The following is a 57,671-nucleotide window of genomic DNA, read 5'->3' on the forward strand; positions in this document are numbered from 1 at the left end:
AAGCTTACTGCTCATATTTACAGCGTTAAACATCAAATATGAACAGTATATGAAAAAACTACTATTTTTATTATTCCTAGGTATTTTCTTTTCGGATCTAATACTAGGAAATTCTCCAAATTGTAATATAAGAGGTTGCAATATGGAATTGAGTTGTTCTTCTAGAAAAATAATTTTAAAAGGAAAGGGTAGTAAACCAGGTGAAACGACTCGAATACCAGCTATCTACCCAGTTGAAGCATCTATAAATAACAATGTATTGTGCCTCGACTTTTTTTCAAAAGTACCTAGTGTGACAGTTTCCGTAATTAATTTGGATACTAATGAGACAGTGTATCTAAATACTTTCATAAATCCTGTAAGTCTGATTACTTTAGACCTGAATTTGGTGGAAGGAACTGCTTACCGCTTAGAACTTTTGTCTAAAGATTATGATTTATCGGGGGATTTTGAACTTTAATTAACTATAATATTATGAGAAAAATATTTATACAATTTTATTTGTTAGTCGTGCTTATTATTATCGCCTCGTGTAGTAACGAGAATATAATAGATGCAGAACGGAATGCAATTAAACAAGTAGATCCTAATGCGTTATCTGAAAATGAAGTTATTTCTATTGTAGAATCCTTTCAAAAGTCTATCAAATCTAAGACAGATACGAGAGGCGAAATAACAGAAAATCCAATTTTTGCTATTAGTGAGAAATATTTAATATCGTCTCGAAATTCAGAAATTACCCGTTCGTTGCCTAATGATGTAAAAGCTTTAGTTTATGAAGTTGAAATAAGGAATAGATATGAACAAGGGAAAGCTATTGTATCTGGTGATAGAAGATTCCCAAAGGTATTGGCGTATATACCTTCCTATAATGACTCCATTTTTGCAACGCAGATAGGAGCAAACGCTATGATTCAAATGTCGAAGAATGCATTATTAGACGAAATAGCCAATAATAGTGAGGCAATTACACGCTCTAGGCCTATTACTGATTTAGATGGCCAGGTTTGGATGATGATTGAACCTTTCTGTACTACAGAATGGGGACAGAAAGAACCATATAGTTGGAAGTTTGTAAATACTTGGGTTGAAATACCTATGGATATTTCTCGTAAAATATGTACATGGGAAAGACGCCCAGTAGGACTTACCAACACTGCAATAGCCCAAATTATGGCCTCCTTAGAGCCTGAATTAACTTGTGAAGGGATATCAATGGACTGGAGTTATTTAAAAGAAAGTAAAAGTATTAGTTATGATGATCCTTATGAGAAATGGAATATGGTTGCATCTTTATTTAAATATGTATATGATAGTACATCTTCTTCTCCAGTTTGGGGAACTGCCTATACTGATGTATGGCCGGACTCAGAATCTAAATTAGTGTCTTGCATTACTGCAATATCAACTCCATTATCTAATGTGTATAAATATCTAAATTCAGGAAGTGGAATAACCAATTGTGGTAATATTCAAAAATGGAGTATAGAAACAGTTAAAAATTCTGTTATTAAAATATGTCCTGTTTTGGTAGAATGTAATGGAAGTGCTTTTATAGTGGATGGTTATGCAATGACAAAGAACGAATCTTCTAGCAGTAATGCATATTTTCATTGTAATTTTGGAAAGACAGGTAATTCTGATGGTTATTATTTGGTAAACAATGATGGAAGCATTTCATTTGAGACTGGTGGTAATACCTATTGGGATACGCAATTAAGTGTTATACCTGATATAAGAAAAAGATAACATTGATTTATTATTGTACAGATTACATATTCAATTGAAACTTAAAAATATTTATTATGAAATTAAAGTATTATTTTTTGTTTTTCGTATTGTCGTTATTAGCTTCATGTAATGATGAAGAAGGTTTGGATTTACATAATAAGCCGATAGAATCTAACTCAATTGTATTATCTCCGGATGAATACATTAGTATTGCTTATGATAATCCAAGAGTAATAACTCCTGATGAGGCAAAGCAACTTGCATTAGATTTTGGGGTTAACAGAGTGCAGACGAGAGGTAATGAAAATATTGTTGTGAAGTTTCGCTCTTCTTTTAATATTGAAGAAAAGGGCAGCAATGCGGTAACAAGATCGGTTACAGACAAATCAATTCTTCTTCCTGTCTATGAAATGGAAATAGTCAGTGATGCAGGGAAAGGACTTGCTTATGTTTCTGCTGATGAGCGTGTGGCAAAGGTTATGGCTTATTTGCCCAAGGTAAATCTTGAGGATACAGCTAAAATTATTGGTGCGAAGGCTATGCTTGGTTTGTCAGAACAAAGCTTGTTAGAGGAGGCCAAACATTATGAAAAAATGAAATTGGAATTTAGAGATGAAACATTAAAAAGAATATCGAAAGAGCTCAATGTTGCAGCCGTAAATTTTAATGAGATCAAAGATAGGATTCTTGTCGAGGATTGTCTAGATTCACGTGCAACCCCTCAAGATCCTGCTGGCAATGCTATTGGGTGGGCTGGTTTTTTTTGTATGGCGACAAATTGGGATCAAGAACCTGTATATAATGATTTATTAGAGAAAGCATATTGTGCACCAAATGTTGGGAAGGAACCTGTATATAAAGCTGTTCCTGCGGGTTGTTCGGTTGTTGCCATGGCACAAATTATGGCTTCACTTGAACCAAACTTAACTATCGATGGTATAAAAATAGATTGGGAAGCATTGAAAGCACAGCCGCAGATACTAATGCCGCTACCCTGGAAGCCAAATCAGGGATCACCTGAGATTGTTAGAACTATGGTTGCTAAATTATTTAAACATATTTATGACCTTTCTGGTACTCATCCAGAATATGACAAAACAACAAATTGGGTAACAGGTTCTGGTACATCTGGACCTCAAACTAGGGATTTTCTTAGAAGATATTTTACAACAGGAGATTTGATAAATGGTTGGGATGGTAATGCTGCATTTTTGTCTTTACAGAAAGCTAAACTGGTATGGGTTGGCGTTTCAGATGCTTCTAAAAAAGCTTCTCATGCTTTTGTGATAGATGGATTTGCTTATTGGAGACCTCAAACGAGATATTTGGTTAAAAACTTTGATTTTTATTTCCGTGCGAATATGGGATGGGCTGGGTCTTATGATGGCTTCTATTTAGTTAATAAAGATATGTCGATATCTTTTGAAGCTGGAGGCTATGAATTAAACACAGGCTTTAATATGATCTGTGATATTATATTGTAAAAGAATGAAGTATATTATTCTGATTTTTCTTCTTGCTATTGTTAGTTGTAATGATGCAGAAGATGATGAAATATATATCAATGATTTTCCCCACAGGATATCAGAGCCTCCATTATTAGATAATAAAGGTGATACTGCTTTTATTATTATGACTCCTGCGGAAGGATGGAGATTGCATGCTGCTGGGACTGTTGTGAATAAGGATTCTATTGCTCTCAATGTAAAAATGACCCATACTTTTTTGCTTGAAGAAGATTGGTTTTCAATAAAAAAAGAACAGGAGGATTCGGTGATGACAGTAATTGTAGACGAAAATACATCTGGTGATATTAGGGAGATAATCTTATGGCTTTCTTATATTGGCTCATCAATGAGCACATATACAATAAAGCAAAATCCATAAATTATATAACTTATGAAATTGAAATACTATTTTTTGTTAGTTATCCTTGCTTTATTTACTTCATGTAGTAATGAACTAGGTATGCAAGATAATCTGAATGATTCTAAAATTTTATTATCTTCAGATGAGTATATTAGCATTGCTTATGATAATCCTGGAATAATTACTTCAGAAGAGGCTAAGCAACTTGTTTTGGACTTTAATCCAACAGGATTACAGACTAGAAATAATAATGTAAAAATTATGGCTATTTCTACATATAATGTATCTAGTTCTTCTGGATTAAAAACAAGAGTCGGTTCAACTAATCTTACTACTATTCCTGTTTATAAAATTGAATTTTTAAGTGATGAGGGGAAAGGTGTGGCTTATGTTCCTGCTGATGAACGTTTTGCAAAGATAATGGCTTATTTGCCTAAAACAGATTTAAAAGACTCTGTTAAATATGTAGATTCTAAGTCTATGCTCTATTTATCAGAATTGAGTCTGTTGGAAGATGCCAAATATTATGAAAAGGTAAAATCAAAACTGAGAGCTAAAACATTAGCGAAAATAGCAAAAACTTTAAACGTGAAGGCTGTGAGGTATGATGAGATTCAAGATATAATTATAGTAAAGGATGAGATTCTATCCCGTTCTGGACCAACATTTCCTGTTGGAAATCCGATAGGTTTTGCTGGTCTGTACTGTAGTAGTACAGAGTGGAATCAAGACGCACCATATAATGATTTGCTACAGAAAGAAAATTGTGATCTTTATGATACAGGCTCACCTACTTACGAGGCTGTCCCTGCTGGTTGTGCTGTTATTTCAATAGCACAGATTATGGCTTCTTTAGAACCTGACTTAACGGTTGATGGTCTGAAAATTGATTGGAATATCTTGAAAGCACAAAAACAAATTATTGCTCCTTCATCTTGGCAAACTCCTTCCTCTGAAACAACTAGAGAAATGGTTGCTAAATTGATAAAATATATCTATATAGCAACTAATACACAGCCTGTTAGAAATTCAAGTGGTTATGTTACTGGGTCTGGTACTTATTCTTCTGATACATCTAGCTTTTTCTATCGTTTTTTTTCAACTAGTGGTCTTAAAAATGGTTGGGATGGTAATGCTGCATTTCAATCTTTACAACTAGCTAAGTTGGTATGGGTAGCTGCAACCTCTAATCGTGGGGGAAGCCATGCTTTTATTTTAGATGGTTTTGCATACTGGAGACCCCAAACAAGATATTTGGTTAAAAACTTTGATTTCTATTTCCATACGAATATGGGTTGGGGAGGATATTACGATGGCTTTTATTTAGTAAATAAAGACCTCTCTATTACTTTTGATACATCTAATGGAAGTTATGATAGGAACTTTTCTATGATTTACAATATCATAAATAAATAAACTGGGGCTTAGGTCTGTTTTGAGCAGCAAAGGCTGATTTATAGTCTTTGTTGCTCTTTTTATTGAATATTTAAATAATAATCGTAGATTCTGCCATTCTTGGTTAAACATTTTTAGATTTAAGTTGCAAATATATCATAATTCTTTTACTTTTGCTTCCGGTTTCGGACAAAACTTATCCGAAATCTCTGAAAAGCATGAAGGAAGTTACGTTTATCCGTCGGAACATTGAAAAATGGAAAGGGACCGAAAAGGTGGTGGAACAGGCTGCAAACCTGTCCCCTGACCAACTTGCCGACGCCTATACGGAACTGACTGCCGACCTGGCTTTTGCACAGACCCATTTCCCGACTTCCCGCATTACCATTTATTTGAATAATCTCGCTTCAGCCCTGCATAATGAAATCTATCGGAGCAAGCGTGAGAAATGGACACGCATTATCACTTTCTGGACACGGGAAGTGCCGCAGACCATGCATGATGCGCGGCGTGAGTTACTGATCTCTTTTATCATCTTTGCCGTCAGTGCGTTGATCGGGGCAGTATCTGCCGCCAATGATCAGGAGTTTGTGCGTTTGATAATGGGCAACCAGTATGTAGATATGACATTGGACAATATTGCCAGAGGTGAGCCGATGGCAGTATACAACGGTTCTCCCGAAGCTCCGATGTTTTTGGGCATTACAATCAATAATATAAGAGTGTCCTTCCTGTGTTTTGCCGCGGGGATACTGACCAGTTTTGGTACGGGGCTTATACTTCTTCAGAATGGAATTATGCTCGGTTCATTTCAGATGTTCTTTTATCAGCACGACCTGCTTTGGGAGTCGGCACTTGCCGTCTGGCTGCACGGAACTCTTGAAATATGGGCGATCATCGTAGCCGGTGCTGCCGGACTTGCTTTGGGCAACAGCTGGCTGTTTCCCGGCACCTATTCGAGACTCGAATCTTTCCGCAGAGGAGCGAAAAGAGGGCTGAAGATTGTAATCGGTACGGTGCCCGTGTTTATCATGGCGGGATTTATCGAAGGCTTTATCACCCGTCACACCGAACTTCCGGATATGCTGAGGCTCGGCATCATCCTTACATCCCTTGCATTTATCATCTTTTACTATATTTATTTACCAAATAGAAAAAAACATGGAATCACAGAAACCTAAGGTTGCAATGTACGTGAAACGTTCTTTCGGTGATAAGTTGAACGCTTCTTTTGACTTCATAAAAGAGAATTGGAAAATACTGTTGAAGTTTACGACTTATCTGCTTTTACCTGTAAGCCTTATTCAGGCGTTAAGTCTGAACGGACTGATGGGAGGAGCGTTTGCCATGACTGCTATGTCCAAGACTGCGACGGTGCCTGATACTGCATCTTTATTGGGATTTATGTCCTATTACGGTCTGTATATGATTGTATTTATGATAGGCAGTATTTTGCTGACCTCCATGATCTATGCATTGATTCGTACCTATAATGAACGTGAAGAACGCTTGGAGGGAATCACGTTGGGTATTTTGAAGCCTTTATTGTTCCGCAATATCAAGAGACTGCTTGTAATGACCCTTTTCTCCATCTTAGTCATGCTTTTCGTGGGGCTTGTGGTAGGTCTGCTGGCGTTTCTGTCACTGTTCACCTTGTTTCTGACCATTCCGCTTCTTATCGCTTTTGTAGTGCCGCTTGCATTATGGGCACCTATCTACCTGTTTGAAGATATTACAGTGATGGAGTCTTTCAAAAAGACATTCCGGCTGGGCTTTGCCACTTGGGGAGGCGTCTTCTTGATATCTCTGATCATGGGATTTATAGCTAATGTATTGCAGGGAGTGACTATGATGCCGTGGTATATCGCTACGCTGGTGAAATATTTCTTCTCATTAAGTGATGTCGGAAGCGAGACGACAGTATCGGCAGGATATAGCTTTATCCTTTATCTGCTTGGTATTGTACAGGCATTCGGCGCTTATCTTTCCATGATTTTCACTTTTGTCGGAATGGCCTACCAGTACGGTCACGCTTCCGAAGTGGTAGATAGTGTAACTGTAGAGAGCGATATTGATAATTTCGATAAACTCTAAACATATATAATTCAGAATAGATGCTGACATCTCCGGCTGATACATTGGTTTGCGACACCGTGCAGATTGCCAAATGGCAATCCGAATCGGCGTATGACTACAATCGTGAACTGATAACTCCTGAAATCAATATCTTTGAATGGTTTCGCAGGCAGTTTGGGGAATTGTTGCGGAAGATATTCGGCAGCCGTTTTGCCGAAGAGTATTCTGAACTTATATTAATATGTCTGGCCATTATTGTTCTGCTCCTGATTATATGGTTTGTTTATAAGAAGCGTCCGGAGTTATTCATGCGTTCGCCCAAGAATAAACTGCCTTATGAAGTGGGAGAAGATACGATTTACGGTGTGGATTTTTCGGGAGGGATTGCCGATGCGCTTTCCCGTTCCGATTATCGGGAGGCGGTGCGTCTGCTTTATTTGCAGACATTGAAACGGCTTAGCGACGAGAAACGCATTGACTGGCAGCCTTATAAAACACCGACACAGTATATCAATGAAGTACGGATACCCGTTTTCCGTCAGTTGACCAATCATTTCCTGAGGGTTCGTTACGGTAACTTTGAGGCAACGGAAGAACTGTTCAATTCCATGAAATCCTTGCAGGAAGAAATAGGGAAAGGAGGGGGCTCATGAGGGGAAGCCGCTGGTTTATCTTCTTTGTCCTTGCTTTTCTGCTGCTGATGTTTGCTATAGAATATCATCTGCCGAAGAAATTTGTATGGGTGCCTACCTTTAGCCATTACGATGAGCAGCCTTTCGGATGCGCTGTGTTCGACAGTCTGCTGACTGTTTCACTGCCTTCGGGATATACACTGTCCCGAAAGACTTTTTATCAGATGGAACAGGAAGATACTGTTCACAATAAAGGAATACTGCTGATTGCCACTAATTTACCTTTCGGACGGGTGGATATAGAAGCCTTGCTCAAAATGGCGGATCGGGGAAATAAGATCATGCTGGTAAGCAGTTCTTTTACCAAGATTTTGGAGGATACGCTGAAGTTTGATTGTACTTATTCTTATTTCAGGTCGGTCGATCTGAAAAAATATGCCGCTTCGTTATTAAAGCGGGACAGTATTTATTGGATCGGTGATCCGGAAGTTTATTCACGGCAGGTGTTCCGTTTTTATCCGCAGTTCTGCAAGTCCTATTTCCGCCGTTATGATTCGCTGCCGGTACGTAAACTGGCGGAGGTCAATCTGGCAAGCGATATGGGGCACGCATTGGATGAACTGGATTCTACGACCGTTTCCCGCAATTATCATCCGTTGGTGGCTATGGTGCGTCCGTGGGGAAAGGGTGAAATCATTCTGGTTTCTACTCCTTTGCTTTTTACCAATTATGGAGTGCTGGATGAGAAAAATGCGACTTACATATTCCGCATCCTGTCGCAGATGGGAGAGTTGCCTATTGTCCGCACCGAAGGATATATGAAGGAGACTGCACAGACGCAGCGATCTCCTTTGCGTTATTTTCTGTCGCAAAGGCCGCTTCGCTGGGCGATCTATCTGTCGATGTTCGCTATCTTGCTCTTTATGGTGTTTACAGCACGGAGGCGGCAACGGGCAATACCTGTCATACAGGAACCGGAAAACAAATCCCTTGAATTTACCAAGTTGATAGGCACGCTTTATTATCAGAAGAATGACCATGCCAATCTGGTTCATAAGAAGTTCACCTACTTTGCGGAAGTGCTGAGAAGAGAAATTCAGGTAGATGTGGAGGAAGTAGCAGACGATGAACGTTCTTTCCATCGGATCGCTCAGAAGACGGGGATGGAGGTGGAAGAAATCAGCAGGTTAATCCGCGAAATCAGACCGGTGATTTATGGAGGACGTGTTCTTTCCGGCGAAGAAATGAAGGGATTTATTGATAAAATGAATGAAATAATCAATCATATTTAAAGAAGATATTTATGGAAGAGAATATAGAACAACGAGTGGATTTAACTCTCTTTTCCGAGAAGATACAGGAATTGAAGGATCAGATTGCTTCCGTTATTGTTGGTCAGGAACAGACGGTGGACTTAGTGCTGGCAGCCATCCTTGCCAATGGTCACGTATTGATAGAAGGCGTGCCGGGAGTTGCAAAGACATTGCTTGCCCGATTGACGGCTCGTCTGATCGATGCGGACTTCAGCCGTATCCAGTTTACGCCGGACCTGATGCCGAGCGACGTATTGGGTACCACTGTGTTCAATATGAAAACCAATGATTTTGACTTTCATCAGGGACCGATCTTTGCCGATATCGTATTGGTGGACGAGATCAACCGTGCTCCTGCCAAAACGCAGGCTGCCTTGTTCGAGGTGATGGAAGAGCGTCAGATAAGCATTGACGGCATTACTCATAAGATGGGTGAGCTCTATACCATCCTTGCCACACAGAACCCTGTGGAACAGGAAGGAACTTATAAACTTCCCGAAGCGCAGCTCGACCGCTTTCTGATGAAAATAACGATGGACTATCCTTCGCTGGAAGAAGAAGTGGATATTCTGGAACGTCACCATACGAACACTTCATTAATCAGGCTGGACGATATCAAGCCTGCTATCACTAAAGAAGAACTTCTGTCACTGCGTGCCTTCATGAATCAGGTATTTGTAGACCGTACGCTGCTCCAATACATTGCATTGATTGTGCAGCAGACGCGTACCAGCAAAGCTGTATATCTTGGCGCTTCTCCGCGTGCATCAGTTGCAATGTTGCAAGCCTCCAAGGCGTATGCCCTTTTGCAGGGACGTGACTTCGTGACACCGGAAGATATTAAGTTCGTTGCTCCGTATGTGCTTCAGCATCGTCTGATCCTGACGGCGGAAGCGGAAATGGAAGGATATTCTCCGGTAAAGGTTACGCAACGTCTGATTGATAAAGTAGAGGTCCCCAAATAAGAACCGAATCTCTATAATTCGTAACTCAAAACTTAAAACTCAAAACTCAGAACCCGAAATTGTACTTAACCCGTCGTTTCTATATTGCCCTTATTCTGGTTATCCTCTTATTGGGTAGCGGATATCTGTTTGCTCCGTTTTTTTTTATCGGGCAGTGGGCGCTTTTTGCCTTATTCGTGTTGGTATCGGCAGACGGATATATTCTCTACCGTACCCAGGGGATTCAGGCATTCCGTCGATGTTCCGACCGTTTCTCCAATGGCGATGACAATGAAGTGAGCATTCGTGTCGAAAGTACTTATTCGCGTCCTCTCTCTCTGGAGATCATAGATGAAATACCTTTTATCTTCCAGAATCGGGATGTCTGTTTCCGGACCACCCTTCAGCCGAACGAGGGGAAAACAATCAGTTACCATCTTCGTCCGACCCGTCGCGGAGTATATTCTTTCGGGCAAATCCGTGTATTTGTGACCGACAAGATCGGGCTGCTTTCCCGTCGGTACACTTGTGGACAGCCGCAGGATATCAAGGTATATCCTTCCTATCTGATGCTTCACCGATACGAATTGCTGGCAATGAGTGATAACCTTACCGAACTGGGTATCAAGCGTATCCGCCGGGTAGGCCATCAAACGGAATTTGAGCAGATCAAGGAATATGTAAAAGGAGACGACTACCGGACTATCAACTGGAAAGCGAGTGCCCGCCGGCATGAGCTGATGGTAAATGTCTATCAGGACGAACGCTCTCAGCAGATTTACAGTGTGATAGATAAAGGCAGGGTGATGCAGCAGGCTTTTCGGGGAATGACTTTGCTCGATTATGCGATTAATGCTTCACTGGTGCTCTCGTATGTGGCGATGCGGAAGGAGGATAAAGCGGGGCTGGTGACTTTTGATGAGCATTTTGATACCTTCGTTCCGGCTTCCAAGCAGCCCGGACATATGCAGACGCTGCTTGAAAAACTGTATAGCCAGCAGACTACTTTCGGTGAAACGGACTTCTCGGCTCTTTGTGTGCATCTGAACAAGCACGTCAATAAACGTAGCTTTTTGGTTCTGTATACCAACTTTGCCAGTATCAGCAGCATGAATCGCCAGTTGGCTTACTTGCAGCAGCTCAACCGTCAACATCGTTTGCTGGTGGTTTTCTTTGAGGATGCTGACTTAAAAGCGTACATCGAAAGTCCGGCGAGGGATACGGAAGATTATTACCGGCACGTGATTGCCGAAAAGTTTGCTTTTGAGAAGCGACTGATCGTTTCTACATTAAAGCAGCATGGCATTTACTCTCTGCTGACGACACCCGAAAATCTGTCGATTGACGTAATCAATAAATATCTGGAGATGAAATCACGGCAACTGCTATGATAAGTCTTTAATAATATTTTCTACTGTTTCTTTTAAAGGAGGAAGGTGCTTTGTTATGACTACCCATATAATCTCATAGTCAATGTTGGCATATTCATGGGAAATAATATTTCTGAGTCCAATAACTTTTGCCCATGGAACTTGTGGATAATCTTTGAAAAATGATCTTTGGGTTTTATCATCAATAGCCTTAATTGTTTCTCCGATTACCTGTATTCGCATGATGCAGGCATCCAAAACAGTCATTCCCCAAGGGGATAACAAGAAATCGTCTACATTCTGTATATTCTTGCATCTGTCTTCAATGATAGAGATTGATTCTGATAATTGAAGAAACTTATCTAGAATTTCCTCTTTAAGCGTAGATTCCATCTTTTTCTATTCTTTGGGATATGAGTGAACGAAGGTTTTTGCGTAAACGGAGGAGATCTATTTTGCAATTACAGATATGCTCCAGTTCTTCTTTAATATCGAACATCACGAAAGGATCGGGTTCTTTCAATTCTACGAAAACATCTAAATCACTTCCTTCGTGTTGTTCACCACGGGCCACAGAACCAAAGATACCGATAGAAATAATCCCATATTTCTCGGCACACTGTTGCTTGAATTGGCGGATTTTTGTAAGGTATTCATTCGTTGTTTTCATAATTACATACTCCTTTCTCTACAAAAATAGTAAAAAACGGGAAGATAACAAGCGCATTTCTTTGAAAATAGCTTATTATAGAATTGCCTTCCGTGTTTCTATAAAGAAGAATACAGCCATTCCTATTATAATGACTCCCAGTATGCCGTAAAAGAGCCGTGCTCTGCCGCGGCCTACATTCCGAACGATTGTCTGGGCATTGCGTGTGGTGAAGAACCAGTTCCAGTTCAGTAAGGAAGCTAGCAGGGAAGTGATTCCCGCTAGCGCAAAAATTCCTTGTACGATGTATTGTCCGGTCATAGTCTGATCACTCTGCTTCCGTCTTCCAGTTCTTCAATCGTCACTTTTACGGCATCTCCCGGCAGTAATTCTTCTACCAGTTCCGGCCATTCGATAAAGCAAAGGGCGCCGCTGTAGAAATAATCTTCGTATCCCATGTCATATACTTCACTTAGCTTTTTGATGCGGTAAAAATCGAAGTGATAAATCAATTCTCCGGTTTCGTCCGAACGATATTCGTTAACGATAGCGAAAGTAGGAGAACTGATAACGTCTGATACACCTAATTCCTCGCAAAGAGCTTTGACGAAGGTCGTTTTGCCGGCTCCCATTTTACCATATAAAGCGAAAACGGTGTTATCACCCATAGCAGCGATAAATTCCCGGGCTGCCTCATGGATACTTTCCAGTGATTGAATCTTGATTTCCATATACTATTCTATTATTATGACTGTTTCTTGCAACAACTCTTTCCGATCTTGCAAACGGCATAAATCAGGATAGAGAAGAATATAATCGAAGCGCCCGAAGGGACTTTCCAGTGGTAAGAAATAAACAGACCGCCCAGACAGCCCAGAAAACCGATACCGATGGACAGCCAGATGATTTTCTTGAAACTGTAGGTAAAGAGGTTGGCCGTCATTTGCGGAATGGTGAGTAGCGATATTGCGAGAACGATGCCTACCATACGCAGACAAGCGACGATGGTCAACGCAATAAACATCATCAGCACATATTCGAATATCTCTACCGGAATCTTTTGCGAACGGGCAAACTCGCGGTCGAATGCAATATATACGATAGGACGGATAAACAGATAAAAGAAGCCGGTTAATATCAGAGCCAATATGCCCAGCATCCACAAGTCCGCCTGATTGATGGTCAGGATATTACCGAAAAGATAAGCTGACAAGTCCGGAGCAAATCCCGGTGACAGGAAACTGAACATGATTCCCAAAGCCATTCCCAGCGTCCAGAATACGGCAATCGCAGAATCTTCGCGCATATCTTTCCGCCGGCTCAGCCACTCGACACCGAAGGCGGACAATACAGAGAAGACGGCGGCTGACAGTATGGGAGAAATTCCCGCAAACAGTCCCAGTCCTATCCCTCCGAAAGAGGCGTGTGTGATTCCTCCACTGATAAATACCAGACGGCGGGTAACAATGTAAGTACCGATAATCCCGCAGGCAATGCTTGCCAGTAAGCTGCCCAGCAAAGCGTGTTGGAAGAATGTATATCGAAGTAGATCCACTTTTTAATTAAAGATTAAAGATTGAAAATTAAAAATCAAAGCAAGAATAATGCCGTCCATCAATAAAAATAACTTCAGCGCCCTCCTAATACTTATTACTTAATACCTATTACTTATTACCTCTCCCCCTTCCTTCTCTCTCCGATAATCAGAAAGACTTCATCTTTGAGGTCATCCGGCAACTCGATACCCCGTAGTTGCAAACTACGTACCCAGCCTGCGACATCAATGTCCTGCATGGTATATAACACATCCCTGAATTGGTTTGTTTCTTCGTCAGTATACGCATTTGCTTCCTTTCCGATGAACTGATCCAGTTCTTCGTCATCGTAATATTCAATTTTTTTGCTTACGGCGGCAAGCAAACTATCTTTCTCGCACACTTCGTGTTGTCCGCAGCATTCTATATCTGCTTCTTTCACTTCCGGCATACGGTCCAGTTCACCTTTTTCTATTTTCTGTTGCAGTCTTTTGTTGCGGATATAACCGGCTATCAATGCGATGATACCTAGCAACACCAAATTTATAATAAGTATCCACATAGTCTGTACTGATTCAATTTTCTGCAAAGTTACTTATTAATTTGCATTCTATCATGGATGGTATCTATTTCTTTTCTTACTTTTGCACGTTGCTAACTTAAATATATATTAGACGATGAAGCATAAGAAGTGGTTGACTGTCTTATTTATACACGGTAACAAGAGAAGATATCAGGTAAGTCTATGGGCGGAAGAAAATGGCTGGGTGATAGAAAAAGGTGCGGATTAAAGAAAGAAACAGCCGGAACTGTAGGGTACCGACAAAGGTGATTTTCATCTGCTTAGGCGGTTATTTAAAATAATCCTGTATATTTGTGATAATAAATCGAAAGACTATGATACGACGTAGGCTTTGCCTCTTATTCCTACTGACTGGAATGACTCTGTTTGCTTATTCGCAAGGATTGTTGTTTCAGGCTAATGATAAAGAAATTAAAGAAAGGACTTCTCTTCAGATATTTCAGGAAGGGGAGATACCTTGTTTTACGAAAAACTTTCAGTTGAGCTTTGAACTTTCTATTCGCGATTTTGATACTTTTGGATATGTTTTTCTGCTGAAGGAAGATCAGGGGAAAACTAAATATAGCTTTACGTATACTTATCTGGATGGTGAGAACAGTACATTCAAGTTTAATACCGACGGAAAAGAGAATCATTATTCTTTAAATCTGCGCAATGATGCACTGGCTTATCAATGGATTCCTGTGTCTTTTGCATTCGATTTGCAACAGGACGTACTTACGATTCGTATCGGAGATAACGAAAAGAAGATTACTTCTTTAGGATTGAAAGATACTTTTTGTCCGCACCTCTTCTTCGGACGTTATGATTATATTTTGGATATGCCCACTTTTGCCATCCGCAATCTGAAGCTGGAAGGTGATAGAAGTCATTCATATACTTTCCCTCTGAATGAAAATGAAGGGGAAGAAGTGCATACTTCTACAGGGAAGGTTTTGGGTACGGTTGTCAATCCGGTGTGGCTCATCAACGGTTCTTATCATTGGGAGAAACTTTTTGAGTATTCTTTTCAGACTCCTTCGGGAATCACTTTTGAGCCGGACAGTCAGCGACTGATTATTTTCAGCCAGGATTCACTTCTTACTTATAATCTGTTGAAACGTCAGCCACAAAAGTATTCTTATAGCAACAAACTACCCGTAAAATTGCAGTTGGCTACTCACTTCATGAATACAACGGATGGTAAACTTTATGTTTATGAATTGAATAACCTGCCGTTGGGGGATGCTACGGTAGCGGCGCTCGATCTGAATAATCAGGAGTGGAAACAGACCGGAGTAGCAGCCTTGCCGGTACAGTTGCACCATCATGACGGCTTTTGGGATGAAACAACCGGGAAGTATCTCGTTTTTGGTGGTTTTGGTAATAAGCGTTTTAATAATACATTCCTCGAATATGATATCGAGGGCGACTGTTGGGATACCCTTTCTTATTCCGGCGACCGGATTATCCCCCGTTATTTCTCGGGTATGGCAGTCAATAAGAACCGGGAGCATATCTATGTCTTTGGCGGGATGGGAAATGAATCGGGTGAGCAGAGTGTAGGCCGAAATTATCTTCATGATCTTTATCTGCTTGACAGAAAGCAGCAGTCTGTGCGATGTTTGTGGCAGAACGTTTCGGATCATCGTTTGGTCGTCGCCCGTGATATGATACTGACCCCTGATGAGAAGTATATCTATGCTCTGTGTTATCCGGAATATCTTTCGGATACCTATCTGCAACTTTATCGCTTGACGGTTGATGATGGAACGATGAAAGCTTTGGGAGATTCCATTCCGATGCGTTCGGAAGAGATTATGACGAATGCTAACCTTTACTATAATTCATTGACGCATGAGTATTACTGTACGACCACGGAATTTGACAAGAAGGGACATACGGTGATTCGGACTTATGTGCTGTCCGCCCCTCCGGTTTCTCTGGATGAAATCCGTTCTTACGGTTCCAGGTCTTCTCTGGAGATTCGTTGGTTATGGATAATGGCAGGAATAGGAGTATTATTGCTTGCCGGAGGTGTGCTGTTTGTCAGGAAAAAGAGGGGAAAACAAAGAAATGCGGTTCTGGAATCATCTTCTGTGCTCATGTCACCACCTGTCGGGAGAGAACCGGATAAAAGTGTACAGGGAAAAGAAACGCTTGCAAAAGAAGATTTTGAGTCATCCCTCGTTCGTCCGAATGCAGTTTATTTATTTGGTCCTTTTACGGTAATTGACCGGAATGGGCGGGATATTACTCATTTGTTCAGTTCCCGTTTACGGCAGGTTTTCATCTATATCTTGCTTCATAGTACTCATAATGGAGTATTATCCGCCTCCTTAAATGAGGTCTTCTGGCCCGATAAACCCGACGACAAGGTGAAAAACCTGAAAGGGGTAACGATCAATCAGATTCGTAAAAATCTGGCTGAACTGGATGGAGTGGAACTTGTACACGACAAGGGATATTTCAGACTGGTGTTTACTGACTGTTATTGTGATTATTTCCGTTTTCGCACCTTGAAGAATGCTGAAGAGGTCGAGAATGAACTCGGCATTTTATTAATGCGTGGCAAATTCCTTGATGGTATGGATGCAGGGATGATGGATCACTTCAAGCAAAAAGTAGAAGAGTTCTTGTCTTCCTTCCTGCCATTGGAAATCGAACGTCTGTATCAGCAGCATAAGTATGATGCCGTCATTCGTTTCTGTAATGTGCTTTTCCGGGTTGATCCGGTTAATGAGCTGGCACTGGCTTATGGTATGCATGCCCTTAACCATACAGGTTCGTCACAAGAAGCGATTCTGCAATATTCCCTGTTTGTGCGTGAGTACAGGCAAATGATGAATGAAGAATATTCGACTTCCTATGCAGAACTGATGAGCAAAAATCCTCCTTTTCATCGATAAAAACATTTCGGTTAATGATATTTATTCGCTTATTAATCCGTTATTAACCCATCACTAATAAGTTGTTTAACCTTGCTACATTATGTTTGCAGCGATGTTATTTACTTATTGTTTTATTTAAAAACCTAATACGTATGAAAACAAGATTCTTTATGAAACTTTGTTTATTCAGTTTGTTGGTTTGGTGTGTCAGCTCGTGCAAGAGCGATAACGGCGATTCAGTGCGGCCTATTGCACTTGAATGCATGTACACGCATCTGACCGACATGACAAACATGCTTGATACCGCAAAGATCGGTACAAGTGACGGTACTTTCCCATTGGCAAATGCCCAGAACCTGCAAAAAGCTGTCGAAGAACTGCAAACAGGTATTTCTAAAGGTATGGCTGGCTACTTTGTTCTACAGTATGAAATAGATAACTACTGTATAGCCGCCGAAAAAGCGATTGCCGAATTTCAGGATTCCTATCAACAGACATTGCAACCGGGTACGCCTGCCGAATTAAAGGTATTCGGTATTGACGGTAAAGGGCGTATTGAATTTGGTTCCGATCCTGCTTATGGTGGTGGTAATACTTTCACCGTAGAAAGCTGGGTGAAGTATGATGCCGGTTTCTTTGAGTCGGGAATTGGAAGTTTCCTCTCTACTTTTGACGGTAAGCAGCCGAATGAAGGATGGATGATCAACTTCTTAGGCTCTAATCTTCGTACAACGATCGGTATGGGACCACAGGAAGGCCGTGTACTGGAAGAAGGCCGCGCTTATCCTGATAATTTTGGCAAATGGAATCATGTCGTGACGGTGTGGGATAATACTTTGCCTGAAGGACAGCTGAAAATGTATGTCAATGGTGAATTATTCTTCAGTAAGACAAATGATGTGAAGAATGATGCCGGAGTATTACAGAATTATATGCCTAACACCCGTAACCAGAATATGTGGGCATTCCAGGAACCGACTGACAATTCACGCTGTATGACCGGATTTATTAAGAAATTCCGCATGTGGAGTACTGCGAAATCGGCGAATGAGGTAAAAACGCTGATGAACTCGGATGTGACGGGAACAGAAAGCGGACTGGTATGTGCGTGGGACTTCACGACAGTGGCCGAAGACGTTACCAACATTCCGGATAAGACAGGAAAACACGTTGCGAAAATTGTAGGTAACTACAAATGGTTTAAAGTTGAGAACTAACCTTAATAAACAGACGAAGAGTATGAAAAATAATACGATAAAAATAAAGGCTTTCCTCTGCCTGCTGCTTCTGACGTGCGGATGGGTAAGTGTGCAGGCACAGCAGGTGCTTACAGTGAAAGGTGTGGTAGTAGACGCTTTAAAAGAACCGTTGCCCGGAGCCAGCGTTCAGGTGGTAGGAATGTCTACCGGTACGGTGACTGACTTGGATGGTAATTTTAGTCTTCAGGTTCCGAAAGGAAAAACGATTGCTGTTTCTTTTATAGGATACGTGACACAGGAACTGACTGTAAATCAGAATCAGTCGAACCTTACCATTCAGTTGAAAGATGATTCCAAGCAGTTGAATGAAGTAGTCGTTATCGGTTATGGTACGGTAGAAAAGAAAGATTTGACAGGTTCTATCCAATCCGTTACCAGCAAGGAATTAAGTAAACTGGTGACTACCGATGTCACTGAAACACTGAACGGACGTGTCGGTGGTGTACTCGTGAATAAGACTTCCAACCGTCCCGGTTCGGATACGAAAATAGAGATTCGGGGTATCAACTCGTTCAATTTCTCGAATGAACCTTTATACGTGATCGACGGAGTACCTTCTCAAACGGGAATGCGTCATCTGAACTCTGCCGATATTGAATCTATCGACATCTTGAAAGATGCGTCTTCCAGTGCAATCTACGGTTCGCGGGGTGCAAACGGGGTGGTGATTATCACTACCAAAGGAGCTAACAAGCGTCAGGGCTTTAATATCGACTATTCGGGTTACGTTGGTTTCAAGACTCCTACCCGTATTCCTGAAATGATTGGTAACATGGGCAATGGACTGGAATATGTAGACTATCGCACCGCTTTGTGGAAAAAGAAGTATGGTGATGCTTCACTGAGCCGTCCGGACTTTCTGACTGATGACGAGAAACGCCGTATCAAACATGGTGAATACTATGACTGGTTGCGTGAACTGTCGCAGAATGCATTGACTACCAGTCATTCTGTTTCCGCTACCGGAGGTACGGATAAACTATCTTTCTCATTCGGCTTGGGATACTTGAAGGATGACGGTATGGTAGGCGATGAAAGTTTTGAACGTATTACTGCCAATATCGGATTGGAATATCGCTTCTCTGATAAGTTCAAAACAGGGATTAACAGCTATGTTTCTCTGAATAACACGAATGAAGGAGCCAATGATGCTTTGATTAATGCATATTTCCTGCCGCCTACGGTCAGCCCATACGATAAAGACGGAAGCTACCTGTTTAATTGCCAGCCGACTTCCAGCAAGATTAATCCATTTGTTCAGATTGAAAATAATAAAAGAGAGAAAGAAGCAAACTATACCAATTTCTCCGGTTATCTGGAATATCAGCCGATTAAAGGACTGAGCTTTAAATCACAGATTGCAGTTCAATATGATTCGGATGTTTACGGAGAATGGGTAGGTACGATGACACAAGCCAAAGGAGGTCTCAATGCACCGGAAGCTTACCGGAAAGAAGGACGGAATATGAACTGGGTATGGGACAATATCATTACTTATGATAAAATCTGGAAGAATATTCATCGTCTGAATGCTATCGGTTTGTATAGCGTACAGAAAGAAACTCATAAGGGTTCCGAAATGCGTGGTGACGGTCTGCCTTACAACTCGGACTGGCATGCGATCGAAACAGCCGAGGAAATTCGTGATGTGAAGAGTTACTATTGGGAGTCATCCATGCTTTCTTTCATGGGACGTGTCAACTATACGTTGATGGATCGGTACTTGTTTACTGTAACAGGGCGATATGACGGAACTTCCCGTCTGGCTACCGGCAATCAGTGGGGATTTATGCCGTCGGCAGCTGTCGGCTGGCAGATGAAGAATGAGAATTTCCTGAAAAACGTAGACTGGCTGAATAGTCTGAAACTCCGCGTCAGCTGGGGTAAATCGGGAAACAACAGTATTGACCATGATATTACCTGGACAAAGCTGGACCTGACTCATTATATCTATGGAGGTAAAGGTGAAAATGCTTTCGGATTAGGCGACCGCAAAGGTAACAAAGATCTTCGTTGGGAGATGACCTCGGAGTGGAACTACGGTATTGATTTCGGCTTCCTGAATAACCGTATCAACGGTACGATTGATGTGTATAACCGTACTACGAAAGATTTGATTTTCGCCCGTTCGGTAGGTAACCTCAACGGTTATGGCTCTATCCTTGAGAATATAGGAACGTCCTCCAATAAAGGGGTGGAAATAGGTCTGAACACGGTGAACATCTCAAAGAAGGACTTCACATGGAAGACAAATATGACTTTCTCTCTGAACCGTAATAAGATTGTAGACCTCTACGGTGATAAAAAGGATGACTTGGCTAACCGTTGGTTCATCGGTCAGCCGATGAAAGTGATCTATGATTTGGAAAAGGTAGGAATCTGGCAGACGGAAGACAAGGAACTGGCTGCTAAATATGGACAAGTACCGGGACATATCCGTGTAGCTGATCTGGACGAGAACTATGTGATTGATGAACGTGACTATAAAGTACTCGGCTCTCCGTCACCCGACTGGACAGCGGGTATGACCAATACCTTTACTTACAAGAACTGGGATTTGTCTTTCTATATGTATGCACGTATCGGTGGTACCTACAATGATGATTTCACTTATATGTTTACCGCATGGGATAATGAACACTGGAACAAGCTGAATGTGAAGTACTGGACTCCGGAAAACCACAGTAATGAATACCAGCAGATCGGTGCGCAATCCTACCATACTCAGGTATTAGGTAAGATTTCCGGTTCGTTCCTGAAAATACAGAATATTACGTTGGGATATACCCTTCCGGAAAACTGGATGAAGAAGATGAAGATGAAAAATGCACGTGCTTACATCAATGTGCAGAATCCGTTTACTTTCACCGACTATCTCGGTCCGGATCCCGAAACGATTGGTGAAGACGTATACAAGTCTTTGTCACTTTATCCGATGACGTTTACTTTTGGAGTGAATTTAACCTTCTAAATACTTGAAACCTTATGAAACGAGTAAAAGAACAAATTAAATATTTGGCACTGTTAGCAATCTGTTTGCTAAGCGGATGCTCCGATTTTCTGGATAGTTATAACCCTTCGGCAGTAACGGACGATTTCTATAATACTAAAGAAGGACAACAGAAATTGTTGACAGATATCAATGCCCGTTACCGCAATGTTTTCAATACAGGTGAATTGCAGTATTACGGAACTGATATCTACATGGCTATCTCCGAAGAACCTGCCGAACGTATGTTCAACGGCTATGACAAGACTTTCAACTCCACTGCTCCGATTGTAGGTGATTATTGGAAAGTACTCTATAAGATTGTGCAGGAAAGTAACATCCTGCTGAATCGCTGCACACCGGATATTGCAGGAAGCGATTATACTTCGCTGACCGCACAAGCCCGCTTTTTCCGGGCAATGGCTTACTATTATCTGGTAGAAACATTCGGCCCCGTACCTTTGCTCACCGAAGAGAATACAAGCGTTATCCAGCAGGCGGAACGTACCGGCGAACAGGCTATTTACACTTTCATCATTACCGAACTGAATGATATAAAGGACAAATTGGAGATGACCACGATTTCAGCCGGAAAGGTAACGAACGCCGCAGTCATTCACTTTTTAGGGAAAATGTATCTGACACGTGCTTACAAATCCTTTGCTGAAGCAGACGACTTCTCCAATGCAGCAACGACATTTGATTTGCTGGTAGAGAATCCGGCCTCCGGTTATGCTTTGCAGGAAAACTATGCTGCTTTATTCGATGAAAACAATCAGGCTAATTCGGAAGTAATCTGGGCGATTCAATATGGACTGGATAAGAACTATCGGGGTGATGGAAATCCGCAACAGGCACAGTTTGGATTTAATATTGTAGCATTGGAGCCGGATCTGTTCATTAAGAATCAGAATGATTACTCTAGTGTTTCCCGTAAATACTGGGTGAATCCGAAAGCGCACGAGCTTTATACCGACCCGGAAGCGGATACCCGTTATGATGCGACGTTCAAACGTGAATATTACATAAACAATCCGGATAATGCTGATTACGGTAAGCTGGGAATCTATTTCCCCCGTTGGAACGATAAATCGGGTATGAGTAATAACGCGAAAAGGTTTTATCCGTTCAAGCAGGACGATGAATATGTGTGGTACCCGCAATCTACGGCACTTCCTGTATTAGAAACTGCTTCAGATCGTATGCCGATGGTACGTAAGTTCAGCGATACCAAGATACAATGGGGCGAAGGCGGCTCTCGTGAAGATGTCATTTTCCGCTTGGGTGATACCTACCTGTTGTGTGCTGAGGCTTATCTGGGTGCCGGAAACAAGAAACTGGCATTGGAACGCATCAACAGTATACGTAAGCGTGCCGCTAAAGATGCGACCGCTTATGAAGCAATGAAGTTGACGGATCTGGATATAAATGTTGTCATGGATGAACGTGCCCGTGAATTGATGGGAGAGCATGACCGCTGGTTTGACTTGAAACGTACTCAGACACTGCTGACACGTGTACCCGCATACAATCCGTTTGTGGTGAAATATGATAATTTGAACAAGAACCATCTGGTACGACCCATTCCGCAAGATGAACGGAACAAGGTAGATGGATTATCTCAGAATGAAGGTTATTGATTAATGGTTAACTAACAAATGAAAGAAGTAATTATGAAAACGACTATATGTGGCGCTGCACTGTTGCTCAGCCTGACAATGGCTAGTTGTGAAGTGTACGAATCACCGGAAATCAATCAAGGATTGAACGAAGAAAACAACACGTCCCTTTATACAGATGCTTATGATCCGATCAGTAATGTGGGTCAATACTATATGCCGGAAATGAAGGTGAAACCGAAGAAGTACTGGAATTGTGTGGAAGTTGTAACGGTAGGCAGCCGTAATGAGCTGGGACAAACAGAGAAAGTACGCGGATTGCAGTACCACCTGATGTGTCAGTCATTGGCCGGTCTGGCTAATCGTGCCGTAGAACAGGGAACAAGTGAAATAGCTGTTTGGCTGCACGATCACGGTGGCAGTGATTCCTATAAACTGTCTAAGCAGGCACTCGAAGATATGGGTATCCACGAACAGGGGATGCAGAGCGGACTGGAACTGGCACGTAATGATTATGGTCCGTCCGACGGAGTGACTATTCAGTTGAAAGGAATGTTCGACGGATATGTCTTGACGGATATTGAGCATAATCCGGAGAGTGGTGTCGTAGCATCTGTTGCTTCTCATGTTTATAATTCTATTATTGTGGATGTCCGTGACAAGGAATATTATGAAGAAGCAGGATATACCATGAAATATGATGCAAGAAGCAAGACTACTGCGCAGGCATGGGCGGAGTTCAAAGATAAATGCAGCAACAAAGCATTGGTGATCATGCCTGTACAAACCGGTGAATTGCGTGAGTTTGCCATTAAGAATGAACTTTTCGTATTGAACTTGAATAAGCGTCAGGGAACTTCGATAGCCGGACAAAACACAGCTTTGCTGAAAGAAATCCTTGCCTGGTTGGAACCGAATGCACCTGTCTACGGATGGGAACAGGGAGTAAGTGAAGATGCTTTTGTTGATTTGGTTTCCAAGAGCGGTCATCCGATGATCCCTTGTGACTGGAGCTACAATCACTCCTTGACTTCTTTGCTTTATTCTCAACGTCAGAAATCGACATTGGCCCGCGTGAAGAATCCGCAGTTTCTGGATTATACAAAGAAAAAGAATTTCGTTTCTTTCTTCCTTTCCGATGGTGACAATATCCAGTGGATGATGAATGACTTTAAAGATTTCTATAATGCGGCGGAGTCGGAAGAAGTACGGATGACGTATGGTATTGCTGCTTCAGTGCTTCCGATGATGGCACCGGCACAATTCGATAATCTGTTGAGTCAGCAAAAGCCGAATTGCTCTATTTTGGAAATGCTGGGAGGCGGTTACTATTACGTAGACAATTATAGCGAGAATGGTGACCGGGCGAAGAATCTGCAAGTCGTGGCAGAACGCCTTTCGGCGCATATGCGTCAACATCGTGTGAAACTGTTGGGTGTAATGGCTATGAATGTAAAATCAGAAGCTGCCAAAGAAGCATTTCAGGCTTATGTAGATGCCAATGACCAGTTGGAAGGTATCGTAGCGCTTCAGTATAGCCCTTATGCAGGAGGTGAAGGAGACGTTATTTGGGTAACGAATAAAGCAGGATATGATATCCCGGTCATTACGGTGAAATACTCTTTGTGGAATTTTGGAAACCGGAATGCGGAACGTGAAGGTACCCCTGCCTATATTGCCGGAAGATTGAAACAGGAAGCACAGCAGGAAAGTTTTTCTGTAGTATGTGTGCATGCATGGAGTAATTTCTCCGATCACGGACAGACGGAAGATCCCCTGATTGAGAACCAGTCTGGAGATATTCGTGGAGCCGGAGCGGCAAAGCTTTGTGCAGGACATCTGAACGATAGTTTTGAAGTAGTAAATATGCAGGAACTGGTATGGCGTTTGCGTATGAGCCAGCGTCCGGAACAGACGAAGAAGTATCTGAGTGAGGTATTTTAATTAACTAGAGTTTCACAGGCTCTCTGTATGGCTTTCTCTTTTCAAACGTGGAAGGAGAAAGCCATACAGAAGGCTTGTGAAACTTAAGCAAATAATAATAAGATATGGTTGCAAGATTGTTTTTCTTATCAATCTGTCTTCCTTTTCTGCTCACCTCGTGTCAGCAGTCAAAGAAGACAGTAGAGTTTGTAGACTACGTGAATCCTCTGATGGGTACCGAATCTACTTTTGCGTTTTCGCATGGTAATACTTATCCTGCTGTGGCAGTGCCTTGGGGTATGAATTTCTGGAGCCCGCAGACCGGGGAGAATGGCAGTGGATGGATGTATACGTATGCCGATAGTCTGATGCGCGGTTTCCGGCAGACACATCAGCCCAGTCCCTGGATAAATGACTATGGTACATTTTCCATTATGCCGCTTGCCGGAGAACTGAAAATGAGTCACAAAGAACGTCTGGTTCCGTTCTCACATCAACAGGAGAAAGCGACTCCTTATAACTACAGTGTTACATTCAATAACGGATTGCAGACGTCTCTTTCTGCTACTTCCCGCGGAGCTGTATTCGAAGTCTCTTTCCCCGAAAAGGAAGATCAGTATGTAGTGGTAGATGCATATCATGGAGGAAGTTCAATAACGATTGAACCGGAAAACCGGTTGGTAAAAGGTGCGACACGATATAATAACGGAGGTGTACCGGATAACTTTGCTAATTACTTTATGATGGAATTCAGTCATCCCGTCATAGAATACGGCACTTACAATGGAGATACTCTGCTGCACCATCAAACCGATGTAGCGGCCGATTATACCTGTGCCTATCTGAAATTTGATGTTCCGGCAGGTGAAAAACTGACCATACGTACAGCCTCTTCTTTTATCAGTCCCGAACAGGCTGCCATCAACTTTAATCGTGAAGTAGCCGATGCGGATGTACAATTGATCAGCGGGAAAGCCCGTGAACAGTGGAATAACTATCTCGGACGTGTAGAAGCGGAAGGAGGAACAGACGAACAATTTCGTACCTTCTATTCCTGCCTGTATCGTACGTTACTTTTCCCGCGTGAGTTCTATGAGTTTGATTCACAAGGAAATCCTGTTTATTACAGTCCTTATGACGGTAACGTGCATGATGGTTATATGTATACCGATAATGGTTTCTGGGATACGTTCCGTGCGGTTCATCCGTTGTTCACGTTACTTTATCCGGAGGTTTCGGAACGCGTGACGCAATCTATCCTTAATGCTTATGATGAAAGTGGTTTTATGCCGGAATGGGCGAGCCCCGGTCATCGTGGTTGCATGATTGGCAATAACTCTGTTTCCTTATTGGTCGATGCATGGATGAAGGGGATACAAACGGTAGATGCCGAAAAAGCTCTGGAAGCGATGATTCATCAGACACAGGCCCGCCACGCGGAAATAGCTTCTGTAGGACGTGACGGCTTCGAGTATTATGATAAGCTCGGCTATGTACCTTATCCGGAAGTTCCCGAAGCTACAGCCAAAACACTTGAATATGCTTATGCTGACTGGTGTATCGCCCGCTTTGCGCAATCGCTGGGTAAACAGGATATCGCAGACCAGTATTATCAGAAAGCCCAGAATTACCGCAATCTGTATTATCCGGAACATGGTTTTATGTGGACTAAGGATGCCAAAGGCAATTGGCGTGATCGTTTTGATGCTACGGAATGGGGCGGTCCTTTCACAGAAGGAAGTTCCTGGCACTGGACTTGGAGTGTATTTCACGATCCGGAAGGTTTATCTGAACTGATGGGCGGACATGAACCGATGGTAGCCCGTCTCGACTCTATGTTTGTGGCCCCGAACACTTATAATTATGGAACCTATGGTTTCGTTATCCACGAAATAGCTGAGATGGTTGCCTTAAACATGGGACAATATGCGCATGGCAATCAACCGGTGCAGCATGCCATTTACTTGTATGATTATATCGGTCAGCCTTGGAAAACACAGTACCATCTCCGTAATGTTATGGATAAACTCTACAATTCCGGAAGTAAAGGATACTGTGGCGACGAGGACAACGGGCAGACATCTGCTTGGTATGTATTTTCTGCTATGGGTTTCTATCCGGTTTGTCCGGGAATGCCTGAATATGCGGTAGGTTCTCCGTTATTTAAAAAGGTAACTCTGCATCTTCCCGAAGGGAAAAACTTCGTCGTTTCAGCAGCAGATAATGCGGCAGACCGTCCATACATAAGGAAAGCTCTGTTGAATGGACAAGAATTCACACGCAACTATCTGACGCATAATGAACTGAAACAGGGCGGAGAACTGAATCTGTCAATGGACAGCGTACCGAATCAGCAAAGAGGTACCCAACCGACAGACTTTCCATATTCTTATTCCAAGTAGTTTTAATAGGTTTTAGTATACTTTTCAGTGACCGGTACGGAGAGAGTCTTAATTGATTTGATCTGTATCGGTCATACAATAGGAATTTAAAGTCAGGCTTTGTCTTTGCTGTTTCTTTTGTTACCTTTGTGCATCTAATATGAGGTTTATGATACATTCTCTTCCATCTTCCGAACCCTTGACGGCACAAAAGCTTTTCTCAAAGCTTTATGTTTCCTACTATGCCCGTTTGGTTCGTTTCGCTTCCCTTTATGTAGGAGCTATGGGAGACGCAGAGAATATAGTACAAGATTTTTTCCTCTATTTATGGGAACGTAAAGAGATACTTCCGGAACTGCAACAGCCCGATGCATATCTTTTCTCCGCTGTCAAGCATCGTTGTCTGAACTTCCTTCGTTCACAACTTTCTATAGTAGACCGCAGGCAGCCGCTTTCTGATATTATGGAGCAGGAGTTTAAACTGAAACTTTATAGCCTGCAACTACTTGATGATTCCCAAATGTCGATAGACGAAGTAGAAAAACAGATCTGCCGTGCAATTGATAACTTACCGGAACGTTGCCGGGAAATATTTGTCATGAGTAAACTAAAAGGAATGAAATACCGTGAGATAGCCGGAGCACTCGGCATTTCGCAGAATACGGTAGAAGGTCAAATGGCTATCGCATTAAAAAAACTTAGGGAAGAGTTGCGTCATTGTCTGCCTTTGCTGCTTCTATTGAGCGTATAAGGATAAATCGCCTATGTATTGTCTTTGCTTCAGTCCATTCCATATACTTTAGTCAAGCTGAGTACTAATTTGCAGCTTATAATGAATGAATTTAGTTCCGGTTGCTTATAAATCTATTCGTCTGACAGTTGTTGAACTTTCGTCTGACAATTGTTATCTTTTCGTCTAACAACTGTCAGACGAAAATTCAACAACTGTCAGACGATTAAATTTAAGTATAATGAATACTAAATCTGTGTGCATCAAGAATTAAATCTTAGAGTAAATCCGAACAGATAAGTTCGTTTCAAAACAGTTCTTAGCTTAAACTTATTGGATTTTACTTCCCTTCCTTGATTTTTTTTCATTTTCCTTTGGTGGTAAATGCAAGTTGCTGTGTCTTCTTATTAAAAGCGCGCAATATGATGAACGAGAAATGGAATCAATACTTTTTCGGAGAACCGACCGAAGAGGAAAAACGGGAGCTTTTTCAGGAACTGGAAAAGAACGAAGATATGAAACGGGAATTTGCAGAAATGCAAAATATCGTAGGTCTGTCCGGATTATTACCCAGAGAAGATGATTCTTTGAAAGGCGAACGGAATCTGGAAGCACTGATGAACCGCCAGGAGAAAAAGCAGAGGCGGAAACGGGTGTTGCAAGTCATACGATATACTACTTCGGCAGCCGCTATGATAGCTCTGACGTGGATGCTTGCCTGGTATATGCTTGTTGGTTCGGAGACTCCCTCTTATACGGAGATTACAGTTCCGAAGGGGCAACGGGTACATTTAACTCTGCCGGATGGTAGTGAAGCATGGTTGAGTTCACTTTCTACATTGAGGTGGCCTTCTGTTTTCTCGTCCGATGCCCGTATGGTAGAACTGGATGGAGAGGGATTTTTTACAGTGACAAAGGATGCTTCCCGTCCTTTTACAGTACAAACGCAGAAGTATGATGTAAGAGTGCTTGGTACGGAATTTAATGTATATGCTTATAGCAATAGCGAAAAGTTTGAGACAGACTTGCTTTCGGGTAAAGTGAGAGTCAGCTCTACCGGATATCCTGAAGAGTCGGTAAACTTATTACCTGACGAGAAAGTATCTTTGATAGATGGAAAACTGGTTAAGTCCTCTTCTCATTTTGGAGGAAAGGAATACCGTGAACAAGGAATCTATGACTTTGAAGAATTACCGTTGGGCGAAGTGCTGGAAAGATTGGAGCAATGGTATGATATTCATTTTACTGTAGATGATCCATCTCTGTTGAGTAAGATTATTTCGGGTAAGTTCCGGCAAAGCGATCAGATTGAAACGATTCTGAAAGCGATTAGCCGTGCGGACTTATTTGAGTACAAAATACTGTCACAGCGAGAGATAACGATATATTAATAATCTGATTAAAAGTTTAATGCCTATGTAACACAACGGAGTAGAATGAAACGAAAGTAAATAGACATCAAAACGAGGAATAAAAAGGGGGAAAGTGGTGCAACACTCTCCCCAATTCCTCGGCTATTAATACTTTCTCTGTTTCACATTTTTGTGAACCTAAAATTAAGTACTAACAAAATCACTTAGCAAAGTTATGAAAAAAATCTTTTCACTGCTCGCTTTGGTCCTGTTTATTAACCTTTTTACATATCAGGCTCAGGCACAGACAGCAGTTGTGAATATTAATAAAACTTCGGTTTCGCTAAAAGAACTGATTCACGAAGTCGAAAAACAGGCCGGATATTTGTTTGTCTACGGAAAAGACATCAATATCGAACAGAAAGTAAAAATCAATGCCCGGAATAAACAGGTAAAAGCATTGCTTGAAAATGTATTGCCGCAAATAGGGCTGACGTATGAATACGCCGACAATTACATCTCATTGAAGAAAACGCAGGTAGAGAAAAAATCAATAGGTAAAAAAATAATAGTCAAAGGAACCGTAGTAGACAAAAGTGGCGAGCCTATTATCGGAGCTAACATCATGGAGCAGGGAAGTGCTTCCAATGGTACGATCACGGATATCGATGGTAAATTCACGTTATCTTTGCCTTCCAATTCGGTATTAGCGGTTACGTATGTGGGTTTTTCCACAAAAAATATTCCGGTGAACAATCAGAATGCCATTCAGATTGTGATGGAAGAAGATTCTGAAATTCTGGAAGAAGTAGTGGTTGTGGCTTACGGTACGCAGAAGAAGATATCTTCTACGGCTGCTGTATCAAGCATGAAGACAAAAGATGTAGCGCAAAAGCCGGTTATCAATATTTCTAATAGTTTGGCGGGCCGTATGGCGGGAGTCATTGCAAAGCAAGGATCGGGAGAACCGGGAGCTGATGGTTCTGATTTGAGAATCCGTGGTGTGGCTACGTTAGGCAACCAATCTCCATTGGTCGTAGTGGATGGAGTTCCCCGTGACTTTTCACGTATCGATCCGAATATGATCGAGGATATTACTATCCTGAAAGATGCAGCTGCCGTAGCTCCTTATGGTATGGCCGGTGCCAATGGGGTAGTATTGGTAACAACAAAAAGGGAAAAAGCGGTGCTCCGGTACTTTCATACAATGGATATATCGGTTTTCAGAACCCGACCCGCATCACTGACCAGGTTAATTCGTATGAATATGCTTTGATGAAAACGAAGCGGCTATGAATGCAGGTTATCCCAATTATTATGCCTACTCACAGCATGATCTGGAAATGTACCGGAAAACCTGTGCCGGAGACCCCGATGCCGATCCTGACCGTTATCCTAATAGCAACGGTCTGCGTGACTTGGTACAAAACAATTCTGTGATTACGAATCACAACTTGCAATTATCCGGTGGTAGCGATAAATTCCAGTACTACGTATCTTTAGGATATTCTTATCAGGAAGGAATGTGGAGTACTACCGATTACCAGCGTTTTAATCTGCTGGCTAATTTAAGCGTGGATGCCACCAAATATACGAAAATCAGTTTAAGTCTGGGTGGATGGCACGAAAAGAAGAATTATCCGGGTGCCGATACAGGCGACATCATGTATCAGGCATATCGTACACCTCCTATCTCTGCTATACAGTACTCGAATGGTCTGTGGGGACAATATGTAGGTAAGTCACTTTTCGGGCTGACCTATCGTAGCGGATATCGTCAGGAGCCGGCCGACCAACTGAATACTTCTCTCTCCATAGAGCAACAGCTTCCCTTCATTCAAGGGTTAAGCATCAAAGGAGTAATCAACTACGACCCGTATCGTGTGAAGAAAAAGAAATATCTGACACCGATACCTGTATACACACTGGATGCATCACAAACTCCGTATCAATTCGTGGAAGGATTCCAGGGACCGGAGAAACCGAATCTGGAACAATCGTTTGAAGAAAGCGTGAGCATGACTTATCAGGGAATGATTAATTACTCACGGACTTTCGGCAAGCATACGGTTACCGGACTCGGAGTTATTGAAGCACGCGAAAGAAACGTATGGAATATGAGTGCCAAACGTCTGAATTATAATATTAACATAGATGAAATCAATGCGGGAAGCAGTGACCCTGCCGATATCAGCAACGGTGGTACGTCTTGGAAAGAACGTCAGGTAGGTTATGCATTCCGTTTGGGATATAATTATGATAACCGTTATATGGCGGAAGTTTCCGGTCGTTATGACGGACACTACTATTTTGCTCCAGGCAAACGTTTTGGTTTCTTCCCTGCTTTCTCACTGGGATGGAACTTGCGGGAAGAATCCTTTATGAAAGATGTCGAATGGATGGATAAACTGAAATTGCGTCTTTCTTATGGTGAGTCCGGAAATTTGGCTGGTAGTTCCTATCAATATATGAGTGATTACGGATTCGGAAACGCTGTAAACTTTGGCGGTGTACCTATGATGGGTATGTGGGAGAACTTGCAGGGGAACCCGAACATTACTTGGGAGAAAGCTAAGAAGTTTGACTTCGGTGTGGAGTTTTCCGTATTGAACGGTATGTTTTCTCTAGAAGCTGACTATTTCTATGAGAAGCGTTCGAATATGCTGATGGCTCCGAATGCATTGGTTCCGGCAGAATATGGTATTCCTTTGTCACAGGTCAATGCGGGAAGTATGCACAATCAAGGTATTGATTTATCTCTGAATTTCAACAAACGTATCGGCAAAGACTGGATGATCAGTGCAAAAGGTACTTTCACTTTCGCACGTAATATTCTGGATGAAGTATTTGAGACGGAAGCCACCTTTAATAATCCGAATCGTCGCAGAACAGGACGTCCCGACGGAACAATGTTCGGATACAATGCTTTGGGGTACTTTACTTATGACGACTTCAATCCTGACGGTTCCTTAAAGGCCGGCATCGCTACTCAACCTTGGGGACAGGTATATCCGGGTGACTTGCGCTACGAAGATTTAAGCGGTCCTAACGGAGTGCCTGATGGAAAGATTGACGAACACGACCAGACTGTGATCGGCTTCTCTAACTGGGCGCCCGAAATTATTTTCGGTCTGGCTCCTACTGTCCAATGGAAGAACTTCGACCTGAACGCATTGATTCAAGGGGCTACCCGTACCAGCATTTCATTGGGGGAGACTTTGGTAATGCCTTTCTTTGATTCCGGTTCGGCTACTAAGTTACAATTCAGTGATCACTGGACGCCGGATAACACGAACGCACCCTATCCCCGTCTGACCAGTGAAGTAACGGTGAATAACCATCGTCAACCTTCTTCGTGGTGGGTACGTGATGCTACTTATATCCGTTTGAAGAGTATTGAAATCGGTTATACCTTGCCTCGTTCGGCACTGAACTTTATTGGTATCAGCTCTGCCCGTGTATATGCTTCCGGACAAAACCTCTGGACATGGACTCCGTTTATGAAAGAATTGATTGACCCGGAAGCTAAATCCGCTAATGGTAAATACTATATGCAGCAGGCTGTATATGCTTTTGGTTTGAATATTACTTTTTAATTAGTTAACCATCATAACAAGATAGAATATGAGAATACATAATATAATAAAAACAGTTTGCCTGGCAGGCTCATTAGCCTTGTTGTCTGCCTGTGAAGACTGGCTTGAAATAGAGCCGAAAGACCGTTTTGGAGATACAACGGTTTGGGGATCGGAAGAAAATGCCGATATGTTTCTGAATGATATCTATAATCAGTTGCCGCATCTGAACAATGAAACACAGAATCTGGATCAATATTCGGATAATTCATACGTAGGTGCGGAATGGATGAATGCCCGTACAACGATTTATACCGGAGCATTATCTCCTACCAGTTGGATACCCGGCCCTTGGGATATGTGGAAATGGGGACGTCAGAACAATGACGACGCCAAAGGACAGTATGAACGTATCCGCTCCTGTAATCTGTTCATTACAAAAGTAACAGAATCCGATTTCTCGGCAGATTATAAGAAAGAACGTCTTGCAGAAGCGCGTTTCTTGCGTGCCTGGTTCTATCATTATCTCTGGATGGCGTACGGTGGTGTGCCTATCATTACGGAAGTGCTGGATAATAACGTGAGTACGGATATCTTTTATCCGCGTGAGACTGCACAGAAAACATTTGAGTTTATCGACAAAGAGTTGGATGAGATTAAAGATGATCTTCCTCCACGTCGTAGCGGTTCCGATCTGGGACGTGCTTCCAAAGGAGCAATTCTGACGCTGAAAGGATGGGTGGAACTGTTCCATGCCAGTGAATTGCGTAATCCGGGCAAAGACAAGAAACGCTGGGAAGCAGCTGCGGCTACCTTGAAAGATGTAATTGACTTGCAGGTCTATCGTCTGCAACCGACTATTCTTGACCTTTGGACAGAAGCTACCAACAATAACGATGAAGTGATCTTCGACTTCCAGATGTCTAAGCAGAATGGCGGGCGTCGTGAAGGCCTGTTCGGTCCGGTGTTTGTAAAAGGAGTACAGTCCAGTTGGGGAAATATGCAGCCTACACAGGAACTGGTTGACGACTATTGCATGGCAAACGGATTGCCTATCACTGACCCTGCATCCGGTTACAATAAGAATAATCCTTATAAAAATCGTGAGAAACGCTTCTACCAGAGCATCCTGTATGACGGATCCATGTGGCAGGGGGAAGAGATTATCACTCGTGTAGGCGTAGGTAGTCCCAATGAGATTGATACTTCTTCGGATAGTGACGTTACGAATACGGGATACTATACTCGTAAGACGATTGACGAATCCGTGAATGGAGCGGACAATCTGCAAATGAGCAACGGAATGGCAAATTATATTTTCTTCCGTTATGCAGATGTGTTGCTGATGTATGCAGAAGCTTCTTTGGAAGCCGGAGATAAACCGACTGCCATCGAATATCTGGATATGGTGAGAACACGTGGAGATAATATGCCTTCTATCAACGATACTTATCCGCAGGGAATCACAGAAAATCAGTTGCGGGAAATCATTCGGAGAGATCGTCGCATAGAACTGGCGTTTGAAGATAAGCGTTGGTGGGACATTCTTCGCTGGAAGATTTGTGATGGTGAAAACGGAGTGATGAATAAACCGATTGGCGGTATGAAAATAGAAGATACCAATGGAGATGGTGTGTGGGAATACAATTATCATGAAGTTGGTAAACGTACCTTCCTGCCACGTATGTATTATCAGCCCATTCCGCAGTATGTGATAGACAAGAATCCGGTGATCCGCGAGCAAAATGGTGGTGAAGACGGATGGGTAAACGGGCAGAATCCCGGATATTAATAAAGAATGTAAACCTTGAAAGATTATTCGTATGAAACTAAATAGATTTGTCATGGCGGCAAGTGCGGTACTTTGTTCGTTTGCCTTGCTGAGTGGATGTAGTGATGATGATGTTTGTAAAGTATATATTCCGGAAGCCAAAACTTTGCAGATTAAAAACTTCGATTTGGGTGAAGAACTGAGAGAAGTATTTCATGTGGCTGTGACTGCCAGTGACTATGTGACCCGTTCCGGTAAGGAAGTGGGAGGAGATGTAAAGGTACAGTTGACTGTGGATGAGGCGAAGGTGCAGGAGTATAATTCTTTGTGTGGGACAGACTATCCTTTGCTTCCTTCCGATTGCTATACGCTGACAACAGAAACTGTGATTCCGGCCGGGGAGAGTTCTTCTGCCGATCTGGTGCTTACGGTAAATGCACAGGGAAAAATCCAGCCGTTTGATTCTTATTTGCTGCCGGTCACTATCACTTCGGTAGAAGGTGCGCAGGCGGATCATATTCAGCAGACAGTATATTACCTTTTGAGTGGTGCGGAGGATGTATGGGCGATGCCATTGGCCGACCGCACTGCATGGCAGGTGGTAGAAGTTTCTTCGGAAGAGACGAGCGGCGAAGGGTCGGATAACGGTCACGCTATCCACGCTTTTGACGGACTGAAAGGAACTTTCTGGCATACACAATGGAAAGGCAACGAGCCTCAGCCACCACATCATATCGTAGTAGATATGGGGCAGGAAGTGAAAATGCTGGGCTTTCAGTATGTATCCAGAGATCATGGTGAAGCATGGCCGCAGGAGATGACGATGGAAACCAGTCTGGATGGCTCGAAGTGGGAGTCGGCAGGAACTTACAGCGACCTTCCTGCGGGGGCAAAAGAGGAATTCCGTTCCTATTTTCCGGGATTTAAGCAGGCACGTTATTTCCGTCTGACAATAACTGCCGTGTATAGTGGCAAATGGGCAACAGCGGTAGCAGAGATTAATGCGATTTCTATTATTAAATAACAGAAAAAACGATTACCATGAAAAATACATTTATATACTTTTGACGTTCTGTCTGTTAATCTCCTGTATGGAAGATCCGACGGCAGGTGTGGTCGTTCCTAAATATACTCCGTCTACCGAGAATCCGGGAGGTCCGGGTGAAGAACCGGGTGATGGGCTGATAGATCCGGCAGAACCGCTGGACAGGGGATTTATACATCTGAAAGGTCGTGAACTGAAATCCCTGAATTCTATTTCCATCACAGGACTGAATGATGGCGAGAAAGTAATTCTTTCCACTTTGGCAGGGCTTGCGGCAAGAGTGACGGGCGATCAGGTTTATATCAATGAAGGAGGTCCTTCTTCCGTATGGTTGAAGCAGATGCAGAATAAGTACGGAATTCCGGTAAATACTTATAATGCTTTGGCTCCGTTGGTACAGCATTATGTAGAAACCGGAGTGATCAAGGGGTATATTGTCTATACGCCTTATTCGGAAGGACAATCTCATTCGATCAATGTAGCTACTTCTTTATGTGGGTTGCTTCGGGGGATTGCGGTACCGGAATCTCTTGTCGATAAGGTAAAGGCAATGGGAGTGACAACCGAACTTATGGACGTAAGGTCTTATGATGAGAAGTGGTTGTACGAGAATTATAAAGACCAGTTGGACAAGAGTCTTGCAGCCGATATGAAACCGGAAATCTTCCATCACCTGCGCGATTATATCACAATGACCAATGCTTTTGCTTTTTATGACTACAATGCGCGCAGGGATTGGTCATGGCGTACTTCTATACTGAAAGATCTGGATAAAGGAGCTTATTGTTTCGGTTATTATGATCTGGATGAATGGGGCATGGTGAATAATGCTTCTCAATTGGGTGTTTCTATGTTGCCGACCGATCAGGCGGCTAATCTGGCCACGTTGAGTAGTATATATGATACAACAGGACTGAAACAGCGTCCGGCAACTAAAGAAGTGGTTACCGAAGAGAATGTGCACTATGTGACATTCCTCGTCAGTGACGGTGATAATATTGCGTTTAACCTTTGGGGGCAACAAGGATACATGGATCATGACCTGCACGGCCAATTCCCACTCGGATATACCATTTCACCTTCTCTGTACGATTTGGCTCCGGCTGCTTTACGCTGGTACTATGAGAATAGCAAAGAAGGCGATTACTTTGTAGCGGGTCCGAGTGGCAGCAGCTATATATTCCCGAGTAAGATGTCGGATGCCGACCTGGACGATTATCTGGCTAAGTTGAATGAGTATGTCGATAAGTCAGGCTTGAATATCTGTAATATTCTGGATCAGAAGATTATGGATAATCCGAAAGTTTACAATAAGTATCTGGCTCAGCCTAATATCGATGCGATTTTCTACACAGGATATGGAGAAAAAGGGGATGGAAGAATCAAATTTTCGGATAATGGCAAGCCGGTGATTGAGCAGAGAAGCGTATTATGGGAAGGCATCGACGGTGGCTCGAACAGAGGTGAAGAATCGACTGTCATTTCTCAGATCAATAGCCGCTCTGCCAATCCGCATAGTGCCGACGGATATACTTTTGTATTTGTACATTGCTGGACAAAGAACCAGCAAAGTATCAAAACCGTCATTGATGGATTGAATGACAATGTGCGTGTTGTTCCGGTCGATCAATTCGTGCAGTTGGTGAAACAAAATCTGGGTCCTAAATAAACGAATATACTCGTAAGTTATTTATTATGAACATAAAAGTATTAGTTGCATCGGCAGTTGCTGCATTCAGTTCTCTGCCGGTCATAGCTCAACAAGCGCCAGCTCCTTGCGGGTTGGTTCCGAGTGCCCGTCAACTTGAATGGTACAATCGGGAGATGATCGCCTTCTTTCATTTTGGAATCAATACATTTGAAGAATATGTGAATGAAGGAGACGGGAAGGCAAGTACGGCAATTTTCAATCCAACAGCCCTGGATTGCAGGCAGTGGATGCAGACATTAAAAGCAGCGGGGATTCCCGCTGCTATTCTGACTGCCAAGCATGCCGACGGATTTTGCTTGTGGCCTAGCAAGTACACAGATTATAGTGTGAAGAATGCAGCGTGGAAGAACGGTAAAGGAGATGTAGTCCGCGAGTTTGTCGATGCTTGTGAAGAGTATGGATTGAAGGCGGGAATCTATCTGGGACCTCATGACCGTCACGAACACCTTTCACCTTTATATACGACCGAACGCTACAAAGAATATTATGCCCACCAGCTTGGCGAACTGATGAGTGATTACGGCAAGATATGGGAAACATGGTGGGATGGCGCCGGAGCCGATGAATTGACAACGCCTGTTTATCGTCATTGGTATAAGATTGTCCGTGAGAAACAGCCGGATTGCGTTATCTTCGGTACAAAGAATTCTTATCCGTTTGCTGATGTCCGCTGGATGGGGAATGAAGCGGGAGAAGCGGGTGATCCTTGTTGGGCGACGACTGACTCAGTAGCTATTCGTGATGAAGCTCAGTATTACAAAGGTTTGAATGAGGGTATGCTGGATGGTGATGCGTATATTCCGGCAGAAACAGATGTTTCAATACGTCCCAGCTGGTTCTATCATGCCGAAGAGGATAGCCGTGTGAAGAGTGTCCGTGAACTTTGGGATATCTACTGTACCTCCGTGGGGCGTAATAGTGTATTGCTTCTGAATTTCCCGCCCGACAGACGTGGTTTGATTCATTCGACCGATTCGCTGCACGCCGCCTTGTTAAAACAGGGGATTGATGAGACTTTCAGTACGAATCTGTTGAGAGGAGCCAAAGTGAAAGCGACCAATGTACGGGGCGCAAAGTATAGTCCGGAAAAAATGCTGGACAATGAGAAAAACACTTATTTTGCCGGAAAAGACGGAGAGGTAAAAGCGGATATAATTTTTACCTTGCCCAAAACTATTGAGTTTGATTGTCTGATGATCGAAGAAGTTATCGAATTGGGACATCGGACGACGAAGTGGAGTGTGGAGTACACTGTTGATGGCAAAAACTGGATCACCATTCCGGAGGCGACGGACAAGCAGGCCATTGGTCATAAATGGATTGTACGTCTGGCACCGGTGAAAGCAAAGCAGGTACGTTTGCGTATTCAGGACGGTAAGGCTTGTCCGGCCATCCATACTTTTGGCATATATAAACAGTCACCGGTTTTCAAATTATAATATAAATTAGACTACTAAATGATGCAACGATTAAAAATCTTGGGAAGTGCATTGATTGCACTGTCGTTTTCCGCCTCTGCGGTTGTGGCGCAGCAGTTTGATCCGAAGCAAGGATATGAAATCCATACGGTCAACGGATTAGTGCTGGACAATCAGGAGAGTCTGGATACGAATACGAAAATATTTATCAGTAAGCGGGAGGCAGACAAAGAATCGCAGGTCTGGAACCTGATTCCATGCGAACAAGAGGGATGCTATACGATAACCAGTCCCTTGACTCAAATGAATGTAGATAATAGTGGTAAAGGAAAAGTAGAATGTTCCGTGATTCAATGGTCGGCAGACCCTAAAAATCCGAATCAGCAATGGAAAATAACGGCTTTGCCGAATGGGAATTACGTATTAACCAATGTCGGGACTGGCTATAACTTAGGATTTCCTGATGCCGGACTGGTCGGAGAGCCTGTCTTTCAGTTAGAACCGGAAGCTTCGAAAAGTAACCAGCAGTGGCAGATACGGAAATCGAACCTGAAAGTAGTGGCGGAAGCCTTGAAAACAACGAGTCATAATGACTGGGAAAATGAACGTATCTATGCAATCAATAAAGAAGAAGGCAGGGCTACATTTATTCCTTTCGCCAATTCGGAAGAGATGAAGGCGGATCCCGCTTATACCCGTCCTTGGGAGCGTACCCGCTCTTCCCGTTATCTGCTGTTGAATGGAAACTGGAAGTTTAACTGGGTGAAACAACCTTCGGAACGTCCGGTGGATTTCTATAAAACGAGTTATGATGTCTCTGGCTGGAAAGAGATTCCTGTTCCCTCCAACTGGGAGATGCACGGATATGGTACACCTATTTATACCAATATTACTTATCCCATCCGTAACAATCCTCCTTTTATACAGGGGCAGCGTGGATATACTGTAGAGAAAGAGCCGAATGCGGTAGGATCTTATCGCCGTGAATTTGCTCTTCCTGCCGACTGGAAAGACAAAGAAGTCTTTATCCATTTCGATGGAATTTATAGTGCAGCTTATGTATGGATCAACGGTAAGAAAGTCGGTTATTCGCAAGGGTCCAGTAATGATGCAGAATTTCGTATCACTCCTTACGTCAAAGCGGGTAATAATACGGTTGCCGTGGAAGTTTACCGCTGGTGTGACGGCAGTTTCCTTGAAGATCAGGATATGTTCCGTTTAAGTGGTATTCATCGGGATGTTTATTTGGTAGCCAGTCCGAAAGTTCGTCTACGTGACATTCACCTGACTTCTCAGATCAGCGACCGTCTGGATAAAGCGGAACTGAAAGTGAAAACGGATGTGCATAATTACGGAAAGAAAGTACAGGAAGCTACCGTACGTGTCTCTTTGCTGAATACGGAAGGAAAGCCTGTGAGTTCGTTTATCATACCTACCGGTAAGATAACTGGTGGACAGGAAAACGTCTGTGAAGGTACGACTACGATTCGTGACCCTCGGTTATGGAGTGCTGAGACTCCTTCTCTGTATACCGTCCAACTGGAACTGCTTGATGCCGCAGGCAATGTGCTTGAAGCGACGAGCCAGCAATATGGCTTCCGTAAGATAGAGATCCGGAATAATAAGGTGTATATCAACAATGCATTGATCCTTTTTAAAGGAGCCAATCGGCATGACATACATCCGCAGTTTGGAAAAGCTGTTCCGGTGGAAAGCATGATAGAGGACATTCTTCTCTTTAAGCGTTTCAATCTCAACACGATTCGTACCAGTCATTATCCGAACGATCCGAAGATGTATGCGCTGTATGATTATTATGGCTTGTACGTCATGGATGAGGCCGATATTGAGTGTCACGGCAATATGTCGCTGTCAAACCGTGAAAGTTGGGAAGGAGCTTACGTCGACCGGATGGTGCGTATGGTGGAACGGGATAAGAATCATCCTTCGGTCATTTTCTGGTCAATGGGCAATGAGTCCGGTGGTGGTCGTAACTTTGAGGCTACCTATCAGGCAGCCAAAGCGATAGACGACCGTTATATCCATTATGAAGGAATGAACGATGTGGCCGATATGGATTCCCGTATGTATCCTTCGATTGAAAGTATGATCGAACAGGACGAGCAACCCCGTAACAAGCCTTATTTCCTTTGTGAATATGCTCATGCGATGGGCAACGCCATCGGTAATTTGGAAGAATACTGGGATTATATTGAGCATCATTCGAAACGTATGATCGGAGGATGTATCTGGGATTGGGTGGATCAGGGCATTAATATGCCCGGACAGCCTGCCGATCATTATTATTTTGGAGGCAGCTTCGGTGATCGCCCTAACGACAATGATTTCTGTTGTAACGGGATTGTGACGGCTGATCGTCAAGTTACTCCTAAGTTGTGGGAAGTGAAGAAAGTCTACCAATATATCACATTGGAACCGAATGCTGAAAACAGTATCGGCGTTCGTAACCGCTATGCTTTCCTGAATCTGCATGATTTTAATCTGCGCTATGTGATTTTGAAAGATGGTGTGCCGATAGCGGAAGAAGAGTTCAGCCTACCCGATGGTAAGCCTGGAGAGCATCGTGCGGTGCAGATACCTTATTCCCGCTATTTAACTTCAGAAGGTGAATATTATTTGAACCTTGAAATAAAACTAAAGAAGGATTGCGTATGGGCAAAAGCCGGACATATCGTAGCTACGGAACAACTTTTGCTTCAAAAATCCCCGAATACCGGGCTACAGCCGGTAGCAGTTTCCGCCTCATCTAAAGAATCTCTGTTTAAGGTGGTGGAAGAGGAGAAGCGTTATTTGTTCTTCCGCCGTCCCGGTGTAGAAATCACCTTTGATAAGAAAGAAGGCAAGTTGACCGGTATCCGTTATAATGGCGATAATATGCTTCATCTGCGTGAAGGATGGTCGCTGAATACGTTCCGTTTTATCAATAACGATGTGCGTAAATGGCAGGATACCCAAACGGAGGTAATCAGTTTCGACTGGAAATGCTCGGAAGATAATCAGTCGGCAATTGTAACGATTCAGTTGCAGGAAACCGTCGGAGATGTGAAAGTGCCTTATACATTGATTTACCGTTTGTATGGTAATGGTGAAATAGATGTGGATGCTTCTTTTACAACGAATGATGACTTTAATCTTCCCCGTCTGTCGTTACAGGCCTTCTTTAATCCTTCGTTGGAGCAGTTGGAATGGTATGGTCGCGGTCCGATAGAAAATTATCGGGATCGGAAGAATGCGGCTTATGTCGGCAAATACCAGTCTGCTGTCAATGATATGAAAGAGAGTTATGCCCGTTCTCAGACGATGGGTGGGCGTTGTGATACCCGCTGGCTGACTTTGACCAATAAAGCAGGTAAAGGAATCAAGATTACTGCTGCCGATACATTTGATTTCAGTGCTTTGCACTATACGGATAAGGACTTGTTTGAAATCAAGTACGGTCATGCCTTGCCTGATATTTATCGTGCGGAGGTGGTGCTGAATCTGGATTGCATACAGCGTGGTTTGGGTAATGCCAGTTGCGGACCGGGTCCCCGTCCCGCCTATGAAATTCAGAAGAATACAGTTTATAAATATGCTTTTCGTATGTCTCCTTTTTCAAAATAAGGAAAGATTGACAGGATAACAAGGTCTTAATAGTTTGTAGAAAGAGTGAGCAGCCAAATCTTATAAAAGATGGCAACTGCTTACTCTTTTTTTGTATTTAAGGATAGATTCTGTGTTCTTTTTGTACTTTTGTAACATGGACTCTAAATTATATACCACGATGAAACAAAGAATTATATTATTCGGATTAATACTTGTAGGAACAGTAACTTTTGCACAGTCTCCCGTAGAAAAAGGCTTGAACACGATCAACCGTTCTTCTGCCGAAGCAACAATCGGTTTCCTTGCAAGTGATGAATTACAGGGACGTGAAGCCGGATTCCACGGTTCGTATGTCTCCTCTGAGTATATAGCATCTATCTTACAATGGATGGGAATCCAACCTCTGAACGAAAGCTACTTCCAGTCTTTTGATGCTTACCGCAAAGAGCGTCAGAAGAAAGGACGTCTAGAAGTTCATCCGGACTCTGTAGCGAAGCTGAAACAGGAAGTTCATCAAAAACTATCTATGAGGAACGTACTGGCTATGATTCCCGGTAAGAATACGAAAGAATATGTCATCGTAGGCGCTCACTTTGACCATTTGGGGATAGACCCGGCACTTGACGGAGATCAGATTTATAACGGCGCGGATGACAATGCTTCCGGTGTCTCGGCTGTATTGCAGATTGCCCGGGCATTTCTTGCAAGCGGACAACAACCGGAGCGAAATGTAATCTTTGCCTTTTGGGACGGAGAAGAAAAGGGATTGCTCGGTTCTAAATATTTTGTACAGACTTGCCCTTTTGTTTCGCAGATCAAGGGATATCTCAACTTTGATATGATAGGTCGCAACAATAAACCGGAACAACCGAAACATGTCGTCTATTTCTATACAGCTGCTCATCCTTCTTTTGGAGACTGGCTGAAAAAGGATATTAAGAAGTATGGTTTACAGTTGGAACCGGACTATCGTGCCTGGGACAATCCGGTAGGGGGCAGCGACAATGGAACGTTTGCCAAAGCAGGTATTCCTATTATCTGGTATCATACAGACGGACATCCCGATTATCACCAGCCATCCGATCATGCTGATCGGTTAAACTGGGATAAGATAGTGGAAATCACCAAGGCTTCTTTTCTTAATATGTGGAAGATGGCTAATGAAGCTTCATGGTAACTCAGCCTCACTGAAAGGCTGTTTTACATCTTGCAATAAAGGGCGGAAGGAATCAGTTTGAATAACCATGCCACATATTTCCATCTTTTGGAGATAAAGGCGACTTTTTTCCTGTCTGAAATAGCCTTTTTGATTTGTTTTACGGCTTTATCGACAGGAGTAACCCAAAACAATCCTTCTCCTTTCGCCATCGCTGTATCTACAAATCCCGGACGGATGTCAGTGGTGTAGACAGCAAAGGGTAGCTTTGCCGCCTTTTGCCGAAGTCCCTCCATGTAATTGATTTGATAGGCTTTTGAAGCATTATAAGCTGGTGCTACACCGCTGCCGCGTGTTCCGCCTACTGAGGAAATGTTAATCAGATGCCCGCCTTTCTGCTGTTCAAAGTACCGGAACCCCCAGCCGGCGATATTGGTAAATCCCACTACGTTGGTCAATAAGGTCGGTTCTTCGAGCTGATAGGAGAGCTGTGGATTCAGTTCCCCCGTTCCGGCACAGATAATCAGCATATCCATGCCTTCCATTTCTTGTACAAGCGTTTCCAGCGATGAAAGGGTCGTTTCTGTGTGAGTGATGTCACATACCTGATAGAATAGTTTATCTTTATCTTGTGCGCAAATCTCTTTTAATAGATTCTCACGGCGACCGGTGATGCCGATAAGGTAGTCTTCACGGGCATACTGTTCTGCCAATCCACGACCGATGCCGGAGGTTGCGCCTACAATTATTATTTTCTTCATGAATTAAAATAGACTATGTTTACCTGCAAAGGTAGGAGAGGAGCCTGAATAAAATCTTGATTGAAATCAAGAATTTACTTCCGAACTACTTTTCTCCGGATGCGGCTCAATGTTTCCGGACGAATCAGGAGATAGGAGGCAAGTTCTTTTAAAGTAATCAGTTTCAGCAGGTCGGGACAGCGGTTGATAATATCCAGATAACGTTCTTCCGGTGTCAGACTGTACATGGAGATCATCCGGTCATATATTTCCCACAGAAGAGTTTCTGCAATCTGGCGTCCCAGTTTTTGGTGGTCGTTGTTAATGTCGTAGAAATCTGCCAGTTGGGAATGGTTGATCACATACACCGAACAGTCGCATAACGCTTGAATATCTACATTTGATTGGTCCTGCAACTGGAAAGCCGGATAATTCCCGACAAAAGAATGGTCGAATGTATATCCGACAATGCTGCTTTCGCCCAGACTGTTGACGCAACAATAGCGGAAAGAGCCGGAAACAACAAATCCCATGATCTTACAGGCTTCTCCTTGCCGTACAAAGTACTCTCCTTTTTTATAAGAAGTCTCTTTTCCCTGCTGTAATGTAAAATCTACAATAGGGGAATAGTTGATATGGGAAGTATATTTATTGAAATCTTCCACAGTACGACAATGATTAACCTTCGTTTATCACTTGGAATCCGGCAAGTTTCAAATCCTCCCAATAACCGGGATACGATTTGGAAACAACTTGCGGGTCAGCAATCAGCAGTTTAGGGAAGGTGATTACTGCCGGTGCGAATGCCATCGCCATCCGGTGGTCTTCGTAGGTCGCAATCACAGGAATCGCTTCCGGTTCGCAACGTTCGCCGTTCCACATCAATACGCTGTCATTTTCTTCTTCAATGAGGTATCCCAGCTTTTTAAGTTCGGTTCTCAATGCGGCGATGCGGTCTGTTTCCTTTATTTTCAGACTCTGCAAGCCTGTGAAACGGAAAGGGATATTTAATAAAGCGCAAGTTACAACGAACGTTTGTGCCAGGTCCGGAATGTCAACGAAGTCTTCTTCCAGTCGTTCCGGTGTCTTGCCTGTTTTTTTGATCTTTATGCCTTGGGGAGTGAACTCCGTCGTGATCCCCAGACGGGAGAAAACTTCCGCTCCCCGACTGTCTCCCTGATAACTGTTGCGGAATAATCCCAACAGTTCAATCTCTGCTTCCGGAGACAAAGCGGCAATCTGATACCAGTAAGAAGCAGCGCTCCAGTCGCTTTCTACGGTGAAGGGGACACTCTGATACGGTTGCGGAGCTACGGAGATGCTGCTGGGTGAAGTCCATGCCGCTTTTGCTCCGAAGTCCTGCATTAATTGCAGTGTCAGATTGATATAAGGACGGGAAATGATTTCTCCTGTCAAGTGCAGTGTCAGTCCGTCTTTGAGCACAGGACCTATCATCAGCAGGGCGGATATATACTGTGAACTGACGTTTCCCTTCAGCGTGATTTCATTTCCTTTCAGCTCTGCGCCCTTGATGCGGAGAGGTGGATATCCTTCGTTATGGGTGTACTCTATTTCAGCTCCCAACTCGCGAAGGGCGTTGACCAGAATCTGTATCGGGCGTTGCTGCATACGGGCGGTGCCTGTGATAATCCGTTCTCCCGAAGTGGCACTCAGATAAGCGGTCAGGAAACGCATGGCGGTTCCGGCTGCCATGATGTCTATAGTCTCTTTACCTTCGGTCAGGGCTTTTATCATGACTTGGGTATCATCGCAATCGGACAGGTTTTCCGGCGGATAAATGCCTTTACCCAGCGCATTGATGATGAGTGCACGGTTGCTGATACTTTTGGAAGCCGGCAACTGGATTGTTGCCTTTACCATCGAAGGGGAAATAAGTTTATAGAGCATCATTCTAAGTATATTCTTTGTTATGGAGTACAAAAGTAGAGATTTATTCGGAGACTTCCAACAGCTTCTGACTCTTATCGAGAGAGTTGAAATAATATCTGTACCGATGTTTCTGCTGATATTTGGTTTATCAATTAACAGTTTATAATGAATAGTTTGCGAAGAAACTTTATATTTGTGGCAAATAAAATAACTAATTTATGAATATACTGAATATCCGTTTGCTGAATCAGCAGTTATTAAATCCACTTTTTCGTGAACCTAAAGAGTTGGTATCCTGGATGGGAGCCATGCAGGCACAGAACTATTCCATGGTGAAGTGGGCAGTAGGGATGCGTCTGAAATCGGCTACAATTCAAACAGTAGAGAAGGCGTTGCGTGAGGGAGAAATTCTGAGGACTCATGTGATGCGTCCTACGTGGCATCTGGTGGCGGCAGAGGATATCCGCTGGATGCTGAAACTTTCCGCGCAACGTATTATTTCGGCAAATGATTCTTTTGCGAAAGGATATGATCTGGACATCCCAAATGAACTCTATACGAAAGCGCATGACCTGTTGGAGAAGATTCTTTGTGGAAAGAAAAGTCTGACAAAACAAGAGATTGCCGAACACTTTAACCGTTCGGGGATTGTGGCGGACAATCACCGTATGACTCGCTTTATGGCACGTGCGGAGCAGGAAGGCATCATTTGTAGTGGCGAGGACAGAGGAAGTAAATGCACGTACGCACTTTTGGAAGAACGGGTTCCGCCGATGCCCGAACTGACGAAAGACGAGTCTTTGGCGCGCTTGGCACGGAGTTATTTCCGTAGCCATTCTCCGGCAGTTCTGCAGGATTTCATTTGGTGGTCGGGGCTGCCGGTTTCGGATGCAAAACAGGCTGTTTATCTGATTGCTTCGGAACTGACAACCGAACAATGGAAAGAACAGACATGGTATATTCATGACACCTGCCGGACTCGTGGCAAACTGTCGGGACATATACATCTTTTGCCCTCCTATGATGAATATCTGCTGGGATATAAAGACCGGACGGATGTTCTGCCGCTTGAACATTATCCCAAAGCGTTTACTAACAACGGACTGTTCTTCCCGATTGTCCTTCATAACGGTCAGGTCATAGGAAACTGGGATAAATCGGAAAAGAAGAAAAGCGTGGACCTGAAATATTCATGGTTCAGGCAGGTGGCTGATATGGATGAAGAAACGTTGGAACGGGAGCGGCAGAAATTTGCCCGTTTTTTGGGAAAATAGCTTGATGGGACACTGGTAAAGTGGGAGTGTTTAGTGGAAAGTTCCGTTAGGATACGGAACCGGGTTCTGTTACTATCCATTAGCCGACGATAGTTACTCATTAATCACATAAATAGCGATTTTTTTTCGTTGCACCTAGGTGAGACGAAAGAGTCACCTAGGTGCTTCAGTTGTTTAACCAAGGTGAGACAATTGTTGTACCTAGGTGCAACGGAAGAAAATAGCCAAGAATGACGATCATTTTGGCTGATGGAATACTTGTTTAGCCATACATCTCCCTAAAGGGTAATTGTTCTGAGTGAATCGCTATTGATTGGCTCAACAAGACTGTCCGTGAAGTGTGATTGTGTACCATCATTTTGCTCCGCCATCTAAGGGAGCTTGTTGGAAGAACTGTCTTTCTTTATTTGTCGGCTTGTTTTTTAGCCCATTCCAGTCTCCGCTGATCTGCCAAAGGAGTTACCTTAAATTCTTCGAATGTGGCCGTGAATCCCTTTCCGTCCGGGCAGGCTCCCATTAATCCGACCATAACCGGACAATTATCCTGCAACCAGCAAGTACGTATCATCGTATATTCCTTATCATCGCGGGAGAAGAAAATCTCCACTGCATCCAGTCGGCGGACCGCTTTAATCCATAAAGAACGAGGAGCATCCGGCAGTTGCACTACACTCCAGTCGCTGGTGCGGTGGGTGACTACGGCACTTACATTCTGTTTGCCGTCTACGTACTCTACCCCTGCCTTTATCCAGTTCTCGTGGTCGATGCGTAACATCAATCCCATTTGGTCGAAAGTAGTCACATAATTGCCGGTTATTTTCACTTTCACCTCAAACTCTCCGCCATAAGTAGCATAGTAGAAAGGTCCGTCGTCTACCGTAAATCCGTAGTGGGAAATCCGCCAGAAATCGGTTTTCGCCGGAACGTCCATCACTAAAGCCTTGCCTTCTTTTATTTCCCATTGCTGAGGCTCATTCAGCCAGTTCATTTTGTCCAGACTTTGTGCCATAGAAGAAGTTGCTGCCGCCAATAACGCGATTGACATGATTTTGATTTTTAAATGTTTCATGTTCGTTTCTTATTTATTTATCTTTGTGGTGCAAAGATAGGTCATGCCTGTCCTTGCGACAATACTGAATAATAACCATTTTATACGATGGACGTACTACAAAAAGAAATTGATGAAGTCTATGCTACGCATCCGACAGCGCACGAAGCACTGGATAATGGAATAGTGGAACAACACCAGCAGTTTGTCCGCTCATTGACGGAAGTTAATGGAGGGTGTGCTGTCATTTCCGATCTTTCGAACCGGAAAAGTTACGTTACTGTCCATCCGTGGGCGAATTTCCTGGGACTTACTCCCGAAGAGGCGGCTTTAAACGTAATTGATTCGATGGACGAAGATTGTATCTACCGGCGCATTCATCCGGAAGATTTGGTAGAAAAGCGTTTGATGGAATACAAGTTTTTCCAGAAGACTTTTTCCATGTCTCCCGGCGAACGGCTGAAATATCGGGGCAGATGCAGACTGCGTATGATGAATGAAAAAGGCGTTTATCAATACATTGACAACCTTGTGCAAATCATGCAGAACACCCCTGCCGGCAATGTCTGGCTGATCTTCTGCCTTTATTCCTTATCTGCCGACCAACGGCCGGAACAAGGCATTTATGCTACGATAACCCAGATGGAACGTGGGGAAGTAGAAACATTATCCCTTTCGGAAGAGCACCGCAATATCCTTTCAGAACGCGAAAAGGAAATACTGCGCTGCATACGGAAAGGGCTGTCGAGTAAAGAAATAGCAGCGACTCTTTATATCAGTGTGAATACGGTCAACCGCCACCGACAGAATATTTTGGAAAAACTTTCTGTCGGCAACTCGATAGAAGCCTGTCGGGCAGCGGAGCTGATGAAATTGCTGTAATATTCCTTGAATTTATCCGGGATTTATCCAGATAGAGTATTTATCCAAGTAAAGATAGCAGATCATCGAGTCTTTTCACCTGTTTCAAGCGTTCGTGTGCGAACGTTTCCGTTACTTCATGCTTCCACATGACTTCAAAAGGAATATGTACTCCGTATCCACCTAAAGATAAGACCGGCTGAATATCCGATTTAAAAGAATTGCCGACCATCAAAAGTTCGGAAGGAGTTATTTGCAGAATACTCAATAGCCGGAGATATTCTTTTTCCGTCTTGTCGGACATCACCTCGATATGGTCAAAGTAAGGAGATAATCCCGAACGTTCCAGCTTATTCTCCTGGTCCAGCAAATCTCCCTTTGTAGCTACTACCAACTTGTATTTTCCCGTTTCTTTCAGCGTTTTCAGCGTTTCCTTGACTCCCGGAAGTAATTCGATAGGCATTTTCAACAAGGATTTCCCTAAATCGACAATTTCCCGAATAATGTCGGCTACAATCTTTCCGTTGCTGATCTGTAATGCTGTTTCGACCATTGAAATGGTAAACGCCTTGGCGCCATATCCCAAAATTTGCAGATTATTCATTTCTGTTTGGAATAAGGCGGCTGAGATTTCTTTGGAGGTGCCATACGGTTTCAGCAAATCCGTATACTGTTTTTCCACTTCCTGAAAAAAAGGTTCGTTACTCCACAGCGTATCGTCTGCATCAAAAGCTATGACTTTAATAAGTTCTTTCATCGGTCTTGTCGTTAATGGGGGACGAGAATCGTTCCGTTATATTTTGCGGCAAAGTTACTGTATTTTCATATAAATCCCTATCTTTGTTACCCGTTTTAAGTTTGAATTTTAATAGGAGATACAATAATGAAAATAGGAGATAAGGTGCGTTTCCTCAGTGAGGTAGGCGGTGGAATCGTAACAGGATTCAAAGGAAAAGACTTTGTACTGGTGGAAGATGCGGATGGTTTTGATATCCCGATGCCGATACGTGAATGTGTCGTGATTGAGGCGGATGATTACAATATAAAACGCAAGCCTGCCGCGACAGCTCCGAAGCAGGAGGAACCCGCGAAGCCGGTCAAACCGGAAATGCCGGTTATACAGCGCCAGCCGGAAGTGCGTGGCGGTGATACGTTGAATGTGTTTTTGGCTTATGTGCCCGAAGATGCCAAAGCGATGATGACTACTCCTTTCGAGGCATATCTGGTGAATGACAGCAATTACTATCTGTATTACACTTATCTGAGTGCGGAAGGAAAGGCTTGGAACAACCGTTCACATGGACTGGTAGAGCCGAATACCAAACTGTTACTGGAAGAATTCACCAAGGATGTATTGAATGAAATGGAACGGGTAGCTGTCCAGCTGATCGCTTTCAAGGATGGAAAGCCTGCTGCCATCAAACCTGCTGTCAGCGTAGAGCTGAGGATTGATACGGTGAAATTCTATAAACTGCATACATTCAGTGCTTCCGATTTCTTCGAAGAACCTGCTCTGATTTATGATATTGTGAAAGATGATGTGCCTGCCAAGCAGGTATATGTGTCGGCGGAAGAGATTCAGTCAGCTTTGTTGCAGAAAAAGTTTGTGGATAAACCCAAGTCGCAGCCTATTGTGAAGCCCAACCACGGTCAGAGCGGAAAAAATGGGATTATTGAAGTAGACCTTCATATTGATTCTCTGCTTGATGATACGCACGGAATGAGTAACAGCGAAATTCTGAACTACCAACTGGACAAATTCCGTGAAGTAATAGAGGCGAATAAAGAGAAGCGTGAGCAGAAAATTGTGTTTATTCACGGAAAAGGAGACGGAGTGCTTCGGAAAGCCATTATTGATGAATTGAAACGGAAACACAGCAATTACCGTTATCAGGATGCCTCTTTTCAGGAATATGGTTTCGGGGCTACCATGGTGACTATCAAATGATAAAAAGAAGGGTGGAGAACTTAACCGGTCTCCACCCTTTCTCTTGTTATATGATTCAATTTTACTTACTTAGGTCGATGCCTTTATTCAGTAAAGTAAGGTTCATCAGAGCGGCATATTTAGCATATTGTTCAGCGCTGAGCGTCTTTCTCATAAGTTTCAAGTTGCCGTATACAGCGTTGCGCAATTTTGCTTCTTTATCTTTCTTGGCTGTAGTGGCTCTTGACATCTGTTCTGAGAAATAATCGCAGATGTTTGCTACTTCTTCGCTCTGAACAGAGTTTAACTGCAAATATTTACCTAATTTATTTACGTTGATGTTACCTTCCCATTTTGCAGTTGTAGGTTGGTTTCCTGCTGCAAAAGTCGAAGCAGCGAGGCAGAGTGCTGCCACTAATGTTAATCTTAAACGTTTCATAATACCTACTTTTTAATTGTTATACCTAAAAACTATTCCTAAAAACAAATCTAATACCTATTGAAAACTGATCTAGTCGCTTAGTTTTTTCTTTTTACCTATGCAAATATAGCGATATGTTTTATAGCATAAAAATAAAGAAAAGGAAAAGATTTTGTTTCGGTTGATTTCTTGATCTACATCAAGAAGTCAACTGCTTTTTGATACAAAAAGACCTTATTCTGAAACATTTTTGCAATACGTGTGCGGAAACGAAAATGTAATATAACTGAATTTTAAGGAATATTGCTGTTAAAATGATATTGAGCAAAGGAAGGTGACGAGAAATGGAACACTGAAATCAACTACAAAACCATGAAAGATAGAAATGATTACGAATTCTTTTCCGGAACATCGGGTGATGATGGGAAGAGTAGTGTCCATTGTGGTAGCTCCTCCTACAGAAATAGGGGCTAGTTTGCCGAAATACTTCACGAGTAACGGGGCTCCCAGCAATGCTATGATTTCACGCATGATGTTGGATAACAATGCGATTGTTCCCAATTCCGGACCTTTATATTCGGTGATGAATATACTCGAAAGGGAATAGTAGCCGAATCCGGCTCCCACTGCCATACAGTCTGAAGAGGTTCTTTGGCTCATGAAAATGCCTGCTACGGCGCATCCTGCCAATGTCCCCAGTATCGTCATGACGGGGAGAAACATCAGGCGGGGATTCAGAGAACGGAAACTTTTCAGTGTGTTGGGATCATTACCGATACTGATACCTACGCAGAACATCAGTCCGCAAAGGGCGTAATAGCTTAGTTTGCTATCCGTAAAATCGTAAGGAATCAGATGATAAAACCCGCAAAGGGTACCGAGAATGAAAAATGAGACGATGATCAGACTTCCTTTCATGCTTCCGTCTCCTTCCCTCTATTCCTTATATATAATAGGTACCAGAGTCCCCATGCGCAAAGTATACTGCCGGTCACTGCCGCCAGTGTGATAATGAGTGCTTCGAGTCCCAATGTATGCAGTCCTTTGATGATAGCTTCGTTTCCTCCTACATCAATCCCGAGGAGGAAGAGCAGGACCCATATCAGCAGGGTGATTATTTTATGTATCCAAGATAGTCTTTTATTACGTAGCAGGAAGCCTAGAAGCATTCCTGTCAGCATAATTCCGATGATGATAAACATAGTAAGTGCCTGTTTTTGGCTACAAAAGTAATAATAATAATTGAACTATATCTATTGAGGACAGCAATGAATCAATAATCGTACTTTTACAGGAATGAAGCCTCTCTGTTATCCATAATATGAATGACCTTGCTTACTTCTGTGCTGATCCCCACTATTCCTGTTCCTCCGTGCACATTACTGGGATACTTGATGGGGTCGTTTATCGTATCATCAAAAGCATCGGAATCTATGAGATTGAGTGCTTTCAGGTAATAATATTCAGATTCCGTAATACTTAAAAGGTGCACTATTATATCTACTTTAGCAGATGGATACGGTCCGTCGTAACTTTGAAAGATATAGCGTGGTACGTAAACTGTCATTGTGTAGGGACTATTCTTGAAGCGTGAATCGTCAAACACGCCATAAACGTTTTTGGCTATATCGAACATGCCGTTATTTTCATCGTTCTCGGTGGAAGGCTGTCCGTCTGTCAGTACAATATCTTCTCTGTATACAAAGTTGTAGTTGTGCCATGTTTTGGTATAGAGTTCATTGTCTTCATTTCGTAGCATTTGAATAACTCGTGTGTCCATGATAATCCGATAATAATTATTCTCATCGGGGAGGTCTCTGAATGTTATTTTGTGCCGGAGAAACTCTGTGGTAAAACTGCTTTCTGTAAACGGAATGGTAAGCGTATCAATTTTTTCTATTTCTGCCGGACGTCGCGGTACGGTAACTTCTGCCCATGCGTGATATTGCCCGTCGTCGGTGAGAGCGTCAAGCCGTAACACATCACCTGAAGACAGTTTTCCCGTAATTTTGAATTGGCATTGAGGAACTGAGTATTCAGATTCAATAGGCAGAGGACGCAGTTGTTCTGTCAATACTCCGTTGACACGCACTTCCAGTGTGGCGTTCTGAATATGGGTTACCCGTTCCTTTCCTGTAAGATTGAGGAACACGATGTTGGTCAGGCTGTCTGCATTAATTAACGCATTCATTACAAGTTTGGGTGGATTATCTTTGACGTTGAAAGGTAAATCGTTCTCGCAAGAGGCGATAGTCAGTACTGATATCAATATGCATAGATAATGTATAAAGGTTTTCATAAACATTTTAGAATTTATAAGTATAAGTGAATGAAGGAATGAGTGGTAGAAGCGTAAATTTCCTGATGACACTTTGGCCTTCCTTGTTGGTACTGCGATATACCCATGCCGGATTCATGGCGTTGTACACATTGTAAAGACTGATGTTCCAGGTGCGCATACCGTGTTTCGTCTTTTTGTTAAAATTGATACCGATGTTCAGCCGATGGCTGGAGGGAAGGCGGTAGTTATTACGATGTTCTACGTAAGAGGATTCTACGACGTAGGTATTATCATAATTGTTGTAAGAGCCATCGACATAGTTTCCATATCCTCCGGTGATATATCCTCCTATAAAATAAGAAACATTGCCGGGGCGAATCACTGCTGTCTGCTCTTCAGGGATAGTGCTTGTACCTCCCGTATAGAACACCCAGGAAGCGCCGACATCAATCCGGTCACTGAATTTATGATTAATGGTGAGGTTTTATATTGTGGCGACGGTCATATTTATATGGAAACCGTTCTCCATTGTTGATGCTGCCTTTGGCAAACTTACGGTCACTCTTGGCAAGAGTATAAGATACCCAACCGGTTGTCTTTCCGATTGTTTTCTGTGCCATAAATTCAATTCCCATCGAACGTCCGCGTCCCATTTCCACTTTATTTTCCCATCCTGCGGATGCACCGAAGATGCTGATACCTTCTTTGTATTCCAGTACATTACGCATATCCTTATAGTAGCCTTCTACCGAAAACTCCCAGCCTTTGATGCCTGTATAATAATTGCCTAAAGAATATTGGTGGCTTTGCATCGGTTTTATTCTTTTTGTGACAGGAACCCATAAATCCATCGGCATGGAAATAGGTGTGGAAGTTAGTAAATGTACATATTGGTTCATCTTGGTATAAGAAGCTTTGAGTGAGACATCTTTGGTCAACTGGTAACGGGCGGACACACGTGGCTGGACAGAAAAATAGCTTTTCTGTTGTACATGAAATAAAGAAAAGTTAAATCCAAGGTTCACTCGTAGGCGTGGATTGATTCTGAAGTTGTCTTCTATATAGGCAGATGCCTCATGTGCATAAACCAAACGATTGTTGATGCCATGATAGATAGTATCATTGGGTAATTTATTATCGGTTCGCTCTGATATTTTGGAAGTCATGACTTCCGGCCGAAAGCTGTGATACAGATATTCCGCACCAAACTTAATGCGATGTGCGGGGGTGGGGTGGTAGTCAAAGTCCATCTTATAACTCCAGTCCTGAATACCGGAGCGGTAGTCAGCAGAATATTTATTGGTGGTAGCCTGGTGTGTGGTAATATCTGTATGCTGGCTGTAGGTATATGTGTCGGCATAAAACCTATATTTATTGAAAGCAACTGTCGTATTGCTGAATAACTTATTGTTGAATATAAAATTCCAGCGTGCAGAGATAATAGTATTCCCCCAGTCCATTTTGCTCTTATTCTCATAGCCTGAATATTCGGTGATTTTGTTTCCAAAGTGGTCTTTCCCGTTATAGGCGCTGAGGAAGAGGCGGCTTCGGTCGGAGAATTTGTGATTGATTTTTGCGTTTATGTCATAGAAGTAGTAGCTGCTTTTGTCATTTTTGGGCATAAAGGGCTTAGCCAGTAAATCTAAGTAGGAGCGCCGCGCGGAGAGATTGAATGACGTTTTTCCTTTGATAATGGGGCCTTCCAAATTGATTTTGCTGGTCAACAACCCGATACTCAACATACCGTGAAATTTCTGCATATCGCCATCATTAGTGCGAACGTCAATTACTGACGAAAGACGACCGCTGAAACGGGCGGGGAAGGAACTTTTGAAGAAAGTTACTTTTTTCACTGCTTCGGGAGTAAACACGGAGAAGAAACCGAATAAGTGATCTACATTGTATACTGGAACACCGTCAAGCAAAATAAGGTTTTGGTCGGGACTACCGCCACGTACGTATAATCCGGCGGACCCGTCTACTCCGGCTTGCACGCCGGGCATCAATTGGATGGTCTTCATCACATCCGCTTCCCCCAACACGCTGGGTGTACTTTTTATTTGAGTGGTCGGAATTTCGATGGCTCCCATTTGTGTGGCAAGGTTTCCGGCTTCCGATTTATTCGATACGATGACCACCTCTTGCAGTTGGTTGTTGTCTTTCATGCTGATATTCAGTACTGTATCCCTTTGAAGGGTGAATGAGTATGTGTCTGCCCCATAACCTAAATAGGAGAAGCGCAGTGTAGCTTCTCCTTCGGGTAATGTGATACTGTAAAAACCGTAAGGATTGGTAGTAGTTCCTTGTCCCTGATGACTCTCGACAATATTGACTCCAATCAACGTCTCGGACGACGTCCCGTCGGTAACATATCCGCTGATAGTAAACTTGCGGCTTACCGGCTTTTGCACCCTTTTCTTTTGCAAGAGAATGTATCTCTCAGAGAACTTGTAACTGATCGGCTCATTCTTGAATACGAGATCCAGTATCTCATGCAAAGGCATATCTTTCACTTTCAGATTGATTTTATGACTGATGCTGATTTCTTCACTGTAGATAAAAGAATATCCTGTAGAGTTTTCGATTAACTTGACGAACTCCTTCAATGTAGCATTTCGCAATGTGATTGTGAGTCGGGCATTTGCATTCTGTGCGTATGCCTGTGCGGTGATAAGGATCACCATACCTATCAGAACGAGCGTTCTGACAGGTAGGTGTCCTTGGTGAATAGTTCTCATTTAGTCTAGTTTTTAGTAATAGTAATCTGTTGAGTGTTTCGTGAATAGTTGAAATAACCGGCATTATGCAGTACAGATAAAATCGCATCCAAGTCTTCTCCATTACGGAATCGCGCTGTGATCCGATAATTTTGCAAGGTTGAGTCGGCAATGTGAATCGTTGTTCCGAATGAGTTGGAAAGTTCGCGGGCAATCTCCTGCAACGGCAGATCATCGAATATGAACTCCCCGTGACGCCATGAAATTTCATCTCCGGCATTCTCCAGTACCTTGCGGGTAAGCTTTTGTTCCACCTTATTATATATAGCCACCTCATTCGGTTTCAGCACCATGCGTACTGAGTTGTTTTTATTGCTGACTGCAACCGACCCTGTTAATAAAGTCGTCTTTACATCCGGATTGTCGGGATAGGCGTCCACATTGAAGTGAGTGCCCAATACTTGAACGTCAATTGTTTCTGTCTGCACTATAAACGGATGCTTTGAGTCTTTACTTACTTCAAAATAGGCTTCTCCGCTCAACTCCACTTCCCGGTCATCCGATTTGAACCGTTCCGGATAGGAAAGGGAAGAATAATGGTTTAGCGTGACGGAAGTGCCGTCGGGCAGACGGACGGTACGTGTTTCTGCCAAAGTGCTAACAGTCTGTATGGTTGCCGGCTGCATGTACAGATAAGCTGTCCATACCGATAGACACAGTAAAACTACTGCTGCCGCTGCCGCAAATGTGCGTGTCAGATACAACCGGTGGTTGCGGAAATTCAGCTTTTTCTCCAGCTGCGGATAGCTGGATGCTGCTGAAAAACGTCCTCTCGGTGAGCGGGTGGAAGCGATGAGCTTGTTCAGTATGTCTTCTAATTCTCTATCGGTATATTTCATATCTTTTTCTATTTAGCTTTCTTTCTAATTCCGTTTCAGCAGAATCGTCAGTTTGCTTACACTGCCTTCTTTCCACTGAGGAGTACAGGACAAGGTAATGTTCTGCTGTTT

47 protein-coding genes and 1 pseudogene (1 of these 48 only partly in view) are annotated in these 57,671 nt (G+C 43.0%); 30 read left to right on the forward strand and 18 right to left on the reverse strand.

Annotation, left to right across the window (positions count from 1 at the left end):
• The first annotated feature begins 49 nt into the window (after positions 1 to 49).
• The 11 genes from HMPREF9007_RS23345 to HMPREF9007_RS23295 all read left to right on the forward strand — a co-directional run bounded on the left by HMPREF9007_RS23345 (position 50) and on the right by HMPREF9007_RS23295 (position 11,351).
• Entirely contained in the window at positions 50 to 460 is a 411-nt protein-coding gene (locus HMPREF9007_RS23345; protein WP_008759688.1) for a DUF3244 domain-containing protein, read from the forward strand.
• Positions 461 to 474: 14 nt separating this feature from the next.
• Complete coding sequence (locus HMPREF9007_RS23340) at positions 475 to 1,749, forward strand: C10 family peptidase (protein WP_008759689.1); 1,275 nt, start codon at positions 475 to 477, stop codon at positions 1,747 to 1,749.
• A 56-nt stretch (positions 1,750 to 1,805) separates the two neighbouring features.
• Complete coding sequence (locus HMPREF9007_RS23335; RefSeq protein ID WP_008759690.1) at positions 1,806 to 3,215, forward strand: C10 family peptidase; 1,410 nt, start codon at positions 1,806 to 1,808, stop codon at positions 3,213 to 3,215.
• A 4-nt stretch (positions 3,216 to 3,219) separates the two neighbouring features.
• A complete protein-coding gene (locus HMPREF9007_RS23330; RefSeq protein WP_008759691.1) occupies positions 3,220 to 3,618 on the forward strand; it encodes a hypothetical protein in 399 nt (132 codons plus the stop codon).
• A gap of 12 nt (positions 3,619 to 3,630) precedes the next feature.
• On the forward strand, positions 3,631 to 5,016 hold the full coding sequence (locus HMPREF9007_RS23325) for a C10 family peptidase (protein WP_008759692.1): 1,386 nt from the start codon (positions 3,631 to 3,633) through the stop codon (positions 5,014 to 5,016).
• A 197-nt stretch (positions 5,017 to 5,213) separates the two neighbouring features.
• Positions 5,214 to 6,176: a stage II sporulation protein M gene (locus HMPREF9007_RS23320; RefSeq protein ID WP_008759693.1), complete on the forward strand. Its 963-nt coding sequence runs from the start codon at positions 5,214 to 5,216 to the stop codon at positions 6,174 to 6,176.
• Complete coding sequence (locus HMPREF9007_RS23315; protein ID WP_008759694.1) at positions 6,157 to 7,089, forward strand: hypothetical protein; 933 nt, start codon at positions 6,157 to 6,159, stop codon at positions 7,087 to 7,089. The genes HMPREF9007_RS23320 and HMPREF9007_RS23315 overlap by 20 nt, the downstream gene beginning before the upstream one ends.
• Positions 7,090 to 7,109: 20 nt before the next feature.
• The gene (locus HMPREF9007_RS23310; RefSeq protein ID WP_008759695.1) at positions 7,110 to 7,724 is read left to right on the forward strand and encodes a DUF4129 domain-containing protein; all 615 of its coding nucleotides are present in this window, start codon (positions 7,110 to 7,112) and stop codon (positions 7,722 to 7,724) included.
• Positions 7,721 to 8,995, forward strand: a complete 1,275-nt coding sequence (locus HMPREF9007_RS23305) for a DUF4350 domain-containing protein (RefSeq protein ID WP_008759696.1) — start codon at positions 7,721 to 7,723, stop codon at positions 8,993 to 8,995. The genes HMPREF9007_RS23310 and HMPREF9007_RS23305 overlap by 4 nt, the downstream gene beginning before the upstream one ends.
• 11 nt (positions 8,996 to 9,006) lie before the next feature.
• Entirely contained in the window at positions 9,007 to 9,981 is a 975-nt protein-coding gene (locus HMPREF9007_RS23300; protein WP_008759697.1) for a MoxR family ATPase, read from the forward strand.
• A gap of 59 nt (positions 9,982 to 10,040) precedes the next feature.
• Positions 10,041 to 11,351 carry a DUF58 domain-containing protein gene (locus tag HMPREF9007_RS23295; protein WP_008759698.1) on the forward strand — a complete coding sequence of 437 codons (1,311 nt, stop codon included), beginning with the start codon at positions 10,041 to 10,043 and terminating at the stop codon, positions 11,349 to 11,351.
• Here the strand turns inward: HMPREF9007_RS23295 and HMPREF9007_RS23290 are convergent.
• The 6 genes from HMPREF9007_RS23290 to HMPREF9007_RS23265 all read right to left on the reverse strand — a co-directional run bounded on the left by HMPREF9007_RS23290 (position 11,346) and on the right by HMPREF9007_RS23265 (position 14,076).
• On the reverse strand, positions 11,346 to 11,723 hold the full coding sequence (locus tag HMPREF9007_RS23290; protein WP_008759699.1) for a HepT-like ribonuclease domain-containing protein: 378 nt from the start codon (positions 11,721 to 11,723) through the stop codon (positions 11,346 to 11,348). The two genes, HMPREF9007_RS23295 and HMPREF9007_RS23290, sit on opposite strands and share 6 nt — an antisense overlap.
• The gene (locus HMPREF9007_RS23285; protein ID WP_008759700.1) at positions 11,707 to 12,000 is read right to left on the reverse strand and encodes a nucleotidyltransferase family protein; all 294 of its coding nucleotides are present in this window, start codon (positions 11,998 to 12,000) and stop codon (positions 11,707 to 11,709) included. Before HMPREF9007_RS23285 ends, HMPREF9007_RS23290 begins: the two co-directional genes overlap by 17 nt.
• Before the next feature lie 75 nt (positions 12,001 to 12,075).
• A complete protein-coding gene (locus HMPREF9007_RS23280) occupies positions 12,076 to 12,300 on the reverse strand; it encodes an immunity 17 family protein (protein WP_008759701.1) in 225 nt (74 codons plus the stop codon).
• Entirely contained in the window at positions 12,297 to 12,710 is a 414-nt protein-coding gene (tsaE, locus tag HMPREF9007_RS23275) for a tRNA (adenosine(37)-N6)-threonylcarbamoyltransferase complex ATPase subunit type 1 TsaE (RefSeq protein ID WP_008759702.1), read from the reverse strand. Before tsaE ends, HMPREF9007_RS23280 begins: the two co-directional genes overlap by 4 nt.
• A 14-nt stretch (positions 12,711 to 12,724) precedes the next feature.
• Positions 12,725 to 13,534, reverse strand: coding sequence for a metal ABC transporter permease (locus tag HMPREF9007_RS23270; RefSeq protein WP_008759703.1), 810 nt, complete (start codon positions 13,532 to 13,534; stop codon positions 12,725 to 12,727).
• 116 nt (positions 13,535 to 13,650) lie between these two features.
• Complete coding sequence (locus HMPREF9007_RS23265; protein WP_008759704.1) at positions 13,651 to 14,076, reverse strand: hypothetical protein; 426 nt, start codon at positions 14,074 to 14,076, stop codon at positions 13,651 to 13,653.
• 335 nt (positions 14,077 to 14,411) lie between these two features.
• On the opposite strand from HMPREF9007_RS23265, the gene HMPREF9007_RS23260 reads away from it, so the two are divergent.
• From HMPREF9007_RS23260 to HMPREF9007_RS23190, 16 genes are all read left to right on the forward strand, one after another.
• Positions 14,412 to 16,985 (forward strand): hypothetical protein, encoded by a 2,574-nt coding sequence (locus HMPREF9007_RS23260; RefSeq protein ID WP_128567765.1) that lies wholly within the window; start codon positions 14,412 to 14,414, stop codon positions 16,983 to 16,985.
• Positions 16,986 to 17,119: 134 nt separating this feature from the next.
• Entirely contained in the window at positions 17,120 to 18,184 is a 1,065-nt protein-coding gene (locus HMPREF9007_RS23255; protein ID WP_016268641.1) for a LamG domain-containing protein, read from the forward strand.
• Positions 18,185 to 18,206: 22 nt separating this feature from the next.
• Positions 18,207 to 21,197, forward strand: a complete 2,991-nt coding sequence (locus HMPREF9007_RS23250; RefSeq protein WP_008759707.1) for a TonB-dependent receptor — start codon at positions 18,207 to 18,209, stop codon at positions 21,195 to 21,197.
• Positions 21,198 to 21,211: 14 nt separating this feature from the next.
• On the forward strand, positions 21,212 to 22,855 hold the full coding sequence (locus HMPREF9007_RS23245) for a RagB/SusD family nutrient uptake outer membrane protein (protein WP_008759708.1): 1,644 nt from the start codon (positions 21,212 to 21,214) through the stop codon (positions 22,853 to 22,855).
• 33 nt (positions 22,856 to 22,888) lie between these two features.
• On the forward strand, positions 22,889 to 24,778 hold the full coding sequence (locus tag HMPREF9007_RS23240) for a GxGYxYP domain-containing protein (RefSeq protein WP_225710198.1): 1,890 nt from the start codon (positions 22,889 to 22,891) through the stop codon (positions 24,776 to 24,778).
• A 104-nt stretch (positions 24,779 to 24,882) separates the two neighbouring features.
• Complete coding sequence (locus HMPREF9007_RS23235; RefSeq protein ID WP_008759710.1) at positions 24,883 to 27,159, forward strand: GH92 family glycosyl hydrolase; 2,277 nt, start codon at positions 24,883 to 24,885, stop codon at positions 27,157 to 27,159.
• Positions 27,160 to 27,307: 148 nt separating this feature from the next.
• Positions 27,308 to 27,889 (forward strand): RNA polymerase sigma-70 factor, encoded by a 582-nt coding sequence (locus HMPREF9007_RS23230; protein WP_008759711.1) that lies wholly within the window; start codon positions 27,308 to 27,310, stop codon positions 27,887 to 27,889.
• A gap of 401 nt (positions 27,890 to 28,290) precedes the next feature.
• Positions 28,291 to 29,259, forward strand: a complete 969-nt coding sequence (locus tag HMPREF9007_RS23225; RefSeq protein WP_008759712.1) for a FecR domain-containing protein — start codon at positions 28,291 to 28,293, stop codon at positions 29,257 to 29,259.
• A gap of 196 nt (positions 29,260 to 29,455) precedes the next feature.
• Positions 29,456 to 30,496, forward strand: a complete 1,041-nt coding sequence (locus HMPREF9007_RS27390; RefSeq protein ID WP_277754598.1) for a carboxypeptidase-like regulatory domain-containing protein — start codon at positions 29,456 to 29,458, stop codon at positions 30,494 to 30,496.
• A 16-nt stretch (positions 30,497 to 30,512) separates the two neighbouring features.
• The gene (locus HMPREF9007_RS23220) at positions 30,513 to 32,816 is read left to right on the forward strand and encodes a TonB-dependent receptor (RefSeq protein WP_277754599.1); all 2,304 of its coding nucleotides are present in this window, start codon (positions 30,513 to 30,515) and stop codon (positions 32,814 to 32,816) included.
• A 28-nt stretch (positions 32,817 to 32,844) separates the two neighbouring features.
• Positions 32,845 to 34,587 carry a RagB/SusD family nutrient uptake outer membrane protein gene (locus tag HMPREF9007_RS23215; RefSeq protein WP_008759713.1) on the forward strand — a complete coding sequence of 581 codons (1,743 nt, stop codon included), beginning with the start codon at positions 32,845 to 32,847 and terminating at the stop codon, positions 34,585 to 34,587.
• Between the two features lie 31 nt (positions 34,588 to 34,618).
• The gene (locus HMPREF9007_RS23210) at positions 34,619 to 35,590 is read left to right on the forward strand and encodes a DUF1735 domain-containing protein (RefSeq protein ID WP_032850032.1); all 972 of its coding nucleotides are present in this window, start codon (positions 34,619 to 34,621) and stop codon (positions 35,588 to 35,590) included.
• A 67-nt stretch (positions 35,591 to 35,657) separates the two neighbouring features.
• The gene (locus tag HMPREF9007_RS23205) at positions 35,658 to 37,280 is read left to right on the forward strand and encodes a GxGYxYP domain-containing protein (RefSeq protein WP_277754600.1); all 1,623 of its coding nucleotides are present in this window, start codon (positions 35,658 to 35,660) and stop codon (positions 37,278 to 37,280) included.
• A gap of 26 nt (positions 37,281 to 37,306) precedes the next feature.
• Positions 37,307 to 38,761, forward strand: a complete 1,455-nt coding sequence (locus HMPREF9007_RS23200) for an alpha-L-fucosidase (protein WP_008759716.1) — start codon at positions 37,307 to 37,309, stop codon at positions 38,759 to 38,761.
• 21 nt (positions 38,762 to 38,782) lie between these two features.
• The gene (locus HMPREF9007_RS23195; RefSeq protein ID WP_225651399.1) at positions 38,783 to 42,364 is read left to right on the forward strand and encodes a glycoside hydrolase family 2 TIM barrel-domain containing protein; all 3,582 of its coding nucleotides are present in this window, start codon (positions 38,783 to 38,785) and stop codon (positions 42,362 to 42,364) included.
• A 160-nt stretch (positions 42,365 to 42,524) separates the two neighbouring features.
• A complete protein-coding gene (locus HMPREF9007_RS23190; protein WP_008759718.1) occupies positions 42,525 to 43,523 on the forward strand; it encodes a M20/M25/M40 family metallo-hydrolase in 999 nt (332 codons plus the stop codon).
• Between the two features lie 23 nt (positions 43,524 to 43,546).
• On the opposite strand, the gene HMPREF9007_RS23185 is transcribed toward HMPREF9007_RS23190, so the two are convergent.
• The 3 genes from HMPREF9007_RS23185 to aroA form a co-directional block, all read right to left on the reverse strand.
• Complete coding sequence (locus tag HMPREF9007_RS23185) at positions 43,547 to 44,263, reverse strand: SDR family NAD(P)-dependent oxidoreductase (RefSeq protein ID WP_008759719.1); 717 nt, start codon at positions 44,261 to 44,263, stop codon at positions 43,547 to 43,549.
• A 74-nt stretch (positions 44,264 to 44,337) separates the two neighbouring features.
• On the reverse strand, positions 44,338 to 44,907 hold the full coding sequence (locus tag HMPREF9007_RS23180) for a Crp/Fnr family transcriptional regulator (protein WP_008759720.1): 570 nt from the start codon (positions 44,905 to 44,907) through the stop codon (positions 44,338 to 44,340).
• Between the two features lie 13 nt (positions 44,908 to 44,920).
• The gene (aroA, locus tag HMPREF9007_RS23175) at positions 44,921 to 46,150 is read right to left on the reverse strand and encodes a 3-phosphoshikimate 1-carboxyvinyltransferase (protein WP_032850097.1); all 1,230 of its coding nucleotides are present in this window, start codon (positions 46,148 to 46,150) and stop codon (positions 44,921 to 44,923) included.
• Positions 46,151 to 46,350: 200 nt separating this feature from the next.
• On the opposite strand from aroA, the gene HMPREF9007_RS23170 reads away from it, so the two are divergent.
• Positions 46,351 to 47,406 carry a winged helix DNA-binding domain-containing protein gene (locus HMPREF9007_RS23170; protein ID WP_008759722.1) on the forward strand — a complete coding sequence of 352 codons (1,056 nt, stop codon included), beginning with the start codon at positions 46,351 to 46,353 and terminating at the stop codon, positions 47,404 to 47,406.
• Between the two features lie 403 nt (positions 47,407 to 47,809).
• On the opposite strand, the gene HMPREF9007_RS23165 is transcribed toward HMPREF9007_RS23170, so the two are convergent.
• On the reverse strand, positions 47,810 to 48,475 hold the full coding sequence (locus HMPREF9007_RS23165) for a DUF1349 domain-containing protein (RefSeq protein WP_008763965.1): 666 nt from the start codon (positions 48,473 to 48,475) through the stop codon (positions 47,810 to 47,812).
• Between the two features lie 87 nt (positions 48,476 to 48,562).
• Here HMPREF9007_RS23165 and HMPREF9007_RS23160 point away from each other — a divergent pair, with 87 nt between their 5' ends.
• Positions 48,563 to 49,336, forward strand: coding sequence for a LuxR C-terminal-related transcriptional regulator (locus HMPREF9007_RS23160; RefSeq protein WP_008759724.1), 774 nt, complete (start codon positions 48,563 to 48,565; stop codon positions 49,334 to 49,336).
• Positions 49,337 to 49,376: 40 nt separating this feature from the next.
• Here HMPREF9007_RS23160 and HMPREF9007_RS23155 read toward each other — a convergent pair whose 3' ends face one another.
• Positions 49,377 to 50,072 (reverse strand): HAD family hydrolase, encoded by a 696-nt coding sequence (locus HMPREF9007_RS23155; RefSeq protein ID WP_008759725.1) that lies wholly within the window; start codon positions 50,070 to 50,072, stop codon positions 49,377 to 49,379.
• A 126-nt stretch (positions 50,073 to 50,198) separates the two neighbouring features.
• On the opposite strand from HMPREF9007_RS23155, the gene HMPREF9007_RS23150 reads away from it, so the two are divergent.
• Positions 50,199 to 51,263, forward strand: coding sequence for a DUF2027 domain-containing protein (locus tag HMPREF9007_RS23150; RefSeq protein ID WP_008759726.1), 1,065 nt, complete (start codon positions 50,199 to 50,201; stop codon positions 51,261 to 51,263).
• A gap of 61 nt (positions 51,264 to 51,324) precedes the next feature.
• On the opposite strand, the gene HMPREF9007_RS23145 is transcribed toward HMPREF9007_RS23150, so the two are convergent.
• The 7 genes and pseudogenes from HMPREF9007_RS23145 to HMPREF9007_RS23115 form a co-directional block, all read right to left on the reverse strand.
• Positions 51,325 to 51,681, reverse strand: a complete 357-nt coding sequence (locus HMPREF9007_RS23145) for a hypothetical protein (protein WP_008759727.1) — start codon at positions 51,679 to 51,681, stop codon at positions 51,325 to 51,327.
• Positions 51,682 to 51,972: 291 nt separating this feature from the next.
• Complete coding sequence (locus HMPREF9007_RS23140) at positions 51,973 to 52,581, reverse strand: lysine exporter LysO family protein (RefSeq protein ID WP_008759728.1); 609 nt, start codon at positions 52,579 to 52,581, stop codon at positions 51,973 to 51,975.
• A complete protein-coding gene (locus tag HMPREF9007_RS23135; protein ID WP_008759729.1) occupies positions 52,578 to 52,865 on the reverse strand; it encodes a LysO family transporter in 288 nt (95 codons plus the stop codon). The genes HMPREF9007_RS23140 and HMPREF9007_RS23135 overlap by 4 nt, the downstream gene beginning before the upstream one ends.
• 86 nt (positions 52,866 to 52,951) lie before the next feature.
• Entirely contained in the window at positions 52,952 to 53,962 is a 1,011-nt protein-coding gene (locus HMPREF9007_RS23130; protein WP_008759730.1) for a DUF4249 domain-containing protein, read from the reverse strand.
• Between the two features lie 7 nt (positions 53,963 to 53,969).
• Positions 53,970 to 56,682 (reverse strand): annotated as a pseudogene (locus HMPREF9007_RS23125) (TonB-dependent receptor).
• A gap of 5 nt (positions 56,683 to 56,687) precedes the next feature.
• Complete coding sequence (locus tag HMPREF9007_RS23120; RefSeq protein ID WP_008759731.1) at positions 56,688 to 57,560, reverse strand: FecR domain-containing protein; 873 nt, start codon at positions 57,558 to 57,560, stop codon at positions 56,688 to 56,690.
• Positions 57,561 to 57,584: 24 nt separating this feature from the next.
• On the reverse strand, positions 57,585 to 57,671 hold the 3' end of the coding sequence (locus HMPREF9007_RS23115) for a hypothetical protein (protein WP_008759732.1). 348 nt of this gene lie beyond the right edge of the window; 87 of the gene's 435 nt are visible here — the last part of the coding sequence; its start codon lies beyond the right edge, outside the window — the gene reads right to left on this strand; the stop codon is at positions 57,585 to 57,587.

This window comes from Bacteroides sp. 1_1_14, assembly GCF_000162515.1.
GTDB classification, from domain to species: domain Bacteria; phylum Bacteroidota; class Bacteroidia; order Bacteroidales; family Bacteroidaceae; genus Bacteroides; species Bacteroides thetaiotaomicron.

Coding starts and splice junctions, on each gene's coding strand:
- HMPREF9007_RS23140 (WP_008759728.1), bottom strand. CDS start 52,581: ATGAAAGGAAGTCTGATCATCGTCTCATTTTTCATTCTCGGTACCCTT.
- HMPREF9007_RS23230 (WP_008759711.1), top strand. CDS start 27,308: ATGATACATTCTCTTCCATCTTCCGAACCCTTGACGGCACAAAAGCTT.
- HMPREF9007_RS23205 (WP_277754600.1), top strand. CDS start 35,658: ATGGAAGATCCGACGGCAGGTGTGGTCGTTCCTAAATATACTCCGTCT.
- HMPREF9007_RS23280 (WP_008759701.1), bottom strand. CDS start 12,300: ATGACCGGACAATACATCGTACAAGGAATTTTTGCGCTAGCGGGAATC.
- HMPREF9007_RS23235 (WP_008759710.1), top strand. CDS start 24,883: ATGGTTGCAAGATTGTTTTTCTTATCAATCTGTCTTCCTTTTCTGCTC.
- HMPREF9007_RS23285 (WP_008759700.1), bottom strand. CDS start 12,000: ATGAAAACAACGAATGAATACCTTACAAAAATCCGCCAATTCAAGCAA.
- HMPREF9007_RS23315 (WP_008759694.1), top strand. CDS start 6,157: ATGGAATCACAGAAACCTAAGGTTGCAATGTACGTGAAACGTTCTTTC.
- HMPREF9007_RS23200 (WP_008759716.1), top strand. CDS start 37,307: ATGAACATAAAAGTATTAGTTGCATCGGCAGTTGCTGCATTCAGTTCT.
- HMPREF9007_RS23340 (WP_008759689.1), top strand. CDS start 475: ATGAGAAAAATATTTATACAATTTTATTTGTTAGTCGTGCTTATTATT.
- aroA (WP_032850097.1), bottom strand. CDS start 46,150: ATGCTCTATAAACTTATTTCCCCTTCGATGGTAAAGGCAACAATCCAG.
- HMPREF9007_RS23260 (WP_128567765.1), top strand. CDS start 14,412: ATGATACGACGTAGGCTTTGCCTCTTATTCCTACTGACTGGAATGACT.
- HMPREF9007_RS23310 (WP_008759695.1), top strand. CDS start 7,110: ATGCTGACATCTCCGGCTGATACATTGGTTTGCGACACCGTGCAGATT.
- HMPREF9007_RS23330 (WP_008759691.1), top strand. CDS start 3,220: ATGAAGTATATTATTCTGATTTTTCTTCTTGCTATTGTTAGTTGTAAT.
- HMPREF9007_RS23305 (WP_008759696.1), top strand. CDS start 7,721: ATGAGGGGAAGCCGCTGGTTTATCTTCTTTGTCCTTGCTTTTCTGCTG.
- HMPREF9007_RS23210 (WP_032850032.1), top strand. CDS start 34,619: ATGAAACTAAATAGATTTGTCATGGCGGCAAGTGCGGTACTTTGTTCG.
- HMPREF9007_RS23335 (WP_008759690.1), top strand. CDS start 1,806: ATGAAATTAAAGTATTATTTTTTGTTTTTCGTATTGTCGTTATTAGCT.
- HMPREF9007_RS23345 (WP_008759688.1), top strand. CDS start 50: ATGAAAAAACTACTATTTTTATTATTCCTAGGTATTTTCTTTTCGGAT.
- HMPREF9007_RS23245 (WP_008759708.1), top strand. CDS start 21,212: ATGAAACGAGTAAAAGAACAAATTAAATATTTGGCACTGTTAGCAATC.
- HMPREF9007_RS23120 (WP_008759731.1), bottom strand. CDS start 57,560: ATGAAATATACCGATAGAGAATTAGAAGACATACTGAACAAGCTCATC.
- HMPREF9007_RS23190 (WP_008759718.1), top strand. CDS start 42,525: ATGAAACAAAGAATTATATTATTCGGATTAATACTTGTAGGAACAGTA.
- HMPREF9007_RS23225 (WP_008759712.1), top strand. CDS start 28,291: ATGATGAACGAGAAATGGAATCAATACTTTTTCGGAGAACCGACCGAA.
- HMPREF9007_RS23150 (WP_008759726.1), top strand. CDS start 50,199: ATGAAAATAGGAGATAAGGTGCGTTTCCTCAGTGAGGTAGGCGGTGGA.
- HMPREF9007_RS23170 (WP_008759722.1), top strand. CDS start 46,351: ATGAATATACTGAATATCCGTTTGCTGAATCAGCAGTTATTAAATCCA.
- tsaE (WP_008759702.1), bottom strand. CDS start 12,710: ATGGAAATCAAGATTCAATCACTGGAAAGTATCCATGAGGCAGCCCGG.
- HMPREF9007_RS23220 (WP_277754599.1), top strand. CDS start 30,513: ATGAATGCAGGTTATCCCAATTATTATGCCTACTCACAGCATGATCTG.
- HMPREF9007_RS23255 (WP_016268641.1), top strand. CDS start 17,120: ATGAAAACAAGATTCTTTATGAAACTTTGTTTATTCAGTTTGTTGGTT.
- HMPREF9007_RS23250 (WP_008759707.1), top strand. CDS start 18,207: ATGAAAAATAATACGATAAAAATAAAGGCTTTCCTCTGCCTGCTGCTT.
- HMPREF9007_RS23325 (WP_008759692.1), top strand. CDS start 3,631: ATGAAATTGAAATACTATTTTTTGTTAGTTATCCTTGCTTTATTTACT.
- HMPREF9007_RS23160 (WP_008759724.1), top strand. CDS start 48,563: ATGGACGTACTACAAAAAGAAATTGATGAAGTCTATGCTACGCATCCG.
- HMPREF9007_RS27390 (WP_277754598.1), top strand. CDS start 29,456: ATGAAAAAAATCTTTTCACTGCTCGCTTTGGTCCTGTTTATTAACCTT.
- HMPREF9007_RS23185 (WP_008759719.1), bottom strand. CDS start 44,263: ATGAAGAAAATAATAATTGTAGGCGCAACCTCCGGCATCGGTCGTGGA.
- HMPREF9007_RS23300 (WP_008759697.1), top strand. CDS start 9,007: ATGGAAGAGAATATAGAACAACGAGTGGATTTAACTCTCTTTTCCGAG.
- HMPREF9007_RS23145 (WP_008759727.1), bottom strand. CDS start 51,681: ATGAAACGTTTAAGATTAACATTAGTGGCAGCACTCTGCCTCGCTGCT.
- HMPREF9007_RS23155 (WP_008759725.1), bottom strand. CDS start 50,072: ATGAAAGAACTTATTAAAGTCATAGCTTTTGATGCAGACGATACGCTG.
- HMPREF9007_RS23130 (WP_008759730.1), bottom strand. CDS start 53,962: ATGAAAACCTTTATACATTATCTATGCATATTGATATCAGTACTGACT.
- HMPREF9007_RS23195 (WP_225651399.1), top strand. CDS start 38,783: ATGCAACGATTAAAAATCTTGGGAAGTGCATTGATTGCACTGTCGTTT.
- HMPREF9007_RS23290 (WP_008759699.1), bottom strand. CDS start 11,723: ATGGAATCTACGCTTAAAGAGGAAATTCTAGATAAGTTTCTTCAATTA.
- HMPREF9007_RS23135 (WP_008759729.1), bottom strand. CDS start 52,865: ATGTTTATCATCATCGGAATTATGCTGACAGGAATGCTTCTAGGCTTC.
- HMPREF9007_RS23215 (WP_008759713.1), top strand. CDS start 32,845: ATGAGAATACATAATATAATAAAAACAGTTTGCCTGGCAGGCTCATTA.
- HMPREF9007_RS23165 (WP_008763965.1), bottom strand. CDS start 48,475: ATGAAACATTTAAAAATCAAAATCATGTCAATCGCGTTATTGGCGGCA.
- HMPREF9007_RS23265 (WP_008759704.1), bottom strand. CDS start 14,076: ATGTGGATACTTATTATAAATTTGGTGTTGCTAGGTATCATCGCATTG.
- HMPREF9007_RS23320 (WP_008759693.1), top strand. CDS start 5,214: ATGAAGGAAGTTACGTTTATCCGTCGGAACATTGAAAAATGGAAAGGG.
- HMPREF9007_RS23240 (WP_225710198.1), top strand. CDS start 22,889: ATGAAAACGACTATATGTGGCGCTGCACTGTTGCTCAGCCTGACAATG.